The following is a 57,671-nucleotide window of genomic DNA, read 5'->3' as shown; positions in this document are numbered from 1 at the left end:
AATCAATGCCACTGGAAATACTTTGGATAATGAATTTGGATATTTAAGAAATGAATGGAGAAATCCGTCTAAACAAAATAACAAAATTAAGGTATTTGGTACGAGAGATGAATACAATACTGATACAGCGGGAATAATTGATTATAAGAGCAATGCTTATGGTGTAGCCTATGTTCATGAAGATGAAAAAATTAAGATGGGTAACTCAAGCGGATGGTACGCAGGAGCTGTAACAAACAGATTCAGATTTAAAGACTTAGGAAAATCAAAAGAAGATCAGACAATGATTAAACTCGGAATATTCAAGACAATGTCGCCAAAAACTGATCATAACGGAGCATTGCAATGGACAATTGCTGGAGATGTCTTTACTGGGGTTAATAGTATGAAACGTAAATTCTGGATAGTGGATGATGTGTTTGAAGCGAAATCTACTTATCATTCTTATGGTGCTGCTCTTAAAAATGAGTTAGGCTATGATATAAGATTAAGTGAAAGAACACATTTACGTCCATTTGGATCAGTAAAAATGGAATATGGAAGATTTAACAGCATAAAAGAAGACAGTGGACAAATGAGATTGAAAGTAAAAGGAAATGACTATTTCTCAGTAAAACCTGAAGCTGGAATGGAATTCAAATATGTTCAACCATTAGCAGTACGAACAAATCTGACAGTAGGATTATCAGCAGCTTACGAAAATGAAATTGGAAAACTTCAAAAAGGAAACAGGGCAAAAGTAAGATATACAACAGCCGACTGGTATAACTTGGAAAAAGAAAAAGAAGATAGACGAGGAAATGGTAAATTTGACTTGAACATCGGAGTTGACAATACAAGATTTGGAGTTACTGTAAATGCTGGATACGACACTAAGGGCAACAATGTCAGAGGTGGAATAGGATTTAGGGCTATCTACTAACATTTAGAAATGCTTAAATCTGAAAATTAATTAGATACATTGATATATCTAATCTAGTTATTAATTACTGGTTTTAATTTATAAAAAAAGCGGAAGAAAATCTATTTTTGGGATTAACTTCCGTTTTTTGTTAAATAAATCTTTAATTAAACATCTTTTCTAATATGCTTTTCAGCAATCGCTATAACCTTGTGACTCCAGCAATTCCTTAATTTCTTTTTTTAAATTAAATTCGGCGTGATCTCCAGCCATTGCTATTTTCATAAAATCATCTCCTTGTATTCAGGAATCCATTTTGCATTTTTTATTGCTTCTTTTAAATCGCTTATGGGTTCTGTATTTAATTTTTGATCTAGTACGCTTTGTCCAACTGACAGTGCCACAGTTTCAGAAAATTCTGTCAGTTTTGATACTGGAGGAAGTACAGCAGCTCCAGGTTTTGTTGTGTCGATGATTCCACCTAGTGAATGTGCGGCTGCTGAGATTATTTTGTCGTTTACAATCTTTGATTTTGTTGTGATAATTCCAAGTCCTAACCCAGGATAGATTAGAGCATTGTTTGCTTGTCCAATTTCATAGGTGATTCCGTTAAGCTCTATTGGGTCTGATGGTATTCCTGTTGCAACGAGAGCTTTTCCGTCTGTCCATTCGATAAGATCTTTTGCACTGGCTTCTGCTAGCCTTGTTGGGTTGCTAAGTGGAAAAATTATTGGTCTTGCAGTGTGTTTTGCCATTTCCTGAACGATTTCCTTTGTGAAAGTTTTTGGCACTGTGGAAGTTCCGACAAGTATAGTTGGTTTTACAGCTTTTACAGCGGCTTCCAAAGTAGTTAATTCATTTGCATTTGTAAATTCGCTTCGTTTTCTTGCAAAAGGAGTTTGTTCTGGAGTTAGTCCTTCTGTGTCTTCAAATAATAAGCCTTGTCTGTCAACTAGATAAAACCGCTTTTTTGCTTCTTCTTCAGAAAGACCCTGTGCAACCATTTCATTAAAAATACGTCTAGCAATTCCAGCTCCAGCAGTTCCTGCACCAAAACACATATAAACTTGCTCAGTAAGCTTTTCGACTGAAATTTTTAATGCGCCTAAGATTCCAGCTAAAGTGATAATTCCAGTTCCCTGTATATCGTCGTTAAAAGTTGCGATTTCATTTTCATATTTATTTAAAATATTTGCCGCATTTAATCTTCCAAAGTCTTCCCAGTGAAGATATAAATTTGGGAAAAGTTTTTCAGCTGTTTTTACAAATTTGTCTATAAAGTTATAATATTCATCTCCTCGAACTCTCTCAAATCTATTTCCTAGATACAAGTCGTTTTCCAGCAGTTCTTTTCTATTTGTTCCAGCATCAATTACAACTGGCAGGACAGTAGCGGGATCAATTCCAGCGGCGGCAGTGTAAACCATCAGTTTTCCAACTGAAATGTCAACTCCGTTAGTTCCCCAGTCACCAATTCCAAGGATTCCTTCTGCATCAGTAACGACAATTAAACGGATTTTTCTGTTGTCAGCAGCATTTTTTAAAATAGTTTCTATGTTTTCTGGCTCTTTTACTGACAAATAAGCCGCATTTTGAGGATTTACAAATAATTCACTGTAATTTTCTATGCTTTCTGCAATTACAGGATCATAAACAATTGGCATAAATTCAACTACGTGTTTGCTAAATAAATAATAAAATAATGTTCTGTTTGTATTAAAAATTTCCATTAAGAAATGTCTTTTTTCAATTAACTTGTCTTTTTTCAGAAATTGCCCATAAGTCTGTTTTGCCTGTTCATCTATAGTTTGAATATACGGCGGTAAAAGTCCTAATAATCCATATTCTTCTCTTTCCTTTTTTGTAAAAGCTGTACCTTTGTTAAGGAATGGATTGTTCAAAATTTCATAGCCTGATTTCATAGTTAATCACCTCTAAATAATATTTTAAATTTATTTTTTACAATAATCTGCTAACATTAAGTATAACACTGAAATATGGAAAAATCAATTTGTTTATCCTGTTACTTAAATTATTTTCCTTGTCTGTTGCAATATATTATGATATACTTATTTTTATAGAAAGAAAGGTTTTGAAAGAAGTTTAAGTTTTTGGAAATATAAGGAAAGGAAATATTATGGGAAGAAAAAAAGTTGTGTTAGGAATGTCAGGCGGGGTAGATTCTTCAGTTGCGGCTATTTTGCTTAAAGAACAGGGATACGATGTAATTGGGGTTTTTATGAAGAACTGGGAAGAGAAGGACGAAAATGGAGTCTGTATGGCGGAAGAGGATTATAAGGATGTGATTGCTGTGGCGGAGCAATTGGGGATATCTTATTATTCGGTGAATTTTGTGAAGGAATATTGGGATAAGGTTTTTACGTATTTTTTAGATGAGTATAAAAAGGGAAGAACACCAAATCCTGATGTAATGTGTAACAAGGAAATCAAGTTCCGTGCATTTCTGGACTATGCAATGAAACTTGGGGCTGATTACGTGGCAACAGGGCATTATGCGAGAATTGTTCACGAGGAAAAAGATGGAAAAATCAAATCGACTATGTTAAGAGGAATTGATGATAACAAGGATCAGACGTATTTTCTTTGCCAATTAAATCAGGAACAGTTGGAAAAAGTGCTGTTTCCATTGGGAGAATTTACAAAGCCACAAATCCGTGAAATAGCTGAAAAATATAATTTGGCAACAGCGAAGAAAAAAGACAGTACAGGAATTTGCTTCATTGGAGAACGTGACTTTAATAAGTTTTTATCGCAATACTTGCCTGCAAAAGGTGGAAATATTGTAAATACACAAGGAAAAGTGCTGGGGCATCATAATGGGCTTATGTATTACACAATTGGACAGAGAAAAGGAATTGGAATTGGAAATACAAAGGAAGGTACTGGAGAGCCTTGGTTTGTTGTGGATAAGGATTTGGAAAAAAATGAACTGATTGTAACACAGGGCGATAATTCAGTGCTTTATTCAAAAGGTTTAATTGCAACTGATTTTAATTTTATTAATGAAGTGCGGTTTCCGCTGGAGTGCACTGTAAAATTTAGATACAGACAAAAAGATACAAAAGCTGTAATTAATAAGCTGAATGAAAATGAATATGAAGTGATTTTTGATGAGCTGCAAAAGGCTGTAACATTGGGGCAGATTGTGGTTGCTTATGATGGTGAAGTTTGTCTTGGTGGAGGAGTTATTGATAAAATTATAAAATAGTTTTGTTTATCAGAGTTTATTCAAAATTTAAAATTTATGATTCAGGAATTAAAAATATTTAGTTGTTAAAAATAATTAATGTAAAATATAAAAATTTGAAAGGTGGAGAAAATATGGCACTTGATGATGTTATGTGGACGTTTAGTAAGAAAATTTATGAAAATTCAGAAGATTTTAATAAGGATATTAAGGCATATTATGACAGAATGCGTGAATATGTTGATAGAGAATGGAATCCTGATGAAATAGCTGTTAACCAGTCAGAAATTTATGTTGATTATGAAGCATGGATAAAAGGGAAAGAAGACTTGCTGAAAAATGAGACGACTGATGAAGAAGGATTGTCGGAAGAGTATGCAGATGATGGTTATTTTCAAGTTGATGTAAGAGCATTGTTAAAGGCTGATAATGGAAAATATTTTACAAATCTTGAATTAATAACAAAAGTACATAATCAGCAGGCAAATAAAGAATTAGGAGATCATGTATTTTTTGAAGGTATGGATTCAGGTAATGAAAAAGATGGAATTCCAGTGTTTTATGTAGCGTGTGGAAGTTAAGGAGGAAAATGAAAGAATTAATATTTTGCTTGAATGCAACAATGCCTGTATTTTTACTTATGTTACTTGGATACATTTTTAGAAAAATAGGGATTATAGACTTGGAATTTGCAGATAAGATGAATAGATTTGTATTTCTGGCACTTTTGCCTGTGCTATTATTTAAGGAATTGTCGCTGTCTGATTTTTCAGCAATCTGGGATTTGAAATATTTGCTTTTTTGCTTTTTTGCAACATTTTTTTCGATAACGATAATGTGCATTGTTTCAATTTTTTTAAGAGATAAGTCAATCCGTGGGGAATTTATTCAGGCGGGATTTAGAAGCAGCGCTGCTCTGCTTGCTTATGCCTTTGTGCAGAATGTGTATGGAGAGGCTAAAATTGTAGCACTTATGGTAATCGGAGCTGTCCCTTTGTACAATGTCGCTTCGGTTGTGATTTTGATGCTGCTGCGTCCAAAGCAGGGGAAATTGAATAGAGCAGTTTTGAAAAATACGTTAAAGGGAGTTATGAAAAATCCTCTGATACTTGGAATTCTGGCTGGAATGGTTTGGGCATTATTAAAAATCCCGCAGCCAGTAATTATGAAGAAATCAATTTCAACGTTTTCTGCAGCGGCAACTCCCCTTGGGCTGCTTGCACTTGGAGCGAGTTTTGATGTAAAGGAAGTTTTTTCAAAACTAAAGATCGTATTAGTTTCGTCTTCATTCAAGCTCCTACTTCTTACGGCGATATTTTTGCCAATAGCCATAAAATTTGGATTTAAGGACGAAAAGCTGGTTGCTGTGCTTGGAATGCTGGGAAGCCCGACAACTCCGACTTCATTTACGATGGCAAGAGGAATGGGGCATAATGGGGCTGTAACTTCGGGAACTGTGATGGTTACGACAATTATGAGCATTTTTACGTTGACGGGATGGCTTTACATTTTGAAGCTTGCAGGATTAGTATAAAATTTGTTAAATAAATAAAAATTTGGTATAATAACAGGTATTGTAAAAATAATAAGTTTGTAAAAATAAAATATTCTGGAGGGAAGACAATGAAATTGAAAAAATATGTTTTGATTGGAATAATGGCATTGTTGGTTCTTGCTGGTTGTGATAATAAGGGCAATGGCAAGAATGACAAGGATAAAGTGGAAGTAACGGATGTGAAAAGGGACATTTCGGCTGAGGAAATTGCGAAATATAATGAATATTCAAAATTGGGCGATGTACCAAATTCTGAAGAATGGAATACATTCTTCACAGAAATAAAAAAAGAGGAATTTACTAATGAAGCTGGAAATATAAAAAATATTTCAGAAGTACCTGCATTTATGGGAAATCTGAATAATTCAATTAACCTGACTGGCGAATATATAAAAGAAATTACAGATGTAATGCAAAAAAGTCCAAAAATGGAAGCAATTGACAAAAATGCTGAAAATCTGATAAATTCATTGGTAGAGGAACAAAAGGTGCTGACAGAAATTAATGATTATTTTGAAAAAGGTGATTATAAAACTGATAAACTGGCAAAAGCAGGAGAACTGAATGATAAATACAAAGTTGTACTGCAAAACAGACAGGAAAATCACAAAATTTTTGCTAATTCATTACATGAAATTGCCCAGATAATCAATCAAAAAATGGTAAACCAATTACAGAAGGATGGAAAAACAGTAAAATTAAATGTTTTGAAATTTGTAAATTCAGTAGATAAATTTGGAAAAACAGCCTTCGGAAAAAACAATCTAAACTTTGATGAAAATGAAGTAAAAATACTGGAACAAGCAAATAATGATGTGCAAAACACATATAAGGCAGTAGTTGAAATGACACTGGAAAATGCAAAAAAAGAAAATATAAGTGAAGCAGATTTCAAAAAAATAAAGGAAAGTTCAAAAACATTATCAGAAAATATACAAAAAATGGTAGCAGGTGTAAAAAATCAGAATATTCAGGATGTAGTAATGAGTGCAAGTAATATTTTGAGTGCAAAGACAGATTTAGAAAATGTGTTTAATGTTTTGATGGTACAAAAATAGAATTTATACTAAACTCTATTTAAATAATAAATTTCTTACAAACTTTCTCAACAAAGGATAAAAAAATTAGTATTTCTAAATAATTAAAATATAATTTATAAATTGACGGAGCTTTTAATTATTAGGATAAATCTTTACTGCAAGATAAGGTTTTGCGGCAATGAGCAATCCTGCGAAAAAAGAGAAAATAATAAAACTGTTATTAAATAAAATAACCTAATATTTAAATGAGAAAAATGTGAATAATTATAAAAGAGGTGGGGAATAGTTGCTCACCTTGTATTTTTAATTTTAATTTTTTAATATTCAATCATAAATAATATATATTGAACTATATAAAAGTTATATATTATAATTATTGACAAAATGTTTTAAAAAATGTTATTATTATAATATATTTAGAAATTAGTTTGTAAATTTTAGTATATAAATGAAAGCAGGAGGCAGTAGAAATGAAAAAAATAATGTTACTTATGATTTTGGCATTAAGTGTGTTTATGTGCAGTGTTCAGAAGGAGGAAAAAAAGGAAGAGAAAAATGCTGATGGGATTCCTGAGAAAATAGTGGTTGGACTTGATGATTCGTTCGTTCCAATGGGATTTAAGAATGAAAAAGGTGAGATTGTGGGGTTTGATATTGACTTGGCTAGGGCGGTTGTTCAGAAGTTAGGAGTTGAAGTTGAATTTAAGCCGATAAACTGGGATTCTAAGATACTGGATTTAAATGGAGGAAATATTGATTTAATCTGGAATGGACTTACTATAACGGAAGAAAGAAAAAAAGAAACTGAAATGACAAAACCGTATTTTACAAGTCACCAGCTTATAGTGGTTAAAGCAGGTTCAAGTATTAATACAAAAGCCGATTTGGCAGGAAAAAATGTTGGAAGTCAGACTGAAAGCAGCGGAGAGGAAGCTGTGAAAAAATCAGGAGACGATAAGAAATTTAAGGAATTTAAGACTTATGCCCAATATGATCAGGCATTTATGGATCTTGACGCAGGGAGAGTTGATGCAATCATAGCTGATGAAGTATTGGCAAAATATACTAAAAAGACAAAAGAAACTCAGGCTAACAAAGAATTGTACAAAATTTTAAGTGAGAATTATGGTGAAGAGGAATATGGAATTGCGGCTAAAAAAGGAAACACAAAATTGATTGAAGCTGTAAATAAAGCTATTGAGGAATTAAAAGCAGACGGGACATATCAAAAAATTTATTCTAAATGGTTTAAAGATTAATGAATCAGTCGTTATCAATATTTATAGAACTGATAAAAACCTTACCGAATGTAGTGGTGCTGTATATATTCACGGTTTTATTTTCCGTCCCGTTGGGAATTTTAGGAGCGTTGGCGTATACAGGAAAAAATAAGATAGTAAAATTTATCATTTCAGTTTATACCTGGATTTTTCGTGGGACTCCCTTGATGCTGCAATTAATGGTTGTTTATTATGGAATACCGCTAATGAATTTTGGAGGTTATAAAATTGTCCTTGCACCATACACGGCGGCTACGATTACATTTATCATAAATTATGCTGCATATCTTGTAGAAATTATGAGAAGTGGAATAGAAAGCATTGATAAGGGACAGCATGAAGTGGCAAAAGTGCTAGGTTACAGCTATTGGCAAAAAATAATATACGTTATTTTGCCACAGGCAATAAGAAGAGTGTTACCAACATTGGGAAATGAGGCGATTACACTTATAAAAGATACTTCCCTTGTGTATGTTCTTGCTGTGACAGAGGTAATGAAACGGACAAAGGAACTGGCTAATATTTATTATAATGTTACTCCATATATTTGTGCGATTATTATTTATCTGGTGCTAAGTTTTGCTGTTGATAGATTATTTAAGGGTATTGAAAAAATAAATAAAATTAGAATTTAAAATTTCTGATTTGTATATAGTTTTACTAAAATACAGAGAAACTGGGAGATAAATTGTGGAAAGTGAAAAAATAATAGAATTAAAAAATTTAAAAAAACAGTATGGCGATAATGTAATTTTGAAAAATATTAATTTATACATTGATAAAGGTGAAGTTGTTTCATTAATAGGGCCTTCTGGAAGCGGAAAGTCAACAATTTTACGCTGTATAGTTGATTTGGAAAGCATAACATCGGGAGAAGTGCTGATTGAGGGGAATAATTTAACGGATAAGAATGTTGATAAAAAAATAAAAAAGGAAATGCTGTTAAAGACAGGAATGGTTTTTCAGACATTTAATTTATTTCCTCATATGTCGGTTAGAAATAATATAGTCAAAACTTTAAAACTTGTAAAAAAGATAGATATGACAGAGGCTGAAAATATTACCAAAAAAATGTTAGATTTAGTCGGACTCTCAGATAAAATTGACAGTTTTCCGAATGAACTTTCAGGTGGACAGAAGCAGCGTGTGGCAATAGCGAGGGCATTGGCATTACAGCCGGATATTATGCTTTTTGACGAGCCAACATCAGCACTTGATCCTGAACTGGTAAAGGAAGTGCTGGATATAATAAGAAAACTGAAAAATCAGAAAATTACAATGCTGATTGTAAGCCACGAAATGAACTTTGTCCGTGAAATTTCAGACAGGATAATCGTTATGGAAAAAGGTGAAATACTGGAAACAGGAAGTTCGCAGCAAATATTTGAAAATCCATTTTCTCAAAGAGTAAGGGAATTTTTGAATACAAATAGTTAAATAGCTAATTTTAGGGGGTATCATAGCAATACCCTTTTCTTTTAAAAAATTTTTTTTATTAAAAAATAAAACTTGTATATACAATATAAAAATGATATAATATAAAAAAGTATTTTAAAAATAGTTGACTTTTAAAGTGAGAAATAATATAATCTTTTTGACTACAAAAGTAAAGGTAAAGCAAAATATATGAAAAAGAGGTGAAATATGGATAGTTTAATTAAGATAAGAAATTTGGTAAAAAAATATAGACTTAATAATGGACAGGAACTGCTGGCTGTAAATAATGTGAATCTTGATATTGAGCAAGGGGATATTTACGGAATTATGGGGCTTAGTGGGGCTGGGAAGTCTACACTCATACGGCTTCTTAATAGACTGGAAGAGCCTACTTCTGGGGAAATTCTTGTGAGGCACGAAATTATTGATAAAAAAAAGAAAAAAAGTCTTGGGTATGAAGATAAAAATATTTTAGATTTTAATATAAGATTATTACGTGAATACAGAAAAAAAACAGGAATGATTTTTCAGCACTTCAATTTGTTAAATTCTAAAAATGTAGCTGATAATGTGGCTTTCCCATTAAAGATTGCCAAATGGAAAAAGAAGAATATTAATAAAAGAGTAGATGAATTGCTTGAAATTGTAGGGCTTTCAGACAAAAAACTGAGTTATCCTGAACAGCTTTCAGGTGGACAGAAGCAACGTGTGGCGATAGCAAGGGCATTGGCAAACAATCCGCAATTATTGCTTTCGGATGAAGCAACCTCGGCACTTGATCCTAGGACAACCAATTCTATTTTGGAACTTTTGAAGGATATAAATAAAAAATTTGGTATAACGATAATTTTAATTACACATCAGATGGAAGTTATAAAGAAAATTTGTAATAAAGCTGCAATTATGTCGGATGGAGAAATTATTGAAAAAGGGGAAACAAAGGAAATTTTCTTAAATCCTAAGACAGAATTGGCAAAAGAATTTGTAGAAAATATTTCACATGAAGAATTTAGGACGGAAGAAGAAATAAAAAGTCGTGAAGAAAATAGCGGAAAATTACGATTGAGATTGAAATATAACGAGGAACAGGTAAATGAGTCCTATATTACAAAAATTATCCGCAAATATGATGTGGAAGTAAATATTTTAGGTGGATTTATTGATAAGGTAGGCGATATTATCGTTGGAAACTTATTGATAGAAATTTCAGCAAACGAAGAAAAAGCAAAAGACATTATTGAATGGCTAAAAGAAAATAAAATAGATTCGGAGGTGGTATAATGAGATTTGACTGGGTTAAATTTTTACAGTTTCAAAATATGGCTGAGCCTCTTTGGGAAACAATTTATATGGTATTTATTTCAACAATTATAGCATTAATTATCGGACTGCCGATTGGAATTCTACTTGTAACATCTGATGAAAAGGGGGTTAAACCCAATAAGACGATTCATAAGATACTGGATATGATTATTGTAAATATTACAAGATCAATTCCATTTATAATTCTAATGGTTTTATTAATACCACTTTCAAGAATGCTTGTAAATAAATCTTACGGAAGTATTGCATTTATTGTTCCGCTTTCGTTAGGATCTGCACCATTTGTGGCAAGAATCATTGAAGGGGCGTTAAAGGAAGTGGATGAAGGGCTTATTGAGGCTTCAAAATCTATGGGTGCAACAGTTTCTGAAATTATTTTTAAAGTGATGATACCGGAAGCATTGCCTGCACTTGTTCATGGTTTGACGTTGACGTTAATCAGTCTAATTGGATATTCTGCGATGGCTGGGACAATCGGTGGTGGTGGACTTGGAAATGCCGCTGTAATTGACGGTTATCAGAGATCCAAGCCTGAAGTTATGTGGCAGGCTACAATTGTTATAATTTTGCTTGTACAAATTATACAGTTTATTGGAAACAGCATTGTAAAAATGTTGATGAACAAGAGAAAAAGAGTTTAGTTTAATAATATAGATACAGCAAGGGAGATGATTTCATGAAAAAAATTTTATTAGTCCTGATTGCAGCGTTATTTTTGATAGCTTGCGGAAATCCTGATAAAGCTGCTAAAAATTCTGAAAATAAAAAGGTTCAAAAATTAAAGGTTGCAGCTACGCCCGTTCCAGCGGGAGAAATTTTGAATGTTGTAAAAGATGATTTAAGGAAAGAAGGGATTGAACTGGAGATAGTTGAGTTTAATGATTATGTTCAGCCTAATAAAGTGCTGCAGTCCAAGGAGGTTGATGCGAATTTTTTCCAGCATATTCCATATATGGAAAATTTTGGGAAGAAAAATGGATTTGAAATGGTGGCAGTTGGAAAAGTGTATTTGCCAACTCTTGCACTGTATTCAAAAAAAATAAAAAGCATTAATGACTTAAAAAATGGAGATACTATTTTATTGCCAAATGATCCGACAAACTTGGCACGTTCATTAATTTTACTTGACAAAGGTGGAATTATGAAATTAAGTGATAATAAAAATACGGAAGCAACATTGAAAGATATTGTGAGCAATCCAAAAAATATTAAGTTTGAGGAACTTTCGGCAGAACAGTTGCCGCCAAGATTACCTGAAGTGGCAGCTTCAATTGTAAATAGCAGTTTTGCATTGAATGCAGGATTGTCATATAAAGATGATGGACTTTTGAAAGAAGACAAGGATTCTCCTTATGCAAATGTACTTGCAACATTGAAAGGGAATGAAAATGATCCTAAAATTCAGAAATTGTTGAAGGCGTTGCAAAGTGAAAAAGTTAAGAAATATATGGAAGAAAAATACAAAGATGTGATTATTCCAGTATTTTAGTAGAAGGTTGTAAAATAAATTATAAATAAAAATTTTGGAGGTATTTATGAAAAAAATATTATCATTATTATTAGCAACAGCATTATTTTTAGTAGCTTGTGGAAATAAGAATGAAACTAAGGGGGCGGCTGACAGCCAAGGTGGAGCTGCAAAAACTGAAAAATTAATTGTGGGGGCTACACCTATTCCACACGCTGAATTATTGAATTTGGTAAAAGATGACTTGAAAAAAGAAGGAATTGAACTGGAAGTAGTTGAGTTTAATGACTATGTTCAGCCAAACAAGGCACTTGCAGATAAAAGTATAGATGCGAATTTCTTTCAACATGTTCCATATATGGATGATTTTGGAAAGAAAAATAATATTGGATTGTCAGCAGTTGGAAATATTCATTTGGAGCCAATGGCATTGTATTCTAAAAAAATAAAAAATATTAATGATTTGAAAAATGGAGATACTTTAATTATTCCTAACGATCCAACAAACGGAGGACGTGCATTAATTTTACTTGATAAAGCTGGTATTATAAAATTAAAAGACAACACAAAACTAGATTCTACACCAGCAGACATTGCTGCAAATCCAAAAAATATTAAAATTGAAACATTATCAAATGAGCAAATTGCACCAAGATTAAGCGAAGTTGCAGGAGCAATCATAAATTCAAACTTTGCAATTGATGCTGGTGTTACAAAAAATGAAATTATCTTGATTGAAGGTAAAGATTCACCATATGTAAACATTATTACAGTTTTAAAAGGAAATGAAAATGATGAAAGAGTTAAAAAACTTGTAAAAGCATTACAAAGTGAAAAAGTTAAAAAATATATTGAAGAGAAATACGAAGGTAGAGTAATTCCTGCATTCTAAATTTTATAAAAATATTTATATTGAAAAAATGGCTTTAAATTAAATTTAAGGCTATTTTTTTTGCAAACTTCTTGAAATAAATTTAAAAAAAATGTATAATAAACGTAATGCTTTTTAGAAGGCAATTAAAAAGTAAATATTTTTTTATTTTGCCTGAATTGAAAAGTATTTTTATTTAACTCAGATTGTGAGTTTGTAAAGTTTGAATATTTTAGAAAAAGAGAGGAGAAATTATTTTTAAATATGATAATTTGGAAATTAGAAAAATTTGATTTGATATTTATTCAATTTTCAAAATATTTAAAGAAATGAAGAAAAATGAAAAAATTACTTACAATTTCGCTATTTTTAGCTAGCATTAATTTAATTTACGCAGAAAATGAGAATTATGAATATGGGGAGTTTTCAGCAAGAAGAACATCACAAAGGGAAACAAAGCCAGTACAGCCTGCACCAAAGCAAATAGGATTCTGGGATTTTTATGAAAAACAGCAGGCAAAATTGCTAAAGGACAACGATAAAAAGCTATTTGATGAACTTAGCACAACAACTAAGGCAAAAGACGATTTTTATGACTATGTGAATGAAAACTGGACAAAAAAAACACAGATTCCCAGTACAAAGCCAGCGTGGGGTTCCTTTTATGAATTAAATGAGAAAAATCAGGATTTTTTACGCAATTTAGTAAAGGAATTAAAAAATAAGTCATCCTTGACTGAAGATGAAAAGAAAGTTATAACACTTTATGACAGTTATTCTGATATGAAAAAAAGAGACGAAGAAGGTTTGACACCCATTAAAAAAGATTTGGATAGAATTGATGCTATTCGAAATATTGAAGATTTGAAGAAATATAATGTGGAAGTTACGAAAACTGGCGGTTCTGAATTTTATGGTTGGGGTGTAGGAACTGACTTAAATAATTCCAAAAATAATGCAATATACTTGGGAAGTGCTGGAATTGGACTGTCAAGAGATTATTATCAGAAGGATACAAAGGAAAATCGGGCAATATTGGAAGAATATACAAAATATGTCAGTGATATGCTGAAATATTCTGGAGAAGAGGATACTCTTGAAAGAGCTAAAAAAATAGTTGCGTTTGAAAAGCAGATTGCAAATACATTATTGACTAATGAGGAACGTCACGATGTAAAAAAATATAATAATCCAATAAAAGTAAGTGAATTGGGAACATTGTCTAAAAATGTTGATTTGGCACAATACTTGAAAGAATTGAACATAAAAACTGATAAAGTCATCATAAGTGAATTGAATTATTATAAAAATCTGGACAATTTTGTAAATGATACGAATATTGATGTAATTAAGGATTATATGAAATATAATTTAATAAGTTCTGCAGCCGGTATTTTAACAGATGATATGGGGAAAAGAAGTTTTGAATTTTTTGGAAAATATTTAAATGGACAAAAGGAAAGGGAAACGCTGGAAAAAAGAGCATTGAACTTTACAAATGGAAGTTTAGGTGAAATAATAGGAAAAATTTATGTTCAAAGAAATTTCTCGCCAGAAGCCAAAAAGAATACACAGGAAATGGTTGGTTATATCAAAAAAGCCATGAAAAATAGAATTGAAAAACTGGACTGGATGAGTGCAGCTACTAAGAAAAAAGCACTTGAAAAATTGGCAAAAGTTAATGTAAAAATCGGATACCCTGACAAGTGGAAAGACTACAGCAAAATGACAATCTCAAGTAACGATACACTTTATGATCAGTTGAAAAAAATAAGTGAATGGGCATATAACGAAGAAATGAAAAAGGTTGGAAAACCAGTGGATAAAACAGAATGGCATATGTATCCGCATACAATAAATGCTTATTATTCTCCAACAGGAAATGAAATAGTGTTCCCGGCTGGAATTTTACAATTCCCATTTTATGATTATTATAGATCAGAAATGGCAAGTAATTTTGGAGCGATAGGAAGTATCATTGGACATGAACTTACACACGCATTCGATGTATCGGGAGCTGAATATGATGGGGATGGAAATGTAAAAAACTGGTGGACAGCAGAAGACAAGTTAAAATTTGATGCAGCAACTAAAAGATTGGAAAATCAATTTTCTGGATATTCAGTTGGTGATGGAGTAAACGTAAATGGAAAATTCACATTAACAGAAAATATTGCTGACTTAGGTGGACTGAATATTGCTTATGATGCTTTACAGCTGTATTTAAAAGATCACCCAACGTCTACAAAAATTTACGCTGATACAACAAATAAATTATTTTTCCTAAGTTTTGCAAGAATGTGGCGACAAAAATCAACACCAGAATATTTGAAAAACTTAGCAAAAACAGATTCCCATTCACCAAATATATTTAGGGTGAACGGAACTTTAATAAATGTTGATGCATTCCACAAAGTATTTGAAACAAAACCGGGAGATAAAATGTATAAAGCTCCTCAAGACAGAATAAAAATCTGGTAAAATAATTGAATAATAAAATAAAAAACTATCTTGACTAATATTGAGATAGTTTTTTTATAAGGTGCTAAAAATAATTAAAAATTATTTTTTTAATCCATTTAAAAATAGAGATTAGATTTTACAATATTTACATCAAATCCTCTAAAATAAATGAGAAATAGTATTAATATTAAATATGTCTTAATTATTTATTCTTTAAAATCTAAATTCATCAAAATAAATTACTTTGTAAATACATTCTTGCCTTTTCTTCTAATAATTCAAAATTAATAGTATTTTTTATGTAACCCATAGACATATAGATTTCCGTCTAAATCATAATCAAATTTCTTACTTGGAGACGATAATGGAGCAAACAAGTTTTTTGTTTTTAATTATTAATTAAAATAGCAAAATTTTTAATACAACGATATATTATCGGACGCAATATTTATTATAAACTATTTAAAAATATTGGGTTGTTGCCCTTCATTAGAAAAGTTTGTAATAAATTCGTTATTTAAATAAATGGGGTTTAGTATTAGTTATGGAATTAAGTAGTAAATCAATAAAATATTGATAAATTTATAAAATAATAAAAGGAAAAATATTTAATTTTATGATATAATATCTATGGAAAAAGGAAACAAATTTATAAATAAAAATTAGATATGAAATAAAATTTTGAAAAATGGAGGAAATTGAGAAATGCAAAGAAAAACTATTAAAAATACTGTTGAAATATCGGGAATTGGGCTTCATAAAGGAGAAAAAATAAAATTAACTTTGAAGCCCAGTGGAAATAATGATAAACAAGGAATTATTTTTAAAAGAATTGATGTGAGTGGGAAAAGTAATATTATAAAGGTTGATTACAGGAATTTATTTGATTTGGAGAGAGGAACGAATATTAGGAATGAGGATGATGTGAAGGTTCATACGATCGAACATTTTTTATCGTCACTCTCGATTACTGGAATAACTGATATTTTAGTTGAGATTTCAGGGAATGAGTTGCCTATTTTGGATGGGAGTTCAGCGAGATTTGTTGAAAAATTACTGGAAGCTGGAATTGTGGAACTGGATGAGGAAATAGAGCCTGTTATGATTACAGAACCTGTTATATTTTCAGATGAGAAGGCGGGAAAATATGTGATGGCACTGCCTTATGATGGATTTAAAATATCTTATACGATTGATTTTAACCATAGTTTTTTGAAATCACAGTATTATGAGCTTGAAGTAAATTTGGAAAATTATATGGAAAATATTGCGAAATGTAGAACTTTTGCATTTGATTATGAAATAGATTTTCTTAAAAAGAATAATTTAGCATTAGGAGGAAGTTTGGAAAATGCTGTGGTAGTGGGGGCAGATGGGCCATTGAACCCAGAAGGTTTAAGATATCCTGATGAATTTGTAAGACATAAAATTCTTGATATAATTGGAGATCTGTATGTTCTAGGAACGCCTATAAAGGCTCACGTTATCGCAATAAAGGCTGGACACTATGTAAATTCAAGATTGACTGAGATGATTGCGAAAAAATATTTGTAAAAAACATAAAAAACACTTGTAATTTCGACAAAAATCAAATATAATATAGGTATAAAATTTTAATGAAAATATCGAAATTAAATTAAACTAGATAAATTAGAAAACTTTGATTTAAAAAACAATATTAGGAAATAATAATTTTTAATACATTAGTTAATTTGATTTCAAATGAAAATTTTAAAATAAATAAAAATATAATTTCAGGAGGATTAGAAAATATGGCATCAAATGAAACAATTATGAATATAGAGGATATTATGAAAATATTACCACATAGATACCCATTTTTACTGGTAGACAGAGTTATTGAAAAAAATGGGACAGATTCTTTGGTAGCAATAAAAAATGTTACAATGAATGAGGAATTTTTTCAGGGGCATTTCCCGGGGAAACCTGTAATGCCTGGAGTTTTACAAATAGAAGCATTGGCACAGGCTGTAGGGTTATTGATGTTAGAACCGGGTAAAATACCTTTATTTATGTCAATTGATAAATGTAAATTTAGAAGAGCGGTTGTTCCGGGAGATCAATTAAGACTGGAAGTAGAAAAGATAAAAGTTAAAAGTAACGTAATAGTTGCACGTGGAAGATGCGTTGTTGATGGCACAGTTGTAAGTGAAGCTGACTTGAAATTTTCAGTACAGGATTTATAATTAGATAATACTCTAACTGCTTTGGAATTAAATTCTCAAAAATTGAATATTTAAGTGATATAAAAATTTTTAATTTAATTTTATGCAGTTTTATGCAATTTTAAAACATGAGTTTTAAATAATTCAAAATATAAAAATAAGAGGTATAATAATTATGAGTTTAAATATACATCCAACGGCAATTGTTGATCCAAATGCTAAACTTGGAGAAAATGTAAAGATAGGGCCGTATTCGATTATAGGGCCAGAAGTAACAATTGGAAATGGGACTGTTGTAGAATCGCATGTTGTAATTGAAGGAGAAACGATTATTGGGGAGAATAACTATATTTTTTCTTTTGCTTCAATTGGGAAGGATCCGCAAGATTTGAAGTTTGCTGGAGAGAAAACGAGAGTTGTTATTGGAAATAATAATAAAATCCGTGAATTTGTTACAATTCATCGTGGGACTACTGATAAATATGAAACTAGAATTGGAAATAATACGCTTGTAATGGCTTATGTTCATATTGCTCACGATTGTATAATTGGAGATAACTGTGTACTTGCAAATGCTGCGACTTTTGCTGGGCATGTGGAAGTGGAAGATTATGCGGTGGTAGGTGGGCTTACTGCTGTGCATCAGTTTACAAGGGTTGGGCGACACGCAATGATAGGTGGATGTTCGGCTGTAAATCAGGATGTTGTTCCTTATATGCTGTCTGAAGGTAATAAGGCAAGAGCTGTATATATCAATATTGTAGGACTTCAACGTAGAGGTTTTTCAGAAGAGCAGATAAAAAGATTGAGAGAACTGTATAAAATTATATTCAAGAAAAAATTGAAACTGGAAGAAGCACTTCAAACGGTGGAACGTGATTACGGACAATATGAAGAAGCACAAAATCTTGTTAATTTTATACGAAAAAGTAAAAGGGGTATTACGAGATAAAATATGGAACTATTATCGTGATACAGTTACAAAATTAATTTTAAAAATCTTTCTGACTAAGACTAATTAAAATTCAAAACTGTGATTTGAGTAAAATAATTATAACTTTTGAGTTTAGTTTTAAAGAGATTTTATTATGTTCATATAAAAAATAAAAATAGAATAAAAAACTTAAGATGTAAAATTTCTCAAAATAATAATAATCTATATTTTATTTTGAGTTAATTTTTTAATGTAGATATTTTTTTAAGAGGAAAAAGTGATAATGGAAAAAGTAGGTTTGATTGCTGGAAACGGGAAATTGCCTGAATTATTTATGAATCAATGTATTCTAAAAGGAATTGAACCATTTTCGGTTTATTTGTTTGAAAGTGTAGAGGAAGGTGTAAAAGAGCATAAAAATTCTGTAAAATACAGCGTTGCACAAGTTGGAAAAATAATCTCATATTTTAAGAAAAATGGGGTAACTCAGCTGATAATGCTTGGAAAAGTAGAAAAAAATCTGATTTTTTCAAATTTGAAATTTGATTTGACAGCAACTAAAATATTGTTGTCTACAAAAAATAAAAAAGATAAGAATATTTTAAAAGCGATAATCGATTACATTGAATCAGAAAATATCAAGGTTCTGCCACAAAATTACTTGATGGACGAATACATTGCTGGAAATGAAGTATATACAAAGATTTCACCAAGCACAAATGAGGAAAAAACAATCAAAATTGGGATTGAGGCAGCACGGATGCTTACGGATATTGATGCGGGGCAGACTGTTGTTGTAAAAGATGAGTCAGTTATTGCTCTGGAAGGTGTGGAAGGTACTGATAAGGCTATTTTGCGTGGTGGGGAACTAGCTGGAAAAAACTGTATTGTGGTAAAAATGGCAAGGCGTCATCAGGATTATCGTATAGACATTCCAACTATTGGACTGGAAACAATAAAAAAAGTGGTAGAAATCAATGGACGTGGAATTGTAATCGAAGCTGATAAAATGCTGTTTATTGATAAAGAGGAAGTTATAAAATTTGCAAACAAAAATAAAATTTTTATAAAAGGAATTAAGATTTAATACTATTTCTCTTTTAAATAGTGGATATTTAATAAATTTTGAATTACGTACTATCTTAGTAAAGAATTAAAACTTCTAGTTTCTAATGGAATTTAGTATTATATATTATTTCGTTATTTAAATTAGGTTTTATAAGGAGCTTTTAGAAAAACTATTTTTAAAAAATAGGCTAAAAACTATAAATATGCTATTTAAAATCTGTATTTATTAATTTTAAAATAGATTTAGCATATAAAAATTAAATACAACTTTGAATTTTTAAACTAATTTGAACATACAGGAAACAAGTAAAATAAACAATAAAAAAGGCTAAAAATGAAAAATAATAATGAAAATGATATAATAAAAGAAAAAAATAATGATTTATCAATAGTAAAACCTCAAAAAAAGAAAAAAATCTTTATTTCCTGCGGTGAAATGTCAGGAGATTTACATGCTTCATACATTGTGGAGGAAATGAGAAAAAAAGATGAAAATGTTGAATTTTTTGGTGTAATTGGGGATAAGTCAATAAAGGCTGGTGTTAAGCCTGTAAATCATATTAAAAATAACGATGTTATGGGATTTGTTGAGGCTTTGAAAAAGTATAATTATTTTACGGAAAAGGCTCATGAATATTTGCAGTTTATTAAGGAAAATGAAATAGAAACTGTTATTTTTGTTGATTTTGGAGGATTTAATTTAAAATTTTTTGAATTATTAAAAAAGAAGATTTCAGAAAAAGAACTTCAAAACTTGAGAATGATTTATTACATTCCACCTAAAGTCTGGGCTTGGGGGAAAAAGCGGATTGAAAAATTAAAAAAATTTGATGATGTTATTGTTATTTTTCCATTTGAAAAGGCGTATTTTGACAATGGCTTGAAAAAAGATAAATCAAAAGGGCTGAAAGTGGAATACTTTGGGAATCCATTTGTTGATAAATATGAATTTTCTGACAAGCTAGGAGAAAAAATATTGTTGCTTCCTGGAAGCAGACGCCAAGAAATTGAAAAATTTTTGCCAGTAATTATGGAACTTATTAGAAACGAAAAAGTTAAGAATGAGAAGTTTTTGATGAAACTGGCAAATGAGGAGCATATAAAATATATACGTGTTTTTGAAGAAAAATATAAAATTGATGTTCATAAAATTCCAAATTTGGAAATAACTTTTGATGAAATCAAGAATATTCGGAAAGACTGCAAATATGCAATAGCAACTTCAGGAACGGTAACTTTTGAAATATCGCTTATGGGACTGCCTGTGATTGTAGTTTACAAAACATCGAAAATCAATGCTTTTATTGCACGAAAGATAGTCAAAATAAAATATATAACACTTACTAATCTGAATGCTGATAGGGAAATTTTTAAGGAATTATTGCAGGAAGATTTTTCAGTGGAAAAATTGCTGGAAGAAATGGAAATTATGGAAAAAAAGAAAAAAAATATTGTTTTAGAATTGAAAAAAGAGAGAGAAAAATTGGGTAATTTTGGAGTTTTGGAAAAAATTGCAGATTATTTGTTAGAAAAATAGAGATTGACTTTAGAAACTTTACAAAAAGGAAAAAGTATGGAAAAAAAACGTGAAGAACTGTTAAAAGGTTCTATTTTGAAATTATTTGTAAAATATTTCATACCAACGCTTATTGGATCTGCGGCAGTTGTCTTGTACAATATTGTTGACAGGTTCTTTGTTGGGAAAATTAGTGAAAAGGCACTTGCTGGTGCGGGAATTGCTTTTTATATTGTTATGCTGATTATTGCCTTTTCAATGTTCATAGGAGTTGGAGCTGGAACTATCATTTCGATTAGGCTTGGACAGGGAAAAAAGGGAGAAGCCAAGAAAATATTGGGAAATGCTGTAACATTATTTACTATTTTAGGACTTGCATTGTATGTGCTTTTAATGTTGAATATTAACATGGTTTTACGATATTCGGGTGCTAATAACGAAACATTGCCATATGCAAAGGCTTATCTAGAAATAATATTACTGGCCATCCTACCACTGTTTTATTCGTTTGGGCTAACAAATGTGTTAAATGCGGCTGGAGCACCACGAGTTGCGATGTTTTCAATGCTAATTGGAGCAGTTGTGAATATTGCTTTAGATTATGTAGCTGTAATGATTATGCATACTGGAATTGAGGGAACTGCTTATGCGACTTTGATTGGGAATGTATTGTCTGCAATATTTGTACTTTGGTTCCTGATTGTTGGAAAATTACCGTTTAAAATTGATATGTTTGGATTCAAGCTGGAAGAGGAAAGTGTTGTTACAATAAGATTTTCAAAAATGAAATTGGATTCAAAAATAGTGAAAGATATTTTTTCAATAGGAATGTCACCGTTTTTATTACAGGCTGCAAGTTCGGGAGTTGGGCTTGTAACAAATAAAATCGTGGATACTTATGGAGGAACTTATGGTGTGGCGGTTATGACAATCATAAATTCATATTTGCCAATTATGACAATGAGTGTTTATGCGGTTTCTCAAGCTGTTCAGCCAATAATTGGGTTTAATTATGGGGCGAAAAATTTCAGGAGAGTGAAAAAATCTTTAATGACAGCTATAAATGCAGGGATTGTATTGTCTTTTGCATTTTGGGTGATTGTAATGCTGCTTCCAAAGGAATTGATTTTATTTTTTAATGAAAAAAGTACGCCAGAAGCTCTGAGAGAAGGGGTAAAGGCAATTAGAGTATATTTTTCACTTGTAATAATCTCATCTTTTGGAATCACAGTGCCAAATTATTTTCAGGCAACAGGACGTTCAAAATATTCAGTTACATTAAATTTATTGCGACAAGTTGTTATATTCTTATTAGTTGTTATAATTTTTTCAAATATTTGGAAACTGGATGGAGTGTGGCTTGCACAACCGTTTACTGATTTACTGTTCTTTATAATACTTTTAGGATTTTTATATAAAGAAAAAAAATTCTTTGATAAAATGATTGAAAATGAAAATAACAGACTGGAATATAATGGAAAAATAGATGAAGAAGAAAAAGTAAAATAAAGATAGATAAAAATAAATTTTAAAGAGGAAAAAAAATGATTACAATTTTATTAATGGCTATTTCCTATATTCTGGGAAGTATACCAAATGCACTTTGGATAGGAAAAGTATTTAAAGGGATAGATATTCGTGAGCATGGGAGCAGAAATACAGGCTCTACAAATGCTGCTCGTGTTTTAGGAGTAAAATTAGGTATTTTGACATTAATTCTAGATATTTCCAAAGGATTAGTTCCGACGTTGATAGCAATTTTATTAAAAGTTGATTTTTTTGAAAATTTGACAAAAATTTCAAACCTTGATTATGTATTAGTTGGAATTTGTGCAATTTTTGGACATGTGTTTTCTATTTTTATGAATTTTAAAGGTGGAAAGGCTGTTGCGACAACGCTTGGAGTATTTTTAATTTTAGTGCCAAAAGCCATATTGTTTGCTGCAATTGTGTTTTTTGTGATTTTTGCTATTTCGAAATATGTTTCGCTGTCTTCGATTTTGGCGGCTATATCACTTCCAATTTTTATATATTTTTTATATCAGCAGATAATATATGTTATTCTAGGAATTTTAATAGCAATTTTGATTGTAGTAAAACATAAAAGCAATATTGAAAGATTAAAAAATGGAACAGAATCTAAATTTAATTTAAAGAATAAAAAATAAAAAAGAGATAAAAGTAGAAAGGAAGGGATAACGATGAAGAATGTATTGGTTATCGGTGGTGGAAGCTGGGGAACCTGTCTTTCAAAACTGTTAATAGAAAATGGACACAAAGTCTATTTGTGGGAGCATAATGAAGAAGTAAGAAAAGTTATTCGTGATACAAAGGAAAATCCGCAATTTTTGCCAAATATAAAATTACCTGACAATCTTAATGTGGTGGATGATTATGGAGAAGTGCTTGAAAATATTGAAAAATATGGGAAAATTGACATTCTGTTATTGGCAACTCCAACACAATTTTTAAGAATGATTTTAAAAAGATTGAAAAATTTCTTAAATTATAATATAATATTGGTAAATGTTGCAAAAGGTTTAGAAATTGCTACAAAGAAAAGAATCTCTGAAATAGTAGAAGAAGAGCTTGAAAACAAACAATATAGCTATGTTCTGCTGGCGGGGCCGACACATGCTGAAGAAGTGGCACAAAAGCTGCCATCTGCCATACTTTCCGTATCTGAAGTTGAACAAGCTGCAAAAACTGTACAAGCTACATTTAGCAACCTTTATTTTAGAGTTTATACAGGAACAGATCTGATGGGAGCCGAACTTGCGGGAGCATTAAAAAACTGTCTTGCAATCGCAGCGGGAATTGCTGATGGAATGGGTTATGGAGATAACACGAAGGCTGCTCTTATAACTCGTGGAATTAACGAAATGTTTGAAATTGCAAAATATTACAATGCTAATCCTAAAACATTTATGGGATTATCAGGGCTTGGAGATATTATTGTAACTTGTACAAGTAAGCATAGCAGAAACAGATTTGTAGGGGAAAAGCTGGGACAAGGTGAAAAAATTGAAGATATAGTTTCTCATATGAATATGGTATCAGAAGGTGCAGAAACAATAAAGGCCCTTTATAAAATCATAAAGGAAAATAATTTAAAAGCACCTATTTTCACGGCACTTTATGAAGTAATCTACAATGGAAAGCCAGTTTCAGAACTGGAATCTACATTTATGAGCAGAGATTTAAAATCAGAATTTTTAAGTTAAGAAATTATATAAAAAATAAAATTGGAGTGAGGTAATGGAAGATAACAACTTAAACTTGATGTCGTTATATTTAAGTGATATTCAAAAATTTGATTTACTCTCAAAGGAGGAAGAATATGAACTGTTAAAACGGATTAGGGAAGATGATGACGAGCAGGCAAGACAATTATTAATTTTATCAAATTTAAGATTGGTAATAAGTACAGCTAAAAAATCGCTTGGGAATGGACTTCCTCTGATTGATTTAATTAGTGAGGGTAATATTGGATTGATAAAAGCTATAAATAAATTTGATTATGAAAAAGGACATAGGTTTAGTACATATGCAGTATGGTGGATAAAACAGTCGATAAAAAAAGCAATTATTAATATAGGGCGTGATATAAGAATACCGTCTTATAAATACGAGCAATTATCAAAAGTGAATAAAGTTATAAAAGATTATACTGCTGTTCATGGTGAAGCTCCATCAACAGAATACATTGCAAAGGAAGTTGATTTGAAGGAAAGTAAAGTTATTTTGCTTTTGGGTGAATTTCAGGATATAATGTCACTGAATGAAACAATTGGTGATAATATTTACCTGGAAGACATTATTGGGAAAAATGATGATGTGGAAGATAAAATAATAAAAGAGGATCAGCTTATTGAAATGAAAGATTTGCTTGAAAAGGTTCTGAATGAGCGTGAAAGAGCAATTCTTGAATATCGTTACGGACTGTATGACAATAAAATTCATACATTAAAGGAAATCGGTGAACAGATGGGCATTACACGTGAAAGAGTCAGACAGATTGAAAAAAAGGCTATAACAAAATTAAAGGAACACTTGGAAGAATACAAAGATATATTATAAAAGAGAGGTGAACATATGTTACATATAATCGTTGATAGAAAATCATTGTTAAAAGCTATAACTATAGTTGAAAATGCAGTAACTGAAAATAAAATAAGAGAAGTCCTTTCTGGAATTTATATTGAAACAAACGAAGGAAAGGCAATTTTACGGGGAACAGACTTGGAACTGTCTATAAATACAAAAATAGAGGCACAAGTTGAAGAAGATGGAAAAATTGTCATAAAACATAAATTAATTGAAGAATTTTTAAAACAAATTTCTGATGAAAAAATTACACTAATTGAAGAAAATGGTAAACTAATAATTCAGGCAAGTTCTACAAATACTGAATTTTCATTATACAATGCAGAAAATTTCCCAGTTCAGTCAAAACTGGAAAATGGAGTTGAATATGTATTTGAAAAGGAAAAGTTATTAAATAATATTGAAAATGTAAAAATTTCAGCTTCTCCAAATCCAGAAAATCTAGCTGTAAACTGTATCAGAGTGGAAATTGAAGAGGACAAGTTAAAACTTGTTTCATCTGACACATATAGATTGACATACATTGAAGAAGATTTGGATGACACTCAAAAAGGGAAGGAAAATCTTAGTCTGAGCATTCCGTTAAAGACAATTGACGGATTAATAAAAATTATGAAACTTATTGATGAAGAAAATATTACCGTAAAATCAGATGGCTCAAAAGTATTTTTCCAATTTTCAAATGTAGAAATATTAACTCGTACAATTGATCTGCAATTTCCAGATTACAAGTCAATTTTAAATAATTCGCAGCATAATAAAAAAATATTGTTAAATACAAAGGATTTTTTATCAGTATTAAGAAGAACGGCTATATTTGTTAGGGATAACAAAGAAGCTAAAAATGGCGGAATATTTAATTTTGCCAATAACAGGCTGCTGCTTACTGGAACGAGTGAAAATGCGCAGATAAAAGAGGAAATTGCAACAATTCAGGAAGGTGATGATTTAAAAATTTCATTGAATGTAAGGTTTTTACTTGACTACATTTCTACAATTAAAGGAAAAGTAACCGTGCTGGAATTGTTAAATAACAAAAGTTCGGTAATTGTAAGAGATGAAGATAATGATAAATCACTATATTTCACAATGCCATTGGCACTTAGGGAAAGTTAAAAAATTTAAAATAAATTTTTACGAAAGGAGAATACACAATGCCTATAAAAATACCAAATAACTTACCGGCTGTAGATATTTTAGCAAAGGAGAACATCTTTGTAATGGATGAAAATAGGGCATTGTCGCAAGATATTCGTCCTTTAAAATTTATAATAATAAATCTTATGCCTACAAAAATTGAAACAGAAACTCAGCTATTAAGATTGCTTAGTAATACTCCGCTTCAAATGGAAGTTACCTTTTTGAAAATGGCTTCCTACGTATCAAAAAATATTTCAGAAGAACATATGTCTAATTTTTATAAAACTTTCAACGATATAGAGAATGATTATTTTGATGGTTTAATTATAACAGGAGCCCCAGTGGAGAATTTGCCCTTTGAAGAAGTTGCTTACTGGCAGGAATTGACAAAAGTTATGGAATGGAGCAAAACTCACGTTTATTCGACAATGTGCATTTGCTGGGGGGCACAGGCGGCACTTTACTATCATTATGGAATAAAGAAATATTCGTTAAAGGAAAAACTTTTTGGGATTTATCCCTTAAAAATTGATATTTGTCATACGATGCTGTTACGTGGGTTTGACGAAGTGTTTAATATGCCACAGTCAAGACACACGGAAGTACGTGCGAAAGATATTGAAAGTGTATCAGAATTGGAAATTATTGCATATTCTGAAGAGGCAGGAGTTAGCATTGTCCGTACTAAGGATAAGAGGAATATCTTTATTATGGGACATCTGGAATATGATAGAATGACGCTTGCAAAGGAATATGAACGAGATGTGAAATTAGGAAAAGATATAAAAGTTCCGTTTAACTATTATCCAAATGATGATGTGAACAGGGAACCGCTTTTTGTATGGCGGGCTCATGCAAATTTATTGTTTTCCAACTGGGTAAACCATCACGTTTATCAAGGTACGCCATATGATTTGACGAAATTGGAAGAAATTTCTAATTTTAAAATTTAGATTTAATTATAGTTTTAATTGTTTTCTATATTATTTATACTAAACCTCGCTTAAAAATAAGAATAAATTTTTATAATTTAGAAAAGTTGTAATAAATTCGTTATTTAAATGGGACTTAATATTAGATGAGAAATAATATTAATAACAACTCGGCTTGAGAAAAATAGAATAAATTGAAAAAGCTCTCATATGGGAGCTTTTTATAGTAAAAATTATTATTTATAGATAGAGATATTTTCCAGCAATGGGGAATCCATTATATCAAATGGCATAACCCAGCCACCGCCATTGGAGTCAAGATCTACTTCACGTCCAACTTTTTCTCCAGCCTTTTTAAACACGAGATAAATAAACTGTGAACAGTATAATCTTTTATCGAAGTTTTTATGAAACGTCAGTCCATACGGTTTAGTTACTGTTTCATCAATTTCCTTGAATAGTGCCGCTTTAAATTTTTTATCAATATCCTTTAGCCTAAAAATAGCTACTTTTCTATTAATGTTTTGCCAAGCATATAGTGGACTTTCGCTGTATCCAGCAGAATATGAGGGGAACTCAACTATTTTTTTATTTTCGTTAAGAACGGCGGCGTGCCCCCACATTGAACGTAATGTTGGCCTTTTTGATAAAATAAGAATATCTCCTGGCTGTAATTTATCTACATTTGCAATGACTTCTCTTGGAGAATACCAAAAATATTTATCCTCCGGCTTTGTTTTACATACAAGAGCAAAAGTTAATATTAGAAATAGTATTAATCTTCGTAGATTGGCTTTTAAACAAATATTCATATAAAATTTCCTTTCTTGATTAAACTTGTGATAAAACTACTTGAAAATCGAATTTAAAAATTTATTTAGGTGTAAAAATATATGTATAAAAATTTCTATATTTTAGAAGTAGTTTAAATATATTATATAAAAAAGAGAGAAAATAGTCCAGTTTATTTTTTAATAAAAAAAGTTTTTATTTATAATTTATTTATATTAACAAATAAATTAATTTTTTTTCAAAAAAATTTAAAAAATAGCTTGTATTTTTTCTAAGTTTATGTTTTAATTAAAGTAGGGAAGTTAAATAAAATTAAAATATTTTTAGAGTAAGGAGGAATGAATGCAGACTAATCCAGCTTTAGCTGAACGAAAACAAAGAATTGATTCCAATATGTCCAAAATTAAGCATAAAATCGTGATTATGAGCGGTAAAGGTGGCGTTGGAAAGACAACAACATCTGTTAATTTAGCTTATGGATTATCGATGCGGGGATATAAGGTTGGTATTCTTGATGCTGATTTGCATGGGCCTAATGTTCCGATTATGTTTGGAAAAGAAGGCGTAAAACTTTCAAAGATTTCTGAACCGCTGGAAATAACAAAGAATTTACATATATCATCATTAAGTTTTTTTGTTCCAGATGATTCACCAGTTGTGTGGAAAGGCCCACAAAAAATTACAGCAATAATGGAAATGCTGGAAGGAATTAAATGGGGCGAAATTGACTTTTTAATAGTTGATTTGCCTCCAGGAACAGGTGATGAAACATTGGGTATTGCACAAAATATAGGCACAGATTCAAAAGCAATAATTGTTACAACACCACAGAAGGTTTCTTTACTGGATTCTACAAGAGCAATAAATTTTGCTAGACTGATAAATTTAAATCTGCTTGGTATAATTGAAAATATGAGTGGTTTTATTTGCCCTGACTGTCAAAAGGAAGTGAATATTTTTAAAAAAGGCGGTGTCAAAAAGTTGGCTCAAGAGAAAAAAACTGACTTTCTAGGCTCAATACCATTAGATGAGAATATCGTAGAATCTAGTGATAATGGGTTACCATTTATTTCAAACGATTCTGTGGCATCAAGACGGATGAATGACGTAATTACTAAAGTAATTGAAAATTTAGAAAACAAAAACGAAAGTAAATAAATGTGAAAGGAGAAGTATTTTAAATATATTATAAACGTTAATATATTTATCATACAACAAAAAAATGAAAGTATTAGTATTTAATAAAAATGAAAAAACCAGAATGGTAGTGGGACAGCTATTAAAAGAATTGAGTTTTAATGTAATATTGGCAGAAAATGAAGAACAAATGCTGGACGCACTGAAGACAGAATCTCTTGATATTTCTTTTTTAGACATCAGCTCAATTGAAGATTTTCCATTGGCGATCGAAAGAATAATAAGATATAAACGACAAAGTTATATTTTAATGGCAATTGAACAGGACGACAGATATGCTAAGACAGAGGCATTATTAAAAGGAATCGATGACTACATATATAATGACTTTAGACTGGAAGAACTTTCTGCTAAATTCAGAGCAATCGTAAGAATTTTAAACAAACGTTTGACAGAAGACGAAATGGGAATTTTGACAGCTTACGACTTAACATTAAATCCTGCAAACAGAGAAGTTAAACGTGACGGAAAAGAAATTGAATTAACAAATAAAGAATTTTTATTGCTTGAATATTTTTTAAGAAACAAGAACAGAGTGCTTACAAGAACTATGATTTCTGAAAAAATCTGGGATATAGACTTTGTTTCAGAAAGTAACATCGTAGATGTGTATGTCAATTTCTTAAGATCTAAGATAGACAAGGGATTTGATCAAAAAATCATAAAAACTGTAAGAAGTGTTGGATATATTATAAAGGAATAGTATAATTTCCTAACAAGCAATAGTGAATATCTTGATTAATCAATTCATAATTGTAATAATAACAAATTCATAAAAAATATAAATTTTTATTGATTTTATAAAATTAATGTGCTAAAATGTATCATAATAATAAATTTGGGAGTGATAAAAAATGTTTAAACAGATAGAATTATCGTATAACTTTGATGCATTGGAGCCAAATATTGATGCAAAAACTATGGAAATCCATTATGGAAAACATCATGCAGCTTATACAAACAATTTAAATGATGCACTAAAAAATAATGCACCACAATTTTTTGAAAAGCCAATAGAAGAAATTTTAGCAAATTTAGATATATTGCCGGAAAATATACGTGGAGCTGTAAGAAATAATGGGGGAGGTTTTTACAATCATAATCTGTATTTTGAAATAATGGGGCCTAACGCAGGAGGAGAGCCTACAGGAGAATTAGCTGAAAAAATAAGCGAAGCATTTGGAAGTTTTGATGAATTTAAGAAAGAATTTTCAAAAGCTGCAGCGACTAGATTTGGCTCAGGATGGGCTTGGCTTGTTGTAAATAAAGATGGAAAATTAAAAATAACTTCGACTGCAAATCAGGACAACCCATTAATGCCGGGAGCAACTTCTTGTGGATGTTCACAAGGGACTCCAATTTTAGGAATAGATGTATGGGAACATGCATACTACCTAAATTATCAAAATAGACGTCCAGATTATATTTCAGCATTCTTTAATGTTATAAACTGGGATAAAGTATCTAAAAAATATGAAGCTACAAAATAAGACAAAGTAAATTAAAATAGATTTATAGATTGAATTGGAAGCATTAATTACAATAATTCCAGTTCAATCTTTTTCTTATTTAAAAGTTTCAGATATTATTTGAATTAAAAAATATTTGTTTATAAAAGTTGACTGAAATTATTTAATTTGTTATACTTAATTTAGATGGATAAAAATATAAAATAAAATTTTAAACAGGAGGAAATAACTATGGAAAAAGTGACAAAAGATATGAATATAATGGAAGCAGTTGAAAAATATCCAATTATAGCACAGGTGCTTATGAGATACGGGCTTGGATGTGTTGGGTGCATTATTTCGAGTGCTGAAACATTGGGAGAAGGTATTGCAGTTCACGGATTAAATCCAGACATGATTCTTGAGGAAGTAAATATGATTCTTGAGAAACAGGAAGGATAAATCATTTTAAAAATAAAAAGATAATAAAAAAGTGTACGATTTTAGATTAATTTCTATTTAGTACACATTTTTTATTTATTTAAACTATTAATAAAAATCCATAAATAATATTTGTTAATAAAATTATTCCAACAAAAAACCTATTTATAAATTTAAAGATACTTTGACTTCCGAATGTAAAACTTAATGCTAGATTTAAAAGTGAATAACATAAAAACACCACCGAAAAATTATTAAAAATTAAAAATTTTGGAGTTTTTAACAGCATTAAAACTGGCGGTAATAAGTATCGGAATGAAGCAAAGAAAGTATATAAAAATATAATCAGGACTTCAAATAATAATATCAATACAGTTATTCTTTCAGCAAATTGCACTTGCTTGCCACGTAAAAATAAAAGTGATACAAATGAATAAATTCGTACAAAAAGTAATAACAATGTTAAAAATGCAAATGCGTTAATCATATCAATTCTCCATATTTTATAGTTTTATACATTTTATCATATTTGAGATAAATTCTCAAGAAAATTAAAAAAGAATTATTTTATCAAATTCCTTAAAAATTATAACAAATGCTGTTCTCTTGCCATTTTTTCCAGCTCTCTAATTCTATCCTCAGTAGATGGGTGTGTACTAAATAAATTTTTTAAGTTAAAGCTGCTAGCTGAAAATGGGTTTATGATAAACATATGTGCTGTTGCAGGATCTTGTCTATTCATTGCGATATTGTGACTGTAACTTTCCAATTTTTGCAGTGCATTACGTAAATATAATGGATTTCCTGAATATTCCGCTCCAGCTCTGTCCGCCATATATTCCCTTTTTCTTGAAATGGACATCTGAATTATTGAAGCTGCTATTGGAGCTAAAAATGAAAGAAGCATTGCAGTTCCAACATTGTTTCTTCTTCTACCTTCATCTTTATTATTTCCACTTGATACATAAGGCAAAAATCTTGCAATATTGACAATCGCTCCAGCAAAAGTGGCAGCAATCGTACTCACTAAAATATCACGATGCTTTATATGTCCCAATTCGTGAGCCATAACTCCAGCCAGCTCATTATCATCCATCAATTCAAGCAGTCCAGCAGTACAGGCAACCGCAGCATTTTGAGGATTTCTCCCAGTTGCAAAGGCATTTGGCTGACGTTCCGGAATTATATAAATTTTTGGCATTGGTAAATTTGCGTTGTTTGCCAGTTTTTGTATTAACTGATATAACCTTGGATTATTTCGGGAAGTAACTTCCTGCCCATTATATGCTTTTATAACCATCTTATCGCTAAACCAGTAGCTATAAAAACTCATTCCCCCAGCAATCAGAAGTCCAATCAAGGCCCCTCGCTGATTTCCCAATACACCACCAATCGCTACAAAGAGAAAAACTAATCCAAACATTAAAAAACCTGTTTTCATAGTATTTATAAACATAGGCATTTTTATTCTTGTATAATATAGTTACATTATACAAGCTCCTTTCATTTAATTTTTGCTAAAGGTATTATATTATAAATTAATATTTTTTTCAATATTATTTATTTAATAACATATAATAAAAATTTATTCTTACACTATTTACATTTTACATATTTATGATATAATATGAGCGAAATTTTTAGATAGAAAAAAGTAAAGTGAAAATGAATATTGAAAGGGGAGATGATTAAAAAGTGAGTGGTAAAAATCAGACGTTTGCCAGATTTTCCATGATGGTTGGAGAAGAAGGGATTGAGAGATTGAAAAACTCTAAAGTTATTGTATTTGGAGTTGGTGGAGTGGGCTCTTATACTGTGGAGGCTTTGGCTAGATCAGGAATCGGGCAGATTACGATGGTTGATTTTGATGAGATTTCAGAGTCAAATATTAATAGACAGCTGCATTCACTTAGAAGTACAATTGGAAAGTCTAAGATTGATGTTATGAAGGATAGAATTTTAGATATTAATCCAGAATGTAAGGTGGAGCTTGTGAAAAAGCTGGTTTATGATGATGTTGATGAAATTTTGGGAAATTCTGAAAATAAATCTTTAAATAATAGTAAATACGATTTTGTTGTGGATGCGATTGATGTTATCAGAAGCAAGGTTAATCTGATCGAGTATTGCGTAAAGAATAAAATAAATATCATTTCTTCAATGGGATTTGGTAACAAGATGCGTCCTGAAATGGTGGAAATTGCAAAAATAAAAAATACTTCCGTTTGTCCGATGGCAAGAACTATTAGAAGTATTTTGAAAAAGAAAGGAATTACAAATGTTCCAGTTGCATTTTCAAAAGAAATACCTGTACAGCCGAATAAATCAGAATTATTTAAGGAAGAATTGCCAACTGAATTTAGGGAAAATAACACAATTCCAAGAAAGACTACACCTGGAAGTAATGCTTTTGTACCAGGAACAGCTGGACTTGTGCTTGCTTCTTATGTAGTCAGAAAGTTATTGGAGTGGGATTAATCCCATTCTTTATGGTTTAAATAGTTGAAATTAATTATCTACTAAATAAATATTTGAAAATAATTGAAAGAAAAAAGGAGTGAAATTGATTGGAAGAAAGAAAAGAAGCTGTATTAACAGTAAATGAAGAAAAAAATTTGGAGAGAAATCAGAAAAATGATTCTCCAAAATGGGACTCAAATAGGAAGAATCTGTTGGTTAAAATATTGATTGTAATTGGACTGATTTTATGTATTTTTGGAATAATGGATAAAATTTTTGAGCATACAATTTTTAATTTTTTCAAAAATTTGACAATGCCGTATTTGGAAAAAACTTATGAAGAGTCGAAAAAGATGTTTTTGACATTATCGCTTTTGAAGGGGACGACGGATATTATTGAGGGAAGTACGGTTAATGTCAGTATGATTGTTGGGATGGAAATTGAAATTGGAGATATTATTCAGCCTATTTATGATATGATAAATATTTTGTGGAAAGTGTCACTTGCGAGCGTTGTTATACTGAAGCTGGAAACGATTTATTATGAAATTTTTAAGGTGAAATTAGCTACAATTTTGACATTTATTTCATTAATTACGATTTTTCCATATACTATTTACAAAAATAAAATTACAAGAATTTTTAGAAAGATTTCTAAATATTCATTTTTTATATTATTGTACATTTACATAGTTTTACCAAGTGCAATATTTGTAAATTCAACAATATCAAGCTATTTTGAAAAAGAATACAAGGAACCTGCAATTGTTGAACTAAATCAGGATTTGGGAAGATTAAATAAAGTAAAGGATGAAATGCTTTCGTTAGATCAGTCTAAAAGTATTTTTAATATTCCAGGGCAAATTGACAGTGCAAAAGTCAAGATTGATAATTTTTCAAAGGAAATAAATGTTATTTCAAAAGACTTGGTTGAAAATACGCCAGTTATTATTGGAATAATTTTATTGACATCAATAGTATTGCCATTGTTAATAGCAATTTTACTTTATGTGGTTACGAAGTCGATTGTTTTTGAGAAGATTGGTGGAGGTAGGAAGAATTGAAAGGAAATGCAATATTAAAAATTTTGATTGCACTTTTGTAGGAAAAAGGGTATAATTTAATTATTAAATAGTAGTTAAGGAGATGGTAATATGGAAAAAATAATAAATGTTGCTCAGTATATTTTCAATGAATATAAAAGAGTAACAGAAGAAATTATTGATGAAATGAAATTGCAAAAATTATTATATTTTTCACAGAGAGAAACATTTGCTATTTTAAATCAGCCTCTTTTTAACGAAGTATTTGAGGGGTGGAAGTATGGACCTGTTTCTAGGGAGGTTAGAACAGTTTTTACTGAAGATGGTATAAATGCACAAACAGAAGATATAAAAAGCGAAAGTAAATACATAATAAATAACATAATTCAAGAATACGGGGCATTGGCTTCGTGGAAATTAAGTGTATTGACACATAAAGAAACTTCGTGGCTTAACTCACGAAAAGGACTTAAAAAGGAAGAAAATGGAAATGTGAAAATTAAAATGGAAGATATAAGAGAAGATGCAAAAAAAGTAAGGCCTTATGATTATATGTGGGATATGTATTATGACGAATTTGAAGATTATGAAGTGATAGTTTAATGATAGGTAAAATAGTCAAATGTTTAACCCAATATTATGATATAAGATTACAGAGAAATTCCATTAAATCAAGACCTGCGTTAGTATTAAAAAGTCCTGTAAATGATGATTACGTAGTCCTTCCTATCTCGAGTATTTCAAATAGAGCAAACGTAAATCCGATATACGATATAGAAATAGATCCAGTAAAATTTCCTAAAATAAATTTGACAAGATTATCGTATGTTAGAACACACAGAATAGTTTCAATACCAAGACAGCAAATAGATACAAGTGTTATAATAGGAGATTTAAAATTAGATTACGAAGAGCTATTTTTAGAAATAGTGGAAAAAGTGGAGCAATTTCACAATGAAATTATGGAAGGACTATTAGAATAGTGAAAGTATTTTAAGAATAAGAATCACAGTTATTCAGTTAGCTGTGATTTTTTTGTTGATTTATTTAAAATAACTTTACTAAAGTTAATAATTTTATAATTTTTTGTAGATATGGACAAAAAGTGTCCAACTTATTATGATATAATCATTATAAAATTGGAAAAGCCTTTTTTTTGAGGTATAATTCTAAGGATATACAAATTATAAATAAAATGAAAATATTGATTCACTAAATTTTATGGAAAGGAAAAAGATGGAAAAGTCAGTAAAAACAGAGAAGTTATTTAGGTTTATAGAAATTAAGGAAAAACTGGAAAAAGGAGAAATTTTAAAAAAGAAAAAATTGTCTGAGAAATATGGAGTTAGTGAAAAGAGTATTCAGCGTGATTTTGATACATTAAACAGTTATTATGCTGAAAAAAATCAAAGCAAGGTTGTATATAATTGGCAAAAAGAGGGCTATGAACTGCAAAAAGATGTGAATATAAATGTATTTACTAATGAGGAAATATTAGCAATTAGTAAAATATTGCTGGAAAGTAGAGCATTTTGTAAGGAAGAATTAGAGATTCTTTTAAGGAAAATAGCAAAGCAGGCAGCCAGTAGTGACAGCTATAAGAGAATTGAAAAAATCATAAAAAATGAGCGATTTAACTATGTTCAATTACAACACGGAAAACCTCTCCTTAAATCGATTTGGAATTTATCCAAATACATTACTGACAGAAAAATTATAGAAATTGAATATACGTCTAACATTGGAAAAAAGAAATTTCATGCAGTAAAGCCACTTTCAATAATGTTTTCAGAATTTTACTTTTATCTAATTGTATTTATGGTAAATAAAGATGATGAGATACCAATTGTCTTTAGGATTGACAGAATAACGGAAGTCAGAAATACAAATAAAAAATTTGATATTCCGTATAATTCAAGATTTGAAGATGGAGAATTTAGAAAAAGGATACAATTTATGTATTCAGGAAAATTGCATAAAGTAAAATTTGAATATACAGGGCTGAAAGAAGTAGTTCTGGATAGGTTACCAACGGCAGAAATAAAGAAAGAGGAAAATTTGGAAAATAATATGAAAAAATATACAATTTGGGCTGAAATTTATGGAAAAGAAGGAATTAAAATGTGGCTTAGAAGTCAAGGGAAAAAAGTAAAAATATTGGAGGATTAGAAATGGAAAATTTTAATTTTAATAAGTATTCTGATGATGTTCAAAGATTTATTTCAGAACTTGAAGAAATAGATAGCATAATTGATCAGAATCATTCAATATTGATAAAAAGCAATTGGGAAATAATTATGAAAGAATGGGAAATCAAAGGAGTAGAAAATAAAATTGCTTTTTTTCACAAAAAAATAAAAGCATTAAAGGAAGTTTTTATCGATTATGATTTACAAAAAGATAAACTGATAATAAATGATAAAAATGGAGTTTATCCTTATACATTTGAGTTAAAAAAATTTATAAGAGAAATAAAAAATAAATATAATTCAAAACTTTATAATGAAGTATGCAAAATTAATAATTATAAAAAAGAATTATCACAGGAAATAAAGAAAGAAAATAAGTTTACAAACGTGTGGACTGAAACCAATAGAAAAAAGGAAATTTTAAAAAATACAATAAAACAGTCCCGAAAACTATACAATTCAATACTTAGTGAAAAACAGTTAAAATTGGATCTTGTTATCAATTCAGAAAGAGTAAATTTAAGTAAAAAACTAATAGATACATTAGCAGAATTAGCAGAAAAAGAGGCAGAAAGACAAAAATTGTTATCTGAATATGAAAAATTACTCTTAAAAAGGGAAGGATTTGTGAATAAAATTGAGATTGAGGAGATGTTTAGGGATAGGAAGGAAGAGGAGTTGAAGGGGATGAATAGAAAAGTATAAATTTTTTGAATAGGAAAAAGAAAAGGAGATAGAAAAATGGTTAGTAAAACAATAATTTTTAATTACCGCTACGGAATAGACATATATTTTACTACGGAGGTTATGCGAAAAGCACGAGAATTTGAAAGTAAAATTGAAATTGAGTATGATGGAAAAAAAATAAAAAATAAATCTTCATTGATGTTAAGCGGTTTTGGAATTAAAATGGGTTCAGAAATTACTATTTATGCAGATGGAACTGACGAGGAAGAAGCATTGGAAACAGTATCAAATCTTTTAGGAATTATAGCTGAAGAAGATATATGCAAGCAGGAAATGGCAATTGTGGATGAACAGGAAGAACTGGAAAAAGAAAAAAACAAAAGTCCAGAAGAAATTGAAAAGGAATTAGAAAAAATTGTTGAAGAAGCCGCATCTAACAAAGATAATCTTACAATTGGAAAGAGAATAATATGTAGCCGTAGAAATAATCAACTAGGTATTGGGATAAATATTGGAGGATGTATTATTCATCCATTTAATTTGATGGCAGGACCTGACTTTGATGTTAAAACTTCAATTGAAAGAATTTGGGATGTTATGGTTTATCGAATTGACAAGAAATTTAGAATTAATAATTCGATGTGGACAATAGTTCCTTCTATAAAAAAGAGAATTAAAGATATTATAGAAGAAGATGTTAAAAAAAATAATTTGGAAGAAAAATTATCAGAATCAATGATTCCTTATGTGTATTTTAATGTTCCGGGTTCAATAATGTCTCAAGTAACAAGAAAACTTAGAAACGCATATATAGTTTCATTAAAGAATACACTTAAATATGAGGATTCAGGGGAAATAATTGTGCCTACATATAAGGAGTTTATGATGGAATTTGATAGGAATTTTGAGATGCCGGAGATTAAGTGGAGCATGATGAGATTTATAAAATAATAATAAAATCTTTAATAAAAAAATGTAAGATTAAAAATTTTAAATTAATATAGTAAAATCTCTTTAAAACCGAATTCAAAAGTTATGGCTATTCTACTCCAACCTTAAATTTATATAATTTTTAGTAGTTCAATTTTAAACGGGGTCGAGTATATAATAAAATTTATTCATATATTAGCTAAGACTTAATAAAAAATTTGAAAATATTTGAAGGTGTGGTATAATATCCGTAGTAAAATAATAAAAATATTAAAAGGAATTAATTATGATTCAAGAAAATAACTATAAAAAAAGGGAAAATAAAATTATACTAATGATTGCAGGAGAAGCCAAAAGCGGGAAATCAACTTTTATTAATGCATTTTTAGGAAAAGAAATTTTACCTACTGATGCTAAACAATGTACAAATTCTATTATAAAAATAAGATATGGAGAAAAATTATCTTTAATTTTAAAATATATGAATAGTTCAAGAATTATAACAAATTTTGAAAAAATTAGGAAAAATTTGAAAGAAGGAGCCTCAATTGATGACAAATATAGAGATTTACCAGTATTTCTTATAAATAATTTTATATTAAAAAATAAAGATGATATTAATGAAAAAAGTATAAAAGATTTTATTAAAAGTGTAGAAAAAGAAAATATTTACGGATATTGTTATGAAGAATATAGCCAAAAAATTAAAAATTATATTCAAAATAAACAAAACTGGGATAAGATAATAACTGAAATAGAAATATCATATCCTTTTGAAAATGAAGTATTTAAAAATGTAATAATTGTTGACAGCCCAGGTGTCAATGCTGAGGGAAGATTAGGAGATATAACAAATCAAGTTATAAAAAATGTTGATGCAATAATATTTGTGAAACCAATAATAGGACAAGCCTTAGAGTTAAATTCATTTATAAAGTTTATTGAAAAAAATACTAATAATAAAGATAAAGAAAATGTATTTTTATTATTAACTCATTCTTCAAGTGAAACAAAAGAAAAATTAGAAATACTGAAAAAAGAAGCAGTAAAAATTTATGGTAATAAGGTAAATACTCAACAAATAGAATATTTAGATAGCAAAGTACAACTTTTCATTAATGAGATTAAAGATATGGATTCAAAAGAAATAGAGGAATATTTGGAAAAGTTGGAAAAAGAAGGTTTATATTTTAATTTTATGACACCACCAATAAACATAAAAAAATTTAATAAGGCTGATTACATTAAATATTTGGAAAGTAAATCTAATTTTAGTAACGCGTATAAAGAAATTTTAAAATTTATAGTTAAAAATTTAAGAAAAGTAATTAAATAGTGTATAATAAAAAGTACAAAAAAAATAAAAAATTGAAAATGCCTAATTAAAAAAAGGAGAATAGTAAAATGATTCACAAAAATAGTGATAATAAAAAAAAGAATAAAGTATTAGAAAATGAAGGAACAGAAAAATTTGTAAGAAAAGAACAATATTATGCTTTAAATGAAATAATAAAAGAAATCCCAAGTATTTGTAAAAAAATAGAAGATGGTTTAAAATATGAAATGAAGTTATATGAAGATAAAATAACAAAGGATCCTACTGAATTTGCAGTTCAAATTGACGAAATTAAAACTAAAATTAATGAAATTAATATAAAAATTGGTAGAAAAATAGATGAAGTAAAAGAAAAATATATTAATCCTAAAGGAATAATACTAATAAAAACGGAAGAAAAAATTTTAGAGTTAAAAAAAGAAATCGAATATCTTGATACAAAAAATGATGATTCCATAAATGAATTAAAAAAAATATCATTAGAAAAAATAAAAGAATTAAAAGAGTCTTGTAAAATTATACAAAGAGATATAGTAGAAGAATACAACAAAGAATTTGATGCATTAATTGATAGATTTGAAGCAATATATCCAACACTAGAACTAGATTTTACAGAAGAAGATTTAAAAAATATGGAAGATGAAATTAAAAAAGATATTTTTGAAGAAAAATCATATGAAACAGGAATAATATTTAAAAAAACATATTTCTATTCTGAATATTCAAAAACTAAACACTTTGAAATACTAAAGGAAAATATACTTGGTAAAATGAATGAAATTCAAATAGAAGTCGTGAATAATCTAATAGATTTTGTTAATAATATTAGTAGTGAGTATGTAAAAGAGTTAATAAAAAATGCAAATGAACATAAACAAAAATTTAATGAGTTACTAGAAGAAAAAAACGAGAGTGATATAAAAATGAAAGTTGACAAATTAGAATATCTAATTAAAGAAATAACTTTATTTGAAAATAAAGCTAAAAATTTAAGAGAAGAAATAAAGAAATATATTTAAAAATATTATAAAATAAAGGAGAATAGCAAAATGATTCAAAAAAATAATTATGAGGAAAAAAAACAGAAAGTATTAGAATTAAATGAGAAATTTCAGGAAATAATAGAAAAAAATGATGTAAAAGAGAAAGTAAGACAAATTCAGAAACCAATAAGTGGCTTGAATAACCAAATTGAAAACATAAAGAAAGATAAGTTTGTACTTATGATAGCAGGAGAAGCAAAAAGTGGGAAATCTACTTTTATAAATGCTTATTTAGGTAAAGATATACTTCCTATGGATGTTAAGCAATGTACAAGTTCAATTATAGAAATAAAATATGGAGAAGAATTTTCTTTACTGGCTGAATATGCTGGTGGTAAAAAAGAACAGATAAAAGGTAAAGAGGATATAGCAAAATTTTTGAAAGATAATGCCGCATTAAATGATGATTATAGGGATATACCTGTTCCAACTATTAACAATGAGATATTAGTAAAATACAAAGGAAAAATATCTGAAAGAGTAGTAGAAAATTTAATAGAAGAGGTTAAAGAAGACAATATATACAATTTACCTGAAGAAGAATACAATGGTAAAATAAAAAGGTACATTGAAGAAAATAAAAATAAATGGCAGAATATTATTACAAAAATGGTAATTTTATATCCATTTAAAATAGAATCACTAAAAAATATAGAAATAATAGACAGTCCAGGAGTAAATGCAGCAGGACATGTAGGAGATGTAAGTGAAAATTATATAGAAACAGCAAATGCAATAATGTTTTTAAAATCTATAACAGGACAGGCATTAGAATCAACTTCATTCAAAAAATTTTTAGATAAGGGAAGTGTAGAAAGAAATAAGGGAACTTTATTTTTAATACTAACACGTGCAGCAGATTTAAATAATCAGAATTTAGAAAAACAAAAAGAAGAGGCAAAAAAACAGTATGGAAGTAAAGTTGATGAGGGACAGATAGTTGTAGTAGATAGTAAAGTACAGATGTTTCTTAATGAGATTTCAAAATATTCAACTTATGATGATATAAAAGAATATTTATTTGAATTACAGAATAACAATCAAATTGAAGGTTTTATGAATCCACCAATAAATGTATCAGAAAAAAGTAGTTATATGAAATACTTAATAGAAAAATCAAGATTTGAAGACATAAATGAAGCAATAGAAAAATTTGCAAGAAAATCACAGTATTATGCTTTAAATGAGGCAGTGAATAATATTTCAAATATTTGTGAGAAAATAAAAGCTGGTATAAGTGATAATATTGAACGGTATGAATCTAAAATTACAAAAGATCCTACTGAATTTGCAAAAGAAATTAATGAAATTCAGAAAAAAATTGATGAAATTAATATAAAAATTAGTAGAAAAGTAGATGAAGTAAGATTCAAATATATAAATTCTAAAGGGATAATAGAAAAAAAAGCAGAAGAAAAAATTTCAGAGTTAGAAAAAGAAATTAAATCTCTTGATGCAGAAAATGATAATTCCATAAATGAATTAGAAAAAATATCGTTTAGAAAAATAGAAGAGCAAAAAGAATTTCAAAAAGTTATACAGGAAGAAATAGTTAAAGAATGTAATGAAACATTAATTTTATTAAGTGACGGATCAAAAATATCATATCAAGTATTAGAACCGAATTTTACAGAAGAAGATTTTAAAAATATGAAGGATGAAACTGAAAAAGAGGCTAATGAAGAAAAGTCTTATGAAACTGGAGTAACATTTAAGAAAACACATTTTTATTCTGAATATTCAAGAAATAAACATTTTGAAGTACTAAAAAATAATATACTTGATAGAATAAAAAAAATTCAAAAAGAAGTTGTGAATAATTTAATAGATTTTGTTTGTAGTATTAGTGACAAATATACAGAAGAATTATTTAAAAATGCAAATGAAGAAAAACAAAAATTAAATGAATTACTTGAAGAAAAAGCGAAAACAGAAGAAATAAAAGAAAAAATTGAGAAACTAAGATGTATAATTCAAGAAGTAAATACATTTAAAGAAAAAATTGAAAATTTAAGAAAGGAAATAAAAGAGTATGTATAATAGAGAAAAAGATATAGATGAAATATTTTTAGATTTAAAAAAAGAATCATATGAAGTATTCAATTTAAGTTCAAATATAGACAGTATAATTAAAAAAATTATTGACAAAATTTCATTAGATTTGACGATTAAAAGTAAAATGTTAATTACAGATATATATTCAGAAATGTCAAAAAGAACTTTAGCATCTAAAGAATTTGAAGATATTGAAAGAAAAAGTAAATTTTATGAAACAAATATAAAAAAAGAGATATTAGAAAAATATAAATTTCAAGTGACTAATAAAATTGACTATAAAGAAGCAAATAAATTATACACTTCACTTGGAATGGCGGCAGGAACGATGGCAATAGGTGGAATTTTGAAATATGTGTTACAAAATAATATAAATATTCCTTTTATTGCTATAATTTGTGGAGCAATTATGGCTTTTGGAGCATCTTATTTTTTAAAGCCCTCAGCAAATAAAAGAAATTTGGAAAAGGCTGTAGATGAATTTTTAGATAAGACAAAAAAAGAATTTATTGCTTGGTTTCATGAAATTGAAAAATACTACAATAAAAGAGTAAGAGATATTATTAATTATTTTGAGGAGAAATAAAATGGAGAATGAACTAGAAAAACATGAAAAAGAATTTAGAAGAGATACAGAAGTTATTACAATACAAGGTAATGAACTTTTGAAAACTTTATATCCACACTATTTAATTGGAGAAAATCAGCTTGAATCGTATATTGAAAAAGATTCTTCATCAATTTTGAATAAATTTAAATATTTTAGGATAAAAAGTTGCTCTGTTGAAAAAATCGGAGATGAATTTGACTATTTGTATCAAAAAATGCAAAAATTATTTTCTGCTATTCATCCGTTAGGATTAACTGTAACATACGGAGTAGTAACAATAGATGGAATGGCTAATATTGTTTTTGGGATTAATAATACTGAAAATATAGAATTAATAAAAAAAGTTATTTCAGGATTATTGTTAGGAATAGAATTAGAAGAAATTGAACCTAAATTTGAAAAATGTATTAATAGATATAATGGGATATTTTCAGCTATTCCTTCTTGTAAAATTGAAAATAAAAAACAGAAGTTTGATATTTCTCCTCTAATGAGAGGATTGAATGGTGAAAATTATACATTATTATTTATTGCAACTCCTGTATCAGAAAATGTAGTTTCAAAAAAAATGGAAGATTTAATTCAAATTAAGGATAACTGTTTTGCAGTAAGTAAAAGAAATATTGCTAGACAACAGGGGAAAACTAAGACTGATACTAGAACTGAAGGAGAAAGTGAAAATACATCTCATACAGTAGGAGCTTATGCTGGATTTTTTTGGGTATTTGGAGGAGGAGTTTCTTATTCACACAATTGGTCTAAAGGAAAAAATTGGAGTGATAGTGTTTCAAATGCTATTTCAAATAATGAAACAATTTCAGGAGATGTACAAAATAGTTTTGCTTTAGAGTTAATGGAATATGCAGAAGAAGGAATTGAAAGATTCAAATTAGGAAAAACTTGTGGAATGTGGAAAACTGTGATTACTTATTCTTCAGATTCAAAATTAGCAAGAAATCTTATACAATCATCGTTAAGCGGAGAAATTGCAAAACCAAATTCCAAATTATTACCAGCTAAATCATTTAGTTCTGATAATATTTCTGAAACTTTACTTATTCCAAAAGGAATGACAGATAAAGAAATGGAAAATCCACTGGCAACTTATTTAAGTTCTACAGAATTAAGTTTGATATGTACGTTACCAACTGACAGCACACCTAATTTTGAATTAATAAATCAAAGGCAGTATTCATTGAGATTACCTGATTCAAATGGAGAAACAATTGAAATTGGAAAAGTTTCAGACAATGGGAATATTATAGACAATATGAGTTTTAAAATGACAGAAGATGATTTAAATAAACATACTTTTGTATGTGGGATTACAGGAAGTGGAAAAACTACAACCGTTAAAAATATTTTATCAAACTGTGAAAAACCATTTATGGTAATAGAACCAGCTAAAAAAGAATATAGAAATATTGAACTTAAAAATAATACAAATGTTGAAGTTTATACTCTTGGAAAACCTGAAATAAATTGCTTACAGATGAATCCGTTTTATATACTTCCAGGAATAAGTCCTCAGATGCATATTGATTTTTTAAAGGATTTATTTAATGCTTCTTTTTCATTTTATGGTCCAATGCCCTATATTCTTGAAAAATGTCTTCAAAACATATATATTAAAAAAGGCTGGAATTTAGTATTGGGGTATCATCCTTATTTAATAAACGAAAAAAGCTTTAATAATCTATTTGATATTGATAAAATGAATAAAAAATATAATCTTTCGTCACACAAATTTCTTTTCCCAACTATGTATGATTTGAAATGTGAGGTTGAAAGATACATAGAAAAAGAATTACAATATGAAGGAGAAGTTTCAGGGAATATAAAATCAGCTATAAAAACAAGATTGGAAAGTCTGTGTAATGGTGCAAAAGGATTCATGTTTAATACAAATGAATTTGCTAACATAGAAAAGCTTTTAAACAAAAATACTATTTTTGAATTGGAAGGACTTGCAGATGATTCAGATAAAGCTTTTTGTGTAGGGTTGCTTATAATATTTATTAATGAATATCGGCAAGTAAAAAAAGAAGAAGAAGGAAGCAAGGAATTAGAATTACAGCATTTATTAGTAATTGAAGAAGCACATAGATTACTTAAAAATATTGGTACAGAAAGAATATCAGAAAATATGGGAAATCCTAAAGGAAAAGCAGTAGAGCATTTTACAAATATGATAGCAGAAATGCGTTCATACGGACAAGGAGTTATTATTGCTGAGCAGATACCGACTAAACTTGCTCCAGATGTAATAAAAAATTCATCAAATAAGATTATTCATAGGATAGTTTCTTATGATGATCAGGAAATAATAGCAAATACGATTGGACTTTCAAGAGAGGATGCACTTTACTTGGGAATGTTAAAGACTGGATTTGCAGTCTGCCATAAAGAAGGAATGGCAAATCCAATAAATGTGAAAGTAAATTATGTTCATGATAAGTTTATTTCAGATTCAAAACTATATGGTAAAGAACCTGAAGAAAGAAAGGAGCGTATAAATTTAAGTATTATAGATTCAGGTTTGCAAGATATAATAGATGAAAAATCAATCAAATTATTAAGAACCTTAATGATATGTGATACAGATATAGTAATAAAATCTATAAGAAAAATTAAGGAAGAAATCGAAAACAGCTTAATTTCTAAAAATATCAAATTAATTTTCCCAACTTTAGAAGAATTAAATAAAATTTTATCACAAAAAATAGTAGAATCTGTAGTAAAATTTCTAGGAAATGGAATATTCAGCTTAAATAAAATAGTATCAGAAGAATTGTTTAGTAAAATAATGGAGAGTATTAAGTATCCTGAAGAAGAAAATATAACTGAATTAAAAAAAATAATGGAGAAAGAATACGAAAGACGATTAAAAGAAAAGGTCAAAGAAATTTTAATTCAAGAAATAATATATAAAATAACATTAGAAAATATAGCTGAGATTGATATTATAAGTAGTATAAAGAATTTCTTTGTTATAATAACGGATAAAGAGATTGATGAAATAATTGAAAAATTGAAAGGGGAAATAAAAAATGGAGAAATTTATTAAATCTATTGTTGAAAATTCAGTTAAACCTAATGAAATAGGCAATTTAGAAGAATTTGGAATTTCTGAATTGAAAAATGGTAAAATTATAGAACAAGATTTAGATTTAGTAAAATCGGGTTCACTAGAATCTTTGAATTCATTGAATCAAGAAAAGAATCTTGATTTGAATAAATTAAGTTTTCCTGCTATATCTGAAAGTGACAAAACTAGGATAAGGGAAGAGACAGGATGGTCAAAAGAAATTATTGATTGTATAAAAAATATGAAACAGTATGAAATTTATAAAGCTGCTGATTTAGAAGAAAAAGAAATTAATGGAAGAAAATGTTTAGTAAAGAAAGATTTAGATTTAGATTATATAGATGAAAAAACAGGATTAAGTAATAAAGAACGTATGGAAAGAGGAATGGCTCCAATATATGAAAAAACAGGTGAAAAAATAGAACTTCATCATATGGATCAGAAATTTGATTCACCATTTGCTGAATTAACTGAAAATAGTGAACATGGCGGTAAAAATCATAAAATTTTACATGATAATAGTATAGAAAGTTGGAGACGTGATCCTGAATTAAAAAGAGAGTATAATAACATACAAAGACCTAAACATTGGAGAAGCAGATTAGCGATGTTAGAAAGATAATTAAAAAATAAATTGTTAAAAATATAATAAAAATTTAGGAGGAAAAATGGATAAATTAGTTGAATTTTTAAAAAATAATGATATATTACAATGTAAGAAAGATAATTTAATTTTAGAAGAAGATATTGAAAAATATGAAAAAAAATTAAATTTTAATTTTGGGAAGGAATTAAAAAAATATATTTTAGAATATGGTTTTTTAGCTTTTAAATTTGTAGAATTTTATGGAATAAATAAAAAACAGGAATTTGATTCAGATATGGTAAAAGATACTCTAAAATTAAATGAACAATTTCCAGAAACAAAATCATTAATTGCATTTGAAAATAAGGGTGATGGAGATTATATTTTTTTAGATTCAGATGATAATGTATATGAATTTGATACAAATTTAGATGATGGAGTAGTGGCATTGCAAAAGAAATTATTTGAATATATTTTGGAGAGATTTGAAGAAATTAGTTATGAATATTAATGATATGATAAAAAAAGACATAAAAGAAATAAAAAAATATTAAGTTATTGTATTGAATATATTTATAATTAAAAGAAAGGCAAGAAATAAAATGAACTTTTTTAAAAATTTACGAGAATTATTTGAAAAAAATGGTAATTTAAAAGAAGAAAGTTATAAACAAAAAATATTTAGAGATTTTTTATTATATTTAGGATATGAAGATAATGAAATAATATTTGAACAAAAAATAGATAGTTGTATAGAAGGTCAAAAAAATAACTTATTATCAAATGTAAGAAAAGCTGATATAGTTTGTAGTGATATTTTATTTGAAATAAAATCTTCTAATATTTCTATAAATGATGGAAAAACTTTATTACAGGCAATTGAATATAATACATTCTTAAATAAAAAAATAATATGTTTGTCAAATTTTAAAACAATACTAGTTTATAATAGAAACAATGAATTATTATTTTTAGGAGATTTAATAAATGATAGTATAGAAGATTTAGAAGTTAAATTAGTCGCTTTATTAGGAAAATTCAGTTTGTATAGAGGAGAAGTACTAAGAAATTTAGAAGATAGATATAATACATTTGAGAATTGGATTAGGCTTTATAGAAATAAAGAAAAATTAATTCAAAATATAATGAGTATTACAAGAAAGAATAATTATAATATACTTCCATTAGTGAAAAAAGAAGAAAATAATAATATTTATCTGGAATTTGATTCAAATGACATCAAAATAGACGTTTGGACTGAAATTTTAAAAACTGAATTACTAAATAGTGGTTATGAAATAATAGATTTTCAATTAGGTTTGTTGAGATATAATATTTCAGAATTAAATGAAAATTTTCCATATAAATATTTTACAGGAAATAGTAATTATGTTTTAAAAGATTCATGGTTAAAAAATCCTTATAATAATGAAAAAATTAAATTCATAAAAAATGTAGAGAGTGTTTTCGAAGAAATGAATAGCACTTTTAATAATATAAATAGAATAATAGATGAAACAATAAAAATAGCAACTCAAATCTTAGATTATTGTTATTTAAATCATAATTATTTAATATAAAAAAATAATTTTTAAAAAGATTTCTATAAATTTTAAAAAAGGAAATAATCAAAATGGCAAAAATAATTCCAACAAATCTAACAGAATCCAATTTTCACAACAGTTATGGAGAGTATCAAATATACAAGGCACTGTCAAAATTGCCCGATGACTATATTGTTTTTTATTCTTTGCATTGGAATAGAAAAGAGAAATATGGAGTGTTTTGGGGAGAAAGCGATTTTACCATTTTTCATCCTAAAAGAGGGATTCTAGTTATAGAAGTGAAATCTGGAGAGATTTATTGTAAGAATGGGGAATGGAGTCAAGTTAATAGTAGGACTAAAGAACGAAAGAATATGAAAGATCCAATGGTACAAGCAGAGAGAAGTAAATATACATTTATTGACTTATTAGAAAAAAATATTAATTCAGGAAGGGAATATCGTGTAGAATGTGCAGTGTGGTTTACAATGGCTGAAAGTTATAACCAATTAGGTTCTTTACCACCGAACTTTAGTGAAGGTAATCTGCTTATAAAAAAAGATTTAAATAATATTGAAAAGGCAATTAAAAGAGTTTTTGACTACTATAATTTTAAGGAAAACAGCCTTTACGATAAAAATGATGAAACTAATGTTATTAGAACTCTCTCTCCTGAATTTAATGTAATTATGAGTGTTTCAAATATAATGGAAGAGGCTGAATATTATTTTAATCGAATGACAAGAGAACAAGTTAGGCTCATTGAATATCTAGATGAACAGCGTGTTGCAGCAATACAAGGTGGTGCTGGAACTGGAAAAACTATGCTGGCAATTGAGAAGGCTCGTAGACTTTTACAGAATCCAGAAACACAGAACGATAAAGTATTGTTCTTATGTTTTAATGAATTTTTATATAAATATTTATTAGAAAAATACAAAGAAGAATTGCCAAATACTTATTTTTTTAGTATGGATAAACTGGTAAAAAAACATTATAAGATAAAAGGACAGTATTCAACATTACAAGAAAAATTAGATTTTTTAAATAACTATAGTGATTATAACTGGGATTATAAGCATATTATTATTGATGAAGGTCAGGATTTTACACATGATGAAATTAGTGCATTGTATACAATTGCTGAAATAGAGGATAGTTGTTTTTATGTTTTTTACGACAAAAATCAACTTGTAAATAAGGAAGGTTCTATTTCGATACTTTCGACAGACAGAATTGAATGCAGGCTAGTATTATCTATAAATTGTCGAAATACAAAAAGTATTGCTTCTTCCTCAAATAGAATATTAGGAATAAAAAAGTGCAAATTGCGTGACAATGTACAAGGTACAAAACCAGTTTTTTATATTATTTCTAAAAAAGAACAAATTTTGAGTAAATTAAACGATGAAATAAAAAAATATGTAAATGATGGGATACCAATTTCTAAAATAGTGATATTAACTGTAAAGACAGAAAATAAAAGTATTTTAGCAGGACACAGTAAAATTGGGAATTTTGTTATAACGCATAATCTTGGAGAAAAAGGAATTTTATTCACAACAGCTAGAAAATATAAAGGATTGGAAGCAGCAGTTGTGATTCTTATTGATATTGAAAAGGAAATTTTTAATAATAAAATTCATAAAAAAGTAATGCACGTTGGGGCTTCTAGAGCTAAATATTTTCTAAGCTATATCGCATATTTAAGTAAAGAAGATAAATTAGCTGTTTGTGAAAATATGGCTGGAAAGAAGATAAATGAAAAAAATTGTAATGCATTTATAGGAGAGGCTTTAGATGTAGAAGTGAGAGAAATAATATATTAGTTTTAGTTTTTCTAAAATTTTTACTCTTTCCTTGAAATACCCTCTCTAATCTGTTAAAATATACCTATAAATAGAAAATTAATTTCAAAATTAAATATTTTCAATAGAAGGGAGATTTGCAATAATTTGTATTTGCAAGAATGGGATTGGTATGAAGGATAAAATGAATGTGAAGGTTATTGGAATTGGCGGGATGGGGATAAATTTTGTTAATTTTATGCTAGCATCAAATGTGCGGAAAATTGAATATATAACTATTGATACGGATAGTAGAAATTCTAATTTTAGTCGGGCGGAGAAGAAGATTTTTTTAGATACAGGAGTTAAGGAATGTACCAGGGAACAGGCTGAAAGAGTGGCGTTTCAGTGTGAAAATCAATTTCGGGAACTGCTGAAAGGGACGGATATTTTATTTTTAGTTTCAGGAATTGGCGGGGCTACCGGGAGTGGTATAATGCCTGTCATTCTTGAAGTTGCAAAAAGATTACAGATTTTTACAATAAGTATTGTTGCCCGTCCATTTTATCTGGAGGGATTTGAAACTTTGAAAATTGCAAATATGGGGATGAAGAAAGTTGAGAAAAATACAGATAGCTTGATTGTGATTCCTAATGAAAAGTTGTACAATCATATAGACAGGAAAGAGCCACTTGAAGTTGCTTATAATAAAATTAATGAGATTATAAAGGAAGGTATTGAAAGCATTGTAAATATTTTGACAGAAGTTGGATTTATGAATATTGATTTACTGGATATAAAGGCTGTTTTACATAACTCAAAAGATACAATTATTCGTGTAGGTGAAGGTAGGGGAGATAATGCAGTTGAGAAAATAATGGAGCAACTTATGGAAAATAACATATTTGAAGGAAAATTGGAAAACGCAAAAAAAGTTTTAATAAATTTTACCACAGGAAAAAATGTATCACTTGCAGATATTGGACAAATAACTGAGAAAATTTCAAATATTATAAAAGATAAGAATGTTAATCTCATATGGGGAGTTATGATTAATGAGGGTTATGAGGTAATTAAAAAAATAAAGACTGTGGTAATTTCCAGCGTTTAATACTATTTCCCATTTAAATAACGAATTTATCACAAACTTTTTCAACAAAGAATAAAAACCTAGTATTTCTAAATGATTAAAATATAATTCTTTAGTTTTAATTCCTTGTTAAATAATATGTAATTTACAAAACTTATTAAATATTCGCTATGTAAATGGAGAATAGTATGAATTGCTAGAAAATAGTTTCAATAAAAAATCCCTATTTTTAGGGATCTTTTTTTAATTGCACTAAATTTTATAAATTTTGAATTTAATATGAATAACGAGAATAGTCAGGATGATTTAAGACACCTGTTAAAACTATAGAAAAAATAAAAACACAATAAATAATAGTAAGGACAATGCTAACGATTATAAAAATAATATATAATTTTAAAGCCTTGGCTTGTTCGTTAAAATATGATTTTAATTTATTTTCGTCATTCATAAGAACCGCTTCTTCCAAAAAGCTGGCTGACTTAGAAAATTTTAATGCGATTACGATAGTAAAAATACCAGTAACAAGGGGAATTATAAAGAAGAACATAAGTGATTGAAGCACACCGGAAATCATTCCCAAAATTGAAAAAATTTTCAATACTGTTGCGATAAACTTCATATTTTTTATTGTTACAGGATCCAATGTTAAAGTGATAGATTCTGTTACAGTATTAACAGCAGTTTGAAAACTATTAGAACCTTCTTTTTTGTCGTTAAAATTATTTGTTACTTCATTTCTAATTTCATTTAACTTTTTTAAATTGTTAAAATGATGTTCACTTTGATTGTTTTCATTATTCTTTTCTTCATTAAAAAAATCCATTTCATTTTTATTATTATCTAAATCCATGATAACCTCCATTTGTATATTTAAATTATTATAACATAAATTAATGATTTTTCAAAATTTTAAAATAAAAAACAAAAATGATAAGTAAAACTAAAATAAAATGGAATAAAAATACTATTTTTTCTTTATTGCAACAGTTTATCTTTTCTGATATAATTTAATTAATAAAAAGGGAAAGAAAGGGATTAATTATGAAAGCAAAGAAAAAGGGACTAGCGATAGGAAATTCCAATTTTAAGGAAATAATAATACGAAATGGCTATTATATTGATAAAACGAAATTTATAGAAGAAATATTGGAAGATTTATCAGAAGTTAAATTATTTACAAGGCCCAGAAGATTTGGGAAAACTTTAAATTTGTCGATGTTAAAATATTTTTTTGATATAGAAAATGCGGAAGAAAATAAAAAATTATTTGATGATTTGTATATTTCTAAAAGCGAGTATATGAAATATCAGGGACAAAATCCTGTGATTTTTATAAGTATGAGAAATGCGGAAGCAGAAAGTTGGGAAGATAGCTTTTCAAATATTAAAAATCTTATTTCAGATTTGTATGATAAATTTGAGTATATTTCTAAAAATTTTAAAAAAAGAGATTTAGTTGAATTTGAAAAAATATGGATAAAAAAAGAAGAGGCTGATTGGGAAAGTTCAATAAAAAATCTATCAAGATATTTATACGAATATTATGGTAAAAAAGTAATTATTTTAATAGATGAATACGATACTCCTATGACAAGTGCGTGGAATGAGGGATATTATGAAAAGTCACAAAGATTTTTTAAAAGTTTTTACTCAAATGCGTTAAAAGATAATGAATATTTGGAATTTTCGGTTGTAACAGGGATACTTAGGGTGGCAAAGGAAGGGATATTTTCTGGCTTGAATAATTTGAAAACTTATACAGTTTTGAATAATAAATATGCAGAAAGTTTTGGTTTGATTGAAACAGAAGTAAAAAATGCTTTGGAATATTATGGATTAGACAAAAATATTGAAGAAGTGAGAAAATGGTATAATGGCTATAAGTTCGGAAATATTCAAATTTATAATCCGTGGAGTATAATTAATTATCTCGATGAAAAAGAAATCAATGTTTATTGGATAAATACTTCTGATAACAGATAACAGACTGATACATTCAGCAATAGAAAATTCTAATAAAGAATTATTTGACGAGTTAAAGGATTTATTTAATAATGGAACGACAGAACAGACTGTTATGGCTTCCTCAAATATGGATAATTTGAAGGATCCGGAAGAAGTGTGGCAATTATCACTTTTTGGAGGTTATTTAACTGTTGAAGAAAAAGTAGCTATGAATGAGTATACTTTAAAATTGCCAAATTATGAAATAAAAACATTTTTTAAAGATATGTTTGTTCAAAATTTAGGAGGTTCAAGCAGATTTAGAGAAATGATAAAAACGTTTAAAAATCTTGATATTGAAAGATTTGAAAAACTTTTGAATGAAATATTTTTAGTATCAATGAGTTATCACGATACTTCTAAAATTGAAAAACCATATCACACACTAATTTTAGGAATGATGTTGTACCTTGATAGAGAATATATAGTTTTGTCAAACAATGAAACAGGATATGGCAGAAATGATTTGGCTTTAGAGCCAATAAATAAAAATAATGTAGGATATATATTTGAATTTAAAATAGCTAAAACTGTGGAAGAACTTGAAGAAAAAGCAGAAGAAGCGTTGAGTCAAATTGAAGATAAAAAATATCCTGTGTTGTTGAGAAAAAAAGGAATAAAGGAAATTGTGTATATGGGGATGGCGTTTTATGGGAAAAAAGTTAAAGCGAAATGCAAAATAGTGAAAAATAGTTAATTTAATGAGGCAAAAAGAAAGGGTTATTATATTTTGCTTCTTTTTTGGAATAAATAATGGTGTATGAAATAAATTATAATAAATTAAAAATAGAGAAAGGATATTTTATAATTATGATAGCAGTGATTGATTATGGAGTAGGTAATCTCTTTTCCTTATTGTCTTCTTTAAACTATGTCGGACTGGATACAAAGCTGACTAATAATATTGAAGAGATAAAAAATGCTAAGGGGATAATATTGCCAGGAGTCGGGGCTTTTAGAGATGCTATTGGGAATTTGGAAAAATATGGGCTAAAAGAGACTTTGATAAGTGAAGTGAAAAAAGGGAAGCCGTTTTTGGGAATTTGTCTTGGTATGCAGATGCTTTTTGAGAAAAGTTATGAGTATGGGGAATATGAAGGGCTTGGGCTTATAGATGGAACAGTTGAGGACATAAAAAAATATATTTCTGAAAACTCTGATTTGAAAATACCTCATATGGGATGGAATAGTTTAGCCATAAATAACGGATTTAAAGATGATGAAATTTTAAAAGATGTAGACAATAATGAATATGTTTATTACGTTCATTCGTATTTTGCAAAAACAGATATGAAAAATATTGTTGCATATTCAGAGTATGGAATAAAAATACCTGGAATTGTAAAAAATGAAAATGTCTATGGAATGCAGTTTCATCCTGAAAAAAGTGGAGATACTGGATTGAAGTTATTAAAAAACTGGGGAGAATTAATAAAATAAAAGTAACATTACAATTATTTTGCTTGATTTGTTGATTTTTTTTGTTTTGATAACTTATTTTTTAATTGAGAAAGAGGTATTTATGAAAAAAATAATATTATTGATAAGTCTTCTTGTTGTAGTGAATATGAATGCTAAAAGTCGAAGCGAAATGATAAGGCAGGATTTGTCAAAATTAGGAGTTTCTCAGGAAATAATAGTAAAAACAATAGAACTGGATAAAGAAATACCTAATGTAGTGAGTGAACCTGATAGGGAAAAAGTAAAAAATCTGGCATTAAAAATCGAAGAATTGCTGAAAAAGAATGAGAAGAATTTTGTATTATCAGAAAATTTGATAAATATTTATAATGCACTTGGAAAAAGTGATGCTGAAAAATTAAATAATTTAAAGCGGTATGAAAAATATAATCCTTCTGAAGTGTCAAAATTATTTTTTTCAAATATGTATTATTCTAACAAAGGAGATACAGCAGCATTTGATAAAAATTATGAAAAACTTAAAAAAGAATATCCTGATTATCTAATCACTAGAATTGCTGTAACGTATGCAATAGGAGAAGATGCCATTTGGAATGTTATGAAAACTGATGAGAAAGCAGCACTTGCAAGTTTAAATTCCATTATGAAAATGTGCGATGATAAAGCAAAAACAGAAGAATCACGTATTTCTGATGAGCAGGCATGGGCATATAAATTGACGATGGGATGGCTTGCGATAAGTTTTTATTTAAATGAAAATCGTACGCAGGATGCAATTGATTTTTATTATGAAAATTTTGAAGGAAAAAATAAACCAAGTGAAGAAATATTGTATTACAACAGGTATCAAAACTGGTATATAAAATCAGAGCTGGCAAAGGCGAATAAAATTGATTTTTACAATAATAAGAAAATATTTCAAAAAAATTTGGATAAAATAAGAATGTTTGATTAATATTTTGAGAATTTTTATCAAAATTAGAATTTGAGTATGGTTGTTGGAGCAGATATTCCAAATATGAGGAATTTTCCTTTGTGTTTTGGAATAACCTAACTTCTTTTGATAAATTTTGCAGTACAATTAAAAAATAGAGTTATAAAATAAAAGTATATAATATTTGGAGGAGATTAAATTATGATAGAGATTTTTCCAGCGATAGACTTACATAACGGTCAGGCAGTGCGACTGAAACAGGGAGATTATAATCAAGTGGAAGTGTTTTTTAAAAATCCTGTTGAAGTTTTGGATTTCTTTAATAAAAATAATTCAAAAAATCTTCATATTGTAGATTTGGATGGAGCAAAAGATGGAAACACTAAAAACTATGAAGTTATAAAGGAACTGGTTGAAAAAAGTGATTTCTTTGTTCAAGTTGGTGGTGGAATTCGTGATGAAGAAAGAATAAAAAAATATATTGAACTAGGCGTGAATAGAGTTATTTTAGGGACAGTTGCAGTTGAAAATGAAGAATTTTTAAGAGAAATGGTAAAAAAATACGGTGACAAAATCGCAATTTCTGTAGATGCGAAAGATGAGAAAGTTGCTGTAAAAGGATGGACACAAACAGTTGAATTAAATTCAGTTGAATTTTGCAAAAAATTATCGGATATAAATGTAAAAACAATAATTTATACAGACATTTCAAAAGATGGAATGTTAAGTGGAACAAATCTTGAAATTTATAAAAAATTATCAAAAATAGTAAAATCGGATATTATAGCTTCTGGCGGAATTACATTCTTAGATGAAATAAAAGAACTTAATGAAAATAAAGTTTATGGAGCGATTGTTGGAAAAGCAATCTATTCAGGGAATCTTGATTTGAAAGAAGTGCTTAAAGTTAGTAAATGATATTTTAAAAATCGTTTAAATGAAATTGCAAATGTTAGATATTATTGTATATTAAAAGAAAGTAGGTATAAAAATGCTTGCAAAGAGAATTGTTCCCTGTTTGGACGTGAGAAATGGAAAAGTTGTGAAAGGTATTAATTTTACTGGGATAAGAGAAGTTGACAGTCCTGTAGAGATGGCAAAATTTTATAATAAGTCAGGAGCAGATGAGCTTGTTTTTTATGATATTACGGCAACTGTTGAGGAAAGAGGGCTTTTTACTGATATTTTAAAGGAAGTGGCAAGTCAGATATTTATTCCGCTTACTGTTGGTGGTGGGATAAACACACTAGATGATTTTGACAGAGTGCTAAAAGCGGGAGCAGATAAAGTGAGTATTAATTCAGGTGCGATAAAAAATCCAAAATTAATTGAAGAAGCTGCAAAAAAATATGGAGACCAGTGTGTAGTCTTGTCTGTTGATGTAAAAAGAGTAGACGGCAAATTTAAAGTTTTTGCAAAAGGCGGCAGAGAAAATACTGGAATTGATGCAATTGAATGGTTTGTGCAGGGGCAGGAAAATGGAGCTGGAGAAGTTGTTGTGAACAGTATCGATACTGATGGCGTTAAAACTGGCTTTGATTTGGAATTATTAT

The 57,671-nt window shown here is 28.7% G+C and carries 56 protein-coding genes (2 of these 56 cut by a window edge); 51 read left to right on the top strand and 5 right to left on the bottom strand.

The annotated features are described in order from the left end of the window. Positions 1-922, top strand: the 3' portion of a protein-coding gene (locus tag K324_RS0100580; protein ID WP_051354351.1) for an autotransporter-associated N-terminal domain-containing protein. 5,663 nt of this gene lie to the left of the window's left edge; the window shows 922 of its 6,585 coding nt (coding positions 5,664-6,585); its start codon lies off the left edge, out of view; it ends in the stop codon at positions 920-922. A gap of 260 nt (positions 923-1,182) precedes the next feature. On the opposite strand, the gene K324_RS0100570 is transcribed toward K324_RS0100580, so the two are convergent. Next, positions 1,183-2,823 (bottom strand): malolactic enzyme, encoded by a 1,641-nt coding sequence (locus K324_RS0100570; RefSeq protein WP_026747424.1) that lies wholly within the window; start codon positions 2,821-2,823, stop codon positions 1,183-1,185. A 212-nt stretch (positions 2,824-3,035) separates the two neighbouring features. Here K324_RS0100570 and mnmA point away from each other — a divergent pair, with 212 nt between their 5' ends. The 23 genes from mnmA to metA all read left to right on the top strand — a co-directional run bounded on the left by mnmA (position 3,036) and on the right by metA (position 27,450). Beyond that, positions 3,036-4,130 carry a tRNA 2-thiouridine(34) synthase MnmA gene (gene mnmA, locus K324_RS0100565; RefSeq protein WP_282705562.1) on the top strand — a complete coding sequence of 365 codons (1,095 nt, stop codon included), beginning with the start codon at positions 3,036-3,038 and terminating at the stop codon, positions 4,128-4,130. A gap of 62 nt (positions 4,131-4,192) precedes the next feature. Next, positions 4,193-4,690 carry a hypothetical protein gene (locus K324_RS0100560; protein ID WP_026747422.1) on the top strand — a complete coding sequence of 166 codons (498 nt, stop codon included), beginning with the start codon at positions 4,193-4,195 and terminating at the stop codon, positions 4,688-4,690. An 8-nt stretch (positions 4,691-4,698) separates the two neighbouring features. Continuing rightward, positions 4,699-5,643, top strand: a complete 945-nt coding sequence (locus K324_RS0100555) for an AEC family transporter (RefSeq protein WP_026747421.1) — start codon at positions 4,699-4,701, stop codon at positions 5,641-5,643. 89 nt (positions 5,644-5,732) lie between these two features. Then, entirely contained in the window at positions 5,733-6,722 is a 990-nt protein-coding gene (locus tag K324_RS0100550) for a DUF3829 domain-containing protein (protein ID WP_026747420.1), read from the top strand. A 452-nt stretch (positions 6,723-7,174) separates the two neighbouring features. Next, entirely contained in the window at positions 7,175-7,963 is a 789-nt protein-coding gene (locus K324_RS0100545; RefSeq protein WP_026747419.1) for an amino acid ABC transporter substrate-binding protein, read from the top strand. Continuing rightward, entirely contained in the window at positions 7,963-8,619 is a 657-nt protein-coding gene (locus K324_RS0100540) for an amino acid ABC transporter permease (protein ID WP_026747418.1), read from the top strand. The genes K324_RS0100545 and K324_RS0100540 overlap by 1 nt, the downstream gene beginning before the upstream one ends. A gap of 70 nt (positions 8,620-8,689) precedes the next feature. Then, entirely contained in the window at positions 8,690-9,421 is a 732-nt protein-coding gene (locus K324_RS0100535; protein ID WP_026747417.1) for an amino acid ABC transporter ATP-binding protein, read from the top strand. Positions 9,422-9,628: 207 nt separating this feature from the next. After that, entirely contained in the window at positions 9,629-10,702 is a 1,074-nt protein-coding gene (locus K324_RS0100530) for a methionine ABC transporter ATP-binding protein (protein WP_026747416.1), read from the top strand. Then, complete coding sequence (locus K324_RS0100525; RefSeq protein WP_026747415.1) at positions 10,702-11,385, top strand: methionine ABC transporter permease; 684 nt, start codon at positions 10,702-10,704, stop codon at positions 11,383-11,385. The genes K324_RS0100530 and K324_RS0100525 overlap by 1 nt, the downstream gene beginning before the upstream one ends. Before the next feature lie 35 nt (positions 11,386-11,420). Then, positions 11,421-12,233 (top strand): MetQ/NlpA family ABC transporter substrate-binding protein, encoded by an 813-nt coding sequence (locus K324_RS0100520; protein WP_026747414.1) that lies wholly within the window; start codon positions 11,421-11,423, stop codon positions 12,231-12,233. Between the two features lie 46 nt (positions 12,234-12,279). Beyond that, positions 12,280-13,104: a MetQ/NlpA family ABC transporter substrate-binding protein gene (locus K324_RS0100515; RefSeq protein ID WP_026747413.1), complete on the top strand. Its 825-nt coding sequence runs from the start codon at positions 12,280-12,282 to the stop codon at positions 13,102-13,104. Between the two features lie 318 nt (positions 13,105-13,422). Then, on the top strand, positions 13,423-15,564 hold the full coding sequence (locus K324_RS0100510) for a M13 family metallopeptidase (protein WP_026747412.1): 2,142 nt from the start codon (positions 13,423-13,425) through the stop codon (positions 15,562-15,564). 687 nt (positions 15,565-16,251) lie between these two features. Further along, on the top strand, positions 16,252-17,100 hold the full coding sequence (gene lpxC, locus K324_RS0100505; RefSeq protein ID WP_026747411.1) for a UDP-3-O-acyl-N-acetylglucosamine deacetylase: 849 nt from the start codon (positions 16,252-16,254) through the stop codon (positions 17,098-17,100). A gap of 218 nt (positions 17,101-17,318) precedes the next feature. Next, positions 17,319-17,753, top strand: a complete 435-nt coding sequence (gene fabZ, locus K324_RS0100500; RefSeq protein WP_006804216.1) for a 3-hydroxyacyl-ACP dehydratase FabZ — start codon at positions 17,319-17,321, stop codon at positions 17,751-17,753. Between the two features lie 154 nt (positions 17,754-17,907). Further along, positions 17,908-18,684, top strand: coding sequence for an acyl-ACP--UDP-N-acetylglucosamine O-acyltransferase (lpxA, locus tag K324_RS0100495; RefSeq protein WP_026747410.1), 777 nt, complete (start codon positions 17,908-17,910; stop codon positions 18,682-18,684). A 265-nt stretch (positions 18,685-18,949) separates the two neighbouring features. Continuing rightward, positions 18,950-19,753: an LpxI family protein gene (locus K324_RS0100490; RefSeq protein ID WP_026747409.1), complete on the top strand. Its 804-nt coding sequence runs from the start codon at positions 18,950-18,952 to the stop codon at positions 19,751-19,753. Between the two features lie 315 nt (positions 19,754-20,068). After that, complete coding sequence (locus K324_RS0100485) at positions 20,069-21,271, top strand: lipid-A-disaccharide synthase (RefSeq protein WP_084533503.1); 1,203 nt, start codon at positions 20,069-20,071, stop codon at positions 21,269-21,271. 36 nt (positions 21,272-21,307) lie between these two features. Beyond that, positions 21,308-22,759 carry an MATE family efflux transporter gene (locus K324_RS0100480; RefSeq protein WP_036094840.1) on the top strand — a complete coding sequence of 484 codons (1,452 nt, stop codon included), beginning with the start codon at positions 21,308-21,310 and terminating at the stop codon, positions 22,757-22,759. Between the two features lie 35 nt (positions 22,760-22,794). Further along, on the top strand, positions 22,795-23,418 hold the full coding sequence (gene plsY, locus K324_RS0100475) for a glycerol-3-phosphate 1-O-acyltransferase PlsY (protein ID WP_026747406.1): 624 nt from the start codon (positions 22,795-22,797) through the stop codon (positions 23,416-23,418). Positions 23,419-23,451: 33 nt separating this feature from the next. Continuing rightward, positions 23,452-24,474, top strand: coding sequence for an NAD(P)H-dependent glycerol-3-phosphate dehydrogenase (locus K324_RS0100470; RefSeq protein ID WP_026747405.1), 1,023 nt, complete (start codon positions 23,452-23,454; stop codon positions 24,472-24,474). A gap of 34 nt (positions 24,475-24,508) precedes the next feature. Further along, positions 24,509-25,330, top strand: coding sequence for a sigma-70 family RNA polymerase sigma factor (locus tag K324_RS0100465; protein WP_026747404.1), 822 nt, complete (start codon positions 24,509-24,511; stop codon positions 25,328-25,330). 15 nt (positions 25,331-25,345) lie between these two features. Then, a complete protein-coding gene (gene dnaN / locus K324_RS0100460) occupies positions 25,346-26,473 on the top strand; it encodes a DNA polymerase III subunit beta (protein ID WP_026747403.1) in 1,128 nt (375 codons plus the stop codon). Between the two features lie 38 nt (positions 26,474-26,511). Further along, positions 26,512-27,450 (top strand): homoserine O-acetyltransferase MetA, encoded by a 939-nt coding sequence (gene metA / locus K324_RS0100455; RefSeq protein ID WP_026747402.1) that lies wholly within the window; start codon positions 26,512-26,514, stop codon positions 27,448-27,450. Between the two features lie 215 nt (positions 27,451-27,665). Here the strand turns inward: metA and K324_RS0100450 are convergent, their stop codons facing one another. Further along, entirely contained in the window at positions 27,666-28,241 is a 576-nt protein-coding gene (locus tag K324_RS0100450; RefSeq protein WP_026747401.1) for a YiiX/YebB-like N1pC/P60 family cysteine hydrolase, read from the bottom strand. A 322-nt stretch (positions 28,242-28,563) separates the two neighbouring features. Between K324_RS0100450 and K324_RS0100445 the strand changes: the two genes are divergently transcribed. From K324_RS0100445 to K324_RS0100430, 4 genes are all read left to right on the top strand, one after another. After that, positions 28,564-29,379, top strand: a complete 816-nt coding sequence (locus K324_RS0100445; protein WP_026747400.1) for an Mrp/NBP35 family ATP-binding protein — start codon at positions 28,564-28,566, stop codon at positions 29,377-29,379. A gap of 64 nt (positions 29,380-29,443) precedes the next feature. Then, positions 29,444-30,121: a response regulator transcription factor gene (locus tag K324_RS0100440; RefSeq protein WP_021769808.1), complete on the top strand. Its 678-nt coding sequence runs from the start codon at positions 29,444-29,446 to the stop codon at positions 30,119-30,121. A gap of 151 nt (positions 30,122-30,272) precedes the next feature. Then, complete coding sequence (locus K324_RS0100435) at positions 30,273-30,908, top strand: superoxide dismutase (protein ID WP_026747399.1); 636 nt, start codon at positions 30,273-30,275, stop codon at positions 30,906-30,908. Between the two features lie 210 nt (positions 30,909-31,118). Further along, on the top strand, positions 31,119-31,328 hold the full coding sequence (locus K324_RS0100430; protein ID WP_026747398.1) for a DUF1858 domain-containing protein: 210 nt from the start codon (positions 31,119-31,121) through the stop codon (positions 31,326-31,328). A 79-nt stretch (positions 31,329-31,407) separates the two neighbouring features. Here K324_RS0100430 and K324_RS0100425 read toward each other — a convergent pair whose 3' ends face one another. Together K324_RS0100425 and htpX are read right to left on the bottom strand one after the other, a co-directional pair. Beyond that, positions 31,408-31,794, bottom strand: a complete 387-nt coding sequence (locus K324_RS0100425) for a hypothetical protein (protein WP_026747397.1) — start codon at positions 31,792-31,794, stop codon at positions 31,408-31,410. Positions 31,795-31,893: 99 nt separating this feature from the next. Beyond that, positions 31,894-32,763, bottom strand: coding sequence for a zinc metalloprotease HtpX (htpX, locus tag K324_RS0100420; RefSeq protein ID WP_026747396.1), 870 nt, complete (start codon positions 32,761-32,763; stop codon positions 31,894-31,896). Between the two features lie 239 nt (positions 32,764-33,002). Between htpX and K324_RS0100415 the strand changes: the two genes are divergently transcribed. The 17 genes from K324_RS0100415 to K324_RS0100335 all read left to right on the top strand — a co-directional run bounded on the left by K324_RS0100415 (position 33,003) and on the right by K324_RS0100335 (position 51,776). Beyond that, the gene (locus K324_RS0100415; RefSeq protein ID WP_026747395.1) at positions 33,003-33,785 is read left to right on the top strand and encodes a tRNA threonylcarbamoyladenosine dehydratase; all 783 of its coding nucleotides are present in this window, start codon (positions 33,003-33,005) and stop codon (positions 33,783-33,785) included. Between the two features lie 89 nt (positions 33,786-33,874). After that, positions 33,875-34,831, top strand: a complete 957-nt coding sequence (locus K324_RS0100410) for a hypothetical protein (RefSeq protein WP_026747394.1) — start codon at positions 33,875-33,877, stop codon at positions 34,829-34,831. A 90-nt stretch (positions 34,832-34,921) separates the two neighbouring features. Further along, complete coding sequence (locus K324_RS0100405) at positions 34,922-35,413, top strand: Panacea domain-containing protein (RefSeq protein WP_026747393.1); 492 nt, start codon at positions 34,922-34,924, stop codon at positions 35,411-35,413. Beyond that, positions 35,413-35,793, top strand: coding sequence for a type II toxin-antitoxin system PemK/MazF family toxin (locus K324_RS0100400; protein ID WP_026747392.1), 381 nt, complete (start codon positions 35,413-35,415; stop codon positions 35,791-35,793). Before K324_RS0100405 ends, K324_RS0100400 begins: the two co-directional genes overlap by 1 nt. A gap of 253 nt (positions 35,794-36,046) precedes the next feature. Continuing rightward, positions 36,047-36,979, top strand: coding sequence for a helix-turn-helix transcriptional regulator (locus K324_RS0100395; protein WP_026747391.1), 933 nt, complete (start codon positions 36,047-36,049; stop codon positions 36,977-36,979). Between the two features lie 2 nt (positions 36,980-36,981). Next, complete coding sequence (locus K324_RS0100390; protein WP_026747390.1) at positions 36,982-37,704, top strand: hypothetical protein; 723 nt, start codon at positions 36,982-36,984, stop codon at positions 37,702-37,704. Between the two features lie 36 nt (positions 37,705-37,740). Then, complete coding sequence (locus tag K324_RS15090; RefSeq protein WP_051354350.1) at positions 37,741-38,637, top strand: HPr family phosphocarrier protein; 897 nt, start codon at positions 37,741-37,743, stop codon at positions 38,635-38,637. 265 nt (positions 38,638-38,902) lie between these two features. Next, entirely contained in the window at positions 38,903-39,952 is a 1,050-nt protein-coding gene (locus tag K324_RS14045) for a dynamin family protein (protein WP_051354349.1), read from the top strand. Between the two features lie 68 nt (positions 39,953-40,020). After that, complete coding sequence (locus tag K324_RS0100375; RefSeq protein ID WP_026747389.1) at positions 40,021-40,971, top strand: hypothetical protein; 951 nt, start codon at positions 40,021-40,023, stop codon at positions 40,969-40,971. Positions 40,972-41,001: 30 nt separating this feature from the next. Continuing rightward, positions 41,002-43,035 (top strand): dynamin family protein, encoded by a 2,034-nt coding sequence (locus tag K324_RS0100370; RefSeq protein ID WP_026747388.1) that lies wholly within the window; start codon positions 41,002-41,004, stop codon positions 43,033-43,035. Then, positions 43,028-43,636, top strand: a complete 609-nt coding sequence (locus tag K324_RS0100365; protein WP_026747387.1) for a hypothetical protein — start codon at positions 43,028-43,030, stop codon at positions 43,634-43,636. The genes K324_RS0100370 and K324_RS0100365 overlap by 8 nt, the downstream gene beginning before the upstream one ends. Before the next feature lies 1 nt (position 43,637). Further along, a complete protein-coding gene (locus K324_RS0100360) occupies positions 43,638-46,727 on the top strand; it encodes an ATP-binding protein (protein WP_051354348.1) in 3,090 nt (1,029 codons plus the stop codon). Continuing rightward, the gene (locus tag K324_RS14040; protein WP_036094834.1) at positions 46,711-47,370 is read left to right on the top strand and encodes an HNH/ENDO VII family nuclease; all 660 of its coding nucleotides are present in this window, start codon (positions 46,711-46,713) and stop codon (positions 47,368-47,370) included. Before K324_RS0100360 ends, K324_RS14040 begins: the two co-directional genes overlap by 17 nt. A gap of 46 nt (positions 47,371-47,416) precedes the next feature. Further along, positions 47,417-47,845 carry an SMI1/KNR4 family protein gene (locus tag K324_RS0100350; RefSeq protein ID WP_026747385.1) on the top strand — a complete coding sequence of 143 codons (429 nt, stop codon included), beginning with the start codon at positions 47,417-47,419 and terminating at the stop codon, positions 47,843-47,845. Between the two features lie 91 nt (positions 47,846-47,936). Next, positions 47,937-48,914 carry a type I restriction enzyme HsdR N-terminal domain-containing protein gene (locus K324_RS0100345; protein ID WP_026747384.1) on the top strand — a complete coding sequence of 326 codons (978 nt, stop codon included), beginning with the start codon at positions 47,937-47,939 and terminating at the stop codon, positions 48,912-48,914. Between the two features lie 53 nt (positions 48,915-48,967). Then, positions 48,968-50,707, top strand: coding sequence for an NERD domain-containing protein/DEAD/DEAH box helicase (locus K324_RS0100340; RefSeq protein WP_026747383.1), 1,740 nt, complete (start codon positions 48,968-48,970; stop codon positions 50,705-50,707). A 151-nt stretch (positions 50,708-50,858) separates the two neighbouring features. Beyond that, positions 50,859-51,776, top strand: a complete 918-nt coding sequence (locus K324_RS0100335) for a cell division protein FtsZ (protein ID WP_026747382.1) — start codon at positions 50,859-50,861, stop codon at positions 51,774-51,776. 253 nt (positions 51,777-52,029) lie between these two features. Here the strand turns inward: K324_RS0100335 and K324_RS0100330 are convergent, their stop codons facing one another. Then, positions 52,030-52,608, bottom strand: a complete 579-nt coding sequence (locus K324_RS0100330) for a DUF5362 domain-containing protein (protein WP_036094831.1) — start codon at positions 52,606-52,608, stop codon at positions 52,030-52,032. A gap of 191 nt (positions 52,609-52,799) precedes the next feature. Between K324_RS0100330 and K324_RS16580 the strand changes: the two genes are divergently transcribed. The 6 genes from K324_RS16580 to hisF all read left to right on the top strand — a co-directional run. Continuing rightward, positions 52,800-53,741 carry an AAA family ATPase gene (locus tag K324_RS16580; protein ID WP_345940141.1) on the top strand — a complete coding sequence of 314 codons (942 nt, stop codon included), beginning with the start codon at positions 52,800-52,802 and terminating at the stop codon, positions 53,739-53,741. A gap of 94 nt (positions 53,742-53,835) precedes the next feature. After that, entirely contained in the window at positions 53,836-54,459 is a 624-nt protein-coding gene (locus K324_RS16575) for a PD-(D/E)XK nuclease domain-containing protein (RefSeq protein ID WP_345940140.1), read from the top strand. Positions 54,460-54,572: 113 nt separating this feature from the next. Further along, the gene (gene hisH / locus K324_RS0100320; protein ID WP_026747380.1) at positions 54,573-55,202 is read left to right on the top strand and encodes an imidazole glycerol phosphate synthase subunit HisH; all 630 of its coding nucleotides are present in this window, start codon (positions 54,573-54,575) and stop codon (positions 55,200-55,202) included. 82 nt (positions 55,203-55,284) lie between these two features. Further along, positions 55,285-56,139 carry a hypothetical protein gene (locus K324_RS0100315; protein ID WP_026747379.1) on the top strand — a complete coding sequence of 285 codons (855 nt, stop codon included), beginning with the start codon at positions 55,285-55,287 and terminating at the stop codon, positions 56,137-56,139. A 180-nt stretch (positions 56,140-56,319) separates the two neighbouring features. Then, a complete protein-coding gene (gene hisA, locus K324_RS0100310) occupies positions 56,320-57,036 on the top strand; it encodes a 1-(5-phosphoribosyl)-5-[(5-phosphoribosylamino)methylideneamino]imidazole-4-carboxamide isomerase (protein WP_084533501.1) in 717 nt (238 codons plus the stop codon). 73 nt (positions 57,037-57,109) lie between these two features. Next, positions 57,110-57,671, top strand: partial view of an imidazole glycerol phosphate synthase subunit HisF gene (gene hisF, locus K324_RS0100305; RefSeq protein WP_026747377.1) — the 5' portion only. It continues 194 nt past the right edge of the window; only the first 562 of its 756 coding nucleotides appear in the window; the start codon lies at positions 57,110-57,112; its stop codon lies beyond the right edge, outside the window.

Source organism: Leptotrichia trevisanii DSM 22070 (assembly GCF_000482505.1).
GTDB lineage: Bacteria > Fusobacteriota > Fusobacteriia > Fusobacteriales > Leptotrichiaceae > Leptotrichia > Leptotrichia trevisanii.
Note: the sequence above shows the minus strand (reverse complement) of the source record. Positions and strands in the feature narration are given on the sequence as shown.

Excerpts from the sequence above, each read along its gene's own strand:
- K324_RS0100570 (WP_026747424.1), bottom strand. The coding sequence starts at position 2,823 with ATGAAATCAGGCTATGAAATTTTGAACAATCCATTCCTTAACAAAGGT.
- K324_RS0100555 (WP_026747421.1), top strand. The coding sequence starts at position 4,699 with ATGAAAGAATTAATATTTTGCTTGAATGCAACAATGCCTGTATTTTTA.
- K324_RS0100550 (WP_026747420.1), top strand. The coding sequence starts at position 5,733 with ATGAAATTGAAAAAATATGTTTTGATTGGAATAATGGCATTGTTGGTT.
- K324_RS0100545 (WP_026747419.1), top strand. The coding sequence starts at position 7,175 with ATGAAAAAAATAATGTTACTTATGATTTTGGCATTAAGTGTGTTTATG.
- K324_RS0100540 (WP_026747418.1), top strand. The coding sequence starts at position 7,963 with ATGAATCAGTCGTTATCAATATTTATAGAACTGATAAAAACCTTACCG.
- K324_RS0100530 (WP_026747416.1), top strand. The coding sequence starts at position 9,629 with ATGGATAGTTTAATTAAGATAAGAAATTTGGTAAAAAAATATAGACTT.
- K324_RS0100525 (WP_026747415.1), top strand. The coding sequence starts at position 10,702 with ATGAGATTTGACTGGGTTAAATTTTTACAGTTTCAAAATATGGCTGAG.
- K324_RS0100520 (WP_026747414.1), top strand. The coding sequence starts at position 11,421 with ATGAAAAAAATTTTATTAGTCCTGATTGCAGCGTTATTTTTGATAGCT.
- K324_RS0100515 (WP_026747413.1), top strand. The coding sequence starts at position 12,280 with ATGAAAAAAATATTATCATTATTATTAGCAACAGCATTATTTTTAGTA.
- K324_RS0100510 (WP_026747412.1), top strand. The coding sequence starts at position 13,423 with ATGAAAAAATTACTTACAATTTCGCTATTTTTAGCTAGCATTAATTTA.
- lpxC (WP_026747411.1), top strand. The coding sequence starts at position 16,252 with ATGCAAAGAAAAACTATTAAAAATACTGTTGAAATATCGGGAATTGGG.
- fabZ (WP_006804216.1), top strand. The coding sequence starts at position 17,319 with ATGGCATCAAATGAAACAATTATGAATATAGAGGATATTATGAAAATA.
- lpxA (WP_026747410.1), top strand. The coding sequence starts at position 17,908 with ATGAGTTTAAATATACATCCAACGGCAATTGTTGATCCAAATGCTAAA.
- K324_RS0100490 (WP_026747409.1), top strand. The coding sequence starts at position 18,950 with ATGGAAAAAGTAGGTTTGATTGCTGGAAACGGGAAATTGCCTGAATTA.
- K324_RS0100485 (WP_084533503.1), top strand. The coding sequence starts at position 20,069 with ATGAAAAATAATAATGAAAATGATATAATAAAAGAAAAAAATAATGAT.
- K324_RS0100480 (WP_036094840.1), top strand. The coding sequence starts at position 21,308 with ATGGAAAAAAAACGTGAAGAACTGTTAAAAGGTTCTATTTTGAAATTA.
- plsY (WP_026747406.1), top strand. The coding sequence starts at position 22,795 with ATGATTACAATTTTATTAATGGCTATTTCCTATATTCTGGGAAGTATA.
- K324_RS0100470 (WP_026747405.1), top strand. The coding sequence starts at position 23,452 with ATGAAGAATGTATTGGTTATCGGTGGTGGAAGCTGGGGAACCTGTCTT.
- K324_RS0100465 (WP_026747404.1), top strand. The coding sequence starts at position 24,509 with ATGGAAGATAACAACTTAAACTTGATGTCGTTATATTTAAGTGATATT.
- dnaN (WP_026747403.1), top strand. The coding sequence starts at position 25,346 with ATGTTACATATAATCGTTGATAGAAAATCATTGTTAAAAGCTATAACT.
- metA (WP_026747402.1), top strand. The coding sequence starts at position 26,512 with ATGCCTATAAAAATACCAAATAACTTACCGGCTGTAGATATTTTAGCA.
- K324_RS0100450 (WP_026747401.1), bottom strand. The coding sequence starts at position 28,241 with ATGAATATTTGTTTAAAAGCCAATCTACGAAGATTAATACTATTTCTA.
- K324_RS0100445 (WP_026747400.1), top strand. The coding sequence starts at position 28,564 with ATGCAGACTAATCCAGCTTTAGCTGAACGAAAACAAAGAATTGATTCC.
- K324_RS0100440 (WP_021769808.1), top strand. The coding sequence starts at position 29,444 with ATGAAAGTATTAGTATTTAATAAAAATGAAAAAACCAGAATGGTAGTG.
- K324_RS0100435 (WP_026747399.1), top strand. The coding sequence starts at position 30,273 with ATGTTTAAACAGATAGAATTATCGTATAACTTTGATGCATTGGAGCCA.
- K324_RS0100430 (WP_026747398.1), top strand. The coding sequence starts at position 31,119 with ATGGAAAAAGTGACAAAAGATATGAATATAATGGAAGCAGTTGAAAAA.
- K324_RS0100425 (WP_026747397.1), bottom strand. The coding sequence starts at position 31,794 with ATGATTAACGCATTTGCATTTTTAACATTGTTATTACTTTTTGTACGA.
- htpX (WP_026747396.1), bottom strand. The coding sequence starts at position 32,763 with ATGTTTATAAATACTATGAAAACAGGTTTTTTAATGTTTGGATTAGTT.
- K324_RS0100405 (WP_026747393.1), top strand. The coding sequence starts at position 34,922 with ATGGAAAAAATAATAAATGTTGCTCAGTATATTTTCAATGAATATAAA.
- K324_RS0100400 (WP_026747392.1), top strand. The coding sequence starts at position 35,413 with ATGATAGGTAAAATAGTCAAATGTTTAACCCAATATTATGATATAAGA.
- K324_RS0100395 (WP_026747391.1), top strand. The coding sequence starts at position 36,047 with ATGGAAAAGTCAGTAAAAACAGAGAAGTTATTTAGGTTTATAGAAATT.
- K324_RS0100390 (WP_026747390.1), top strand. The coding sequence starts at position 36,982 with ATGGAAAATTTTAATTTTAATAAGTATTCTGATGATGTTCAAAGATTT.
- K324_RS15090 (WP_051354350.1), top strand. The coding sequence starts at position 37,741 with ATGGTTAGTAAAACAATAATTTTTAATTACCGCTACGGAATAGACATA.
- K324_RS14045 (WP_051354349.1), top strand. The coding sequence starts at position 38,903 with ATGATTCAAGAAAATAACTATAAAAAAAGGGAAAATAAAATTATACTA.
- K324_RS0100375 (WP_026747389.1), top strand. The coding sequence starts at position 40,021 with ATGATTCACAAAAATAGTGATAATAAAAAAAAGAATAAAGTATTAGAA.
- K324_RS0100370 (WP_026747388.1), top strand. The coding sequence starts at position 41,002 with ATGATTCAAAAAAATAATTATGAGGAAAAAAAACAGAAAGTATTAGAA.
- K324_RS0100365 (WP_026747387.1), top strand. The coding sequence starts at position 43,028 with ATGTATAATAGAGAAAAAGATATAGATGAAATATTTTTAGATTTAAAA.
- K324_RS0100360 (WP_051354348.1), top strand. The coding sequence starts at position 43,638 with ATGGAGAATGAACTAGAAAAACATGAAAAAGAATTTAGAAGAGATACA.
- K324_RS14040 (WP_036094834.1), top strand. The coding sequence starts at position 46,711 with ATGGAGAAATTTATTAAATCTATTGTTGAAAATTCAGTTAAACCTAAT.
- K324_RS0100350 (WP_026747385.1), top strand. The coding sequence starts at position 47,417 with ATGGATAAATTAGTTGAATTTTTAAAAAATAATGATATATTACAATGT.
- K324_RS0100345 (WP_026747384.1), top strand. The coding sequence starts at position 47,937 with ATGAACTTTTTTAAAAATTTACGAGAATTATTTGAAAAAAATGGTAAT.
- K324_RS0100340 (WP_026747383.1), top strand. The coding sequence starts at position 48,968 with ATGGCAAAAATAATTCCAACAAATCTAACAGAATCCAATTTTCACAAC.
- K324_RS0100335 (WP_026747382.1), top strand. The coding sequence starts at position 50,859 with ATGAAGGATAAAATGAATGTGAAGGTTATTGGAATTGGCGGGATGGGG.
- K324_RS0100330 (WP_036094831.1), bottom strand. The coding sequence starts at position 52,608 with ATGGATTTAGATAATAATAAAAATGAAATGGATTTTTTTAATGAAGAA.
- K324_RS16580 (WP_345940141.1), top strand. The coding sequence starts at position 52,800 with ATGAAAGCAAAGAAAAAGGGACTAGCGATAGGAAATTCCAATTTTAAG.
- K324_RS16575 (WP_345940140.1), top strand. The coding sequence starts at position 53,836 with ATGGCTTCCTCAAATATGGATAATTTGAAGGATCCGGAAGAAGTGTGG.
- hisH (WP_026747380.1), top strand. The coding sequence starts at position 54,573 with ATGATAGCAGTGATTGATTATGGAGTAGGTAATCTCTTTTCCTTATTG.
- K324_RS0100315 (WP_026747379.1), top strand. The coding sequence starts at position 55,285 with ATGAAAAAAATAATATTATTGATAAGTCTTCTTGTTGTAGTGAATATG.
- hisA (WP_084533501.1), top strand. The coding sequence starts at position 56,320 with ATGATAGAGATTTTTCCAGCGATAGACTTACATAACGGTCAGGCAGTG.